The organism is Dyadobacter diqingensis (assembly GCF_024220585.1).
Taxonomy (GTDB): Bacteria; Bacteroidota; Bacteroidia; order Cytophagales; family Spirosomataceae; genus Dyadobacter; species Dyadobacter diqingensis.
Window position 1 is genome coordinate 865071 of record NZ_JAMXKF010000001.1, and the last position, 57671, is coordinate 922741.

The following is a 57671-nucleotide window of genomic DNA, read 5'->3' on the forward strand; positions in this document are numbered from 1 at the left end:
AATGACAAAACTTTCAGTTCGGCACTTACTTGGAATTAAAAACCTGAACGAGAATGACATTCATACCATTTTAGATACTGCCACCCAATTCAAGGAAGTAATTAACAGGCCAATCAAGAAAGTCCCGTCCCTTAGAGACATTACCATAGCCAACGTCTTTTTTGAAAATTCCACCCGTACAAGGCTATCTTTTGAGCTTGCGGAAAAAAGACTTTCAGCGGATGTTGTTAATTTTTCAGCTTCGGGCAGCTCAGTAAAAAAAGGAGAAACTTTACTTGATACGGTCAATAATATCCTGGCCATGAAGGTCGATATGATCGTAATGCGCCACAGCAGCCCAGGCGCCCCCCATTATCTTTCCAGCCGCATTCCCGCTAATGTAATCAACGCTGGTGACGGAACACACGAACATCCCACACAAGCCTTGCTCGATGCTTTTTCCATGAGAGAAAAACTTGGAGACCTCGCCGGAAAAAAGATTGCGATCATCGGAGATATCCTGCATTCACGTGTGGCATTGTCCAATATATTCTGCTTGCAGAAACTGGGCGCGGAAGTAATGGTATGCGGACCGGCAACACTTATCCCGAAACATCTCGCTGATTTGGGTGTTAAAATCGGGCATAATGTGAAGGAAGCGCTTCAATGGTGCGATGTAGCCAATGTACTCCGTATCCAGCTTGAAAGACAGCAGATTAAGTATTTTCCTTCTTTGCGCGAGTATTCACTTTATTTTGGTATTACAAAAGCAATGCTTGATGAATTGGATAAGGAGATTGTACTGATGCACCCGGGACCGATCAATCGTGGTGTTGAACTTTCCTCGGACGCCGCTGATTCATCTCATTCCATTATTTTGAACCAGGTTGAAAATGGCGTTGCTGTAAGAATGGCGGCCTTGTATCTTCTCGCGCAACAATAAAATACGACATCGTTTTTCAGTATCAGGATTCCATAAACCGGTTTCCTGATTTCTTTTTTAAGGATTAACAACGAACCGTTTTTTTCTTACTCCCACGTTTACCCGCAGCCCAGGTTTTTTTGATATAATCGGGCGCAAACGGGACTTTACATGCGGTTTCACCCATATTAACACTTACTTGCCCTATTCTTTCGGCCACTACAAAAGCCTCTTCTGCAAGTGGCTCATAATGTGCGCCCATCGCGATCACAAAACCATTCATAGCATAACGAACCCGGTTGGGCGCTTGGTGAATTTCACGCTCAACATGAAAAAGCAGGTTTTCAATTTCATTTTTGTCCAGTTCTTCATCCGGTTTCAGCCGAAAGAGGTTACTCCACACGGCCCATCCGGCATCTGCTATCATTTCATGTTTTGAAGTAATCCATTTCCTGGCCACATCGATACCATAAGGACTTTCCGCTGCCACCCAGCCTACTGCATATTCACTGATCATGTACCAGTTAGCCCGTTTCACCCACTCGTCCAGCAAAGGTATTGTCATCAGCGACGGGTTTACCATCAGTCCTGCCAGGTACATCGCGTCAGAATTCCCGGTATCGTAAAGTGCCAAAGCAAGCGTATGATTATTTTTATTCCTTTTTAGAATCTTCTTCATATCACTGACCTTGACACCGTACAGCGGTTCATGAGCACCATGACTCTTGAACATTTTTACTACGGACTCATCGCCAAGCGAAGCGAGTTCGTTCATGACATCTTTCAACGTGTCCATACAATTAATTCTATTCCTTTTAAATTAAAATTTTTTCTTGCAATAACTTAAATTATTAGAACTAAATAATATATTTGCATTGGTATGCATGCATACTACTTACGCTTCATCAACATTAAATTTACACAATAAGAAAGCCATTACCACTTCATCAACAAGCTAAAAATGAATTACGAAACGATTTCTGTAACCATTGAAAACAATATTGGGTATGTAAAACTGAACCGGCCGGAAAAAGCCAACGCATTGAATCAAACTGCATGGAATGAGCTAAAATCAATCTTTGAAACATTAGACGAAAATGACGACGTGAGGGTTATTATTCTCAGTGGCGAAGGGAAGCATTTCTGCTCAGGAATAGATTTATCACTGCTGTTCACGGTCAGAAATACAGCCGAAACCTGCGATGCCAGAAAACGGGAAAAACTTCGAAAACAGATTCTGGAACTGCAAAGCCCTATTAACGCGATTGAAGCGTGCAGCAAACCTGTCATTGCGGCCATCACCGGCGGGTGCATCGGAGCGGGGGTTGATATCGTAAGCGCTTGCGATATGCGTTATGCGACGCATGAAGCCTATTTTTCAATCAAAGAAATCGATATGGGGATGGTGGCAGATTTGGGCACTTTGCAACGGTTACCCAAAATTATTCCCGATGGAATTACCCGGGAAATGGCGTTTACAGGCCGGCAGGTTTTCGGAGAAGAAGCCGAAAAGATAGGTCTGGTCAATAAAAGCTTCGAAAACAACGATATACTTTTTGAGAATGTAACCACCATTGCAAAAACAATCGCGGGAAAATCACCGGTTTCGGTTCGTGGAACAAAACACATATTGAATCACAGCCGCGACCATTCCGTTGCAGACGGACTAGCATATATGGCAACCTGGAACGCCGCAATGCTACTGTCGGAAGACTTGAATGAAGCCTTTCAAGCACAATCCGGGAAGCGTTTGCCCAACTTCAAATCCTGACATTTTAAAGCAATTTTTTAACCGCGCGGCGGACCGCTTTCAACCGTCGACAATACAATCTTAACTGATATGTCCTACAAAGAAGGAATGCTACGGGAAGGTGCCCTGGATGATAAAACAATTATTGTAACCGGTGGAGGAACGGGCCTGGGCAGATCCATGGCCGCTTATTTTTTAAAACTTGGCGCCAATGTTGTGATTTGCAGCCGCAGGTTGGAAGTTTTGGAAAAAACGGCAAGTGAACTGACCACAGAAACCGGAGGCCAGGTTTTACCGGTTGCCTGCGATGTCAGGAAAACCGAAGAAATTGAAAACGTCATCAGCAAAGCCATCGAAAAGTTTGGCAAAGTGGATGTGCTGGTCAATAACTCAGCCGGCAATTTTATCAGCCCGACTGAACGATTGTCCTATAAGGCCGTCGATACGGTTGTTGATATCGTTTTGCGCGGCACTTATTATTTTACGCTCGCGCTTGGCAAGTATTGGATTGACAATAATATCAAGGGAACCGTTTTAAATATCTCCACCACCTATGCCTGGACAGGCTCTGGCTGGGTCGTACCGTCAGCCATGGCGAAGGCGGGTGTACTGGCCATGACCAAATCACTGGCTTTCGAATGGGCAAACCACGGAATCAGGCTCAATGCCATTGCCCCGGGTCCGTTTCCTACCAAGGGGGCCTGGGACCGCCTTTTCCCAAAAGAACTGGCCGAAAAATTTTCTTTCGAAAACCGCATCCCTTTACAACGCGTGGGTGATCATCAGGAGCTTGCCAACCTGGCAGCGTATCTGGTTTCTGACTTTTCGTCGTATATAACAGGTGAGGTTATAACCCTGGATGGCGGCGAAGTGTTGTCTGCCGGTCAGTTCAATTTCCTGAAAGAGGTCAGCGAAGAACAGTGGGATGCCATTGAAAATCAAATAAAAAGTGCCAATCAGAGCAGCAAGAAATCAGAATAATAATTTTCTTCCGTTTTTATTGGGTAAATTTGCTGCTTCGTTCGTTATTTGACAAATGAAGATCCCTGGTATATGAAAACAACCTTTAGAATTTACCTTTCTCTGCTGTCAGTATTGTTCGTTGCAGGATGTTCGTCCTCCAATAAGACAATGAAAAAAATACCTGAGGCAGAAGTTCGCATGTCTAACCCTGAAACAGTTTCTGCACCTGAGGAACTGTCACTTGTGGCTATTCAAAGCAAATATCTGGTTAAGGACACCACACAGACACGTGTATTCCTGTATGTGGATGCACTGAAAGGCAAAAATTCTATTTCGGTCAGTGATTTCACACGGCTTTATAACCTTAACTATGTCATTTACTCAGATTACGGAACACGTGAGCGCCTGGGTTACGGCAATGTAAAACTTGACACAACCAATGTTTCAAAACTGGGCGACAAAATTGTTATCGGTTTTGATATTAAAAGTCCAAATAAAGAAACGGGTGTTTTGTTGAGTGAAATCAGTCAGACCGGTACTTTGAAAAAAGTACTTAACGACTTAACGATCCGCTTCAAAAAACAATCGGCCAGCGAATTATACGGAATTTACACGGCGGCCAGCACAGAACCTATACAGCGTCACTATATCAATTCGGGCACTTCATTTACCGTCAAAAGACTGAATCAGCAGCCAGGTACCTTGCATGTATTTTATTACGGGCACAGCTTTGATCCGGCTGGTTCACCAATGAATACTACGCCCAAAACGGTTTCAAAATCCTTGACAGTTGACAGTACTTTTACCATCAACACCAACGAATCAATTCAGTTTGCAAAGGAAGGTCTGTACAATATTTTTGCAGATACTACGCAGTCAGAAGGGTTAGGTTTACTCGTTGTTAATGAAAGATTCCCAAAACTTACCAAACCTGAATTACTGCTTGAACCGCTCGTTTATATGAGCACCAACGCAGAAATCAACGAAATTAAAAAAGCAGAAGAGTTTAAAAAGGCCCTGGATAAATACTGGCTTACACTGATGAATGGCAATGCGCCCTTGGCGCAGCAGTCCATAAGATCTTTTTATAGCCGTGTTGAAGAAGCCAATCAATTGTTTACCAGCTATAAAGAAGGCTGGAAAACAGATAAAGGAATGATCTTTATAGTTCTTGGCCCACCGGATAAAGTGCAGCGCAGCAAAGACCGGGAGGTTTGGACTTATGATCAACGTGCAAACGCACAGAATGTTAATTTTACTTTTAATCGCAGAACAAATCAATTTGTAGATGACCATTATGAGCTCGTTCGCTATGCCGAATATCAGCCAATTTGGTACCCTATTGTAGAAGCATGGAGAAACGGAACTATACGCTAAGAAAGCCCGCCCCTCGTCCGTCACAAGCCGACATGGTTTTTGGTACACAATCTGTACTGGAAACTTTGCGTTCAGGCAAAGAGATCGAACGTTTATTTATTCAGAGAGAGTTAGGTCTTAATGAAATTGAAAAAACAGCTAAGGAGCTTGGAATTCCTTATCAGCGTGTTCCGATAGAGAAACTAAACAGAGTTACCAGAAAAAATCACCAGGGTGTTATCGCCTTCGTATCCCCTATTCAGTATATGCCTTTGCATAACGTACTGACGCAGGTTTATGAAGATGGAAAGACACCGTTGTTATTGTTACTGGATCGTGTAACGGATGTCCGTAACTTCGGAGCCATCGCACGTACAGCAGAATGTGCCGGCGTTCAGGCGTTAATCGTGCCTACCAAAGGCGGAGCGCAGATCAATGCAGACGCGATGAAAACGTCATCAGGTGCATTGAACTTTCTTCCGGTTTGCCGCGAACCTAATTTATACGAAACATTATTGTACCTGCGTAACAGTGGCTTGCAGATCGTTGCCTGTACTGAAAAAACAGACAAATCACTTTACGATATCGACTTTTCAATCCCTACGGTAATCATCATGGGGTCGGAAGAAGATGGTATTTCAAAAGAATTTATCCAGCTGGCAGATAGCGGAGCGAGAATTCCGTTAAACGGACAAGTTGAATCGCTTAACGTGTCAGTGGCAAGCTCGGTTGTATTGTATGAAGCAGTAAGACAAAGAGTTGTAGCGAAAGTTTCGTAAGATTTTATTCCTTTTGAGATATTGGACGAAGACAAAAAAAGAAGTCAAGTTTTGAAAACTTGACTTCTTTCACGTTATAGCAATTTAGTATCGTTTCAAAACAATTCCTTATCCTGACGGAAATTCTTCGTAATCCAGCCGCCGCCAACGACGTCATCTCCTTCATAAAAAACAGCTGCCTGTCCGGGAGCAATGCCATTCACACCATCGTGGAAATTAACTTTGATCTTGCCCGGCTCATCCGGAAGTAACAATGCTGGCGTACCCTCATGTTTGTAACGCACTTTCGTTACCGTTTCCAAAGGTTTGGTAATACCGTCATATTTCTGCCAGTTTAATTTACCAACATACATTCCGTCGCGAAAAAGATCAGGCAAATCTCCTAAAACCACTTCATTGGTATCCTTCCGCACTTCCGTTACGAAAACCGGTCTTCCAAGCGCTATGCCTAAACCTTTGCGCTGGCCTACGGTATAAAACGGATAACCTTCATGTTTTCCAACCACAGTTCCGTCTTCATACACGAAATTTCCACCAGCCACTTCCGCTTCCAATCCGGGAATACGACGTTTCAAAAATCCACGGTAATCATTATCCGGTACAAAACAGATCTCATAACTTTCGGCCTTATTCACCAAATCGATGAAACCACGTTCGCGGGCCATTTCACGGATTTCCGTTTTATGTAAATATCCCAGCGGAAGTTTCGTGCGGCTAAGACTTTCCTGCGAAACGCCCCAAAGCACATAACTTTGATCTTTCCAGCTGTCAATACCTTTCGAAACATAGTGACGACCATCATTAAACTGCATATTGGCATAATGGCCGGTAGCAATAAACTCGCAATCCAGACGATCCGCACGTTTTAAAAGTGCATCCCATTTGATATGCGTATTACACAAAACACAAGGGTTGGGTGTACGTCCTTCAAGATATTCTCCCGTAAAATGGTCGATTACGTAATCGCCGAATTCCGTACGGATATCTAATATATAATGTGGAAATCCAAGTTCAACAGCAATACTTCTTGCATCATTGATCGAATCGAGGGAACAGCAGCCTGTTTCTTTTTTGGTACCGCCACTGCTGGCGTAATCCCAGGTTTTCATGGTCATACCAATGACCTCATAACCTTGTTCATGTAACATAACAGCGGCCAGAGAGCTGTCGATGCCGCCACTCATGGCGACTAAAATTCGTCCGTGTTTACTCATTGCGGGAATCTGCGAAGGTTGAACGCCTTCCGATTTTGATTAGTTTGAAAAATGCAAACAGAGAAAATTATCTGATTGGTTCCGCAAAGATAGGGAATTAATGGTTAAGGGTTAATTATTAATGGTTAATGCGCGTTCGCTTGTCTTCTTACAAACCCAAACTGATAGAACAATCGGGAGTCTGAGTTCTAAGAATACAAACTTTGGTATGCCGATAAATTCTGATGTGGCCTTCATTAACCCTTAACCATTAAACTCAAAGCCTCACCTGTCGAATCACATTTTTCACGTTCAGCTCGATGATATCTGTCATTGTCAGGCATTTATAATAGTCGGGATTATTATAATACTGGGCCAGGCCTGCACGCAGTTCAAGAATTTTTTCCGACGTCGATATTTTATCTTTTTTGGAAACATCTCTTAAAGCCGCCAGCCGGTGCCGCTCGCTTCGTACCTGATGCACAATGGAAGATTGTTCTTCCTGCTGATATTGCAGCACGGTTTTATCGGTCAAATGTTCCATCGCCAATTGTACATAGGGCAGATTCTCCTTGAAAAACTGAGGTTGATACACCTTTATATTTCCTTCATAAAACTGCTGATCAAAATCGATGGCACGCAGCCTGAACTGAAAATCGTCAAAATCCGGGGTGATCTGCATGACGAAATTATACGCCCGCATATCCCCAAGCAACGTAATCATGCAACGCTCATTAAACTTGACAAACTCTTTGGCAATACGTTTAGGGTTATAATCCGTATGATCCAGACGGGTTTTCGAAAAAACATCACCGGGGATTCCCGCAATATGTTCTTCAATTAAGGAATTGCCGTCGACAAGATAATTAACCTGATTCGGAGAGAATATTTCTTCCAGTTCCAGACCGTAAATCCGAGAAGCATCTGCTCGTTTCACATAAAAATAATCATAAATGTCATTCAGCCGGTTTACGATCTTGATGCGGAACGGATTGGAATTACCAAAGGTGCAATACTCGATTTTATCAATGTATTTATGCTCCACAATCCTGAGATTCCCGGAAGCCTTCAACATCGCATAGGCCTTTTTTAAGCCATTATGCAGCCTTTCAATATCATATGGAGGATATAACGGGCTTTCCCAAAGGGTGTCTTTTCCGTTTTTGTCGATAACCGGGAACGACTCGTAAAAGTTAAGCAAATCATTATAACCAACCGGCAAACGCGCCTCCCGTTGATAAGAACGAAGATATTTCCTCAACTCAACACTAACCGGATAAATCGGCTTCTTTCGTGAAATCTTAACATCGCTTTTCTCCATATATGCAATTTACAAAATATCACAGGCATTTTGGCAAACCTCAATTCACCGATCCATTTGAGCCGCAATATAAAATCTCTCAGTCTTTTGCCCGATCCGGCTTCACAAAACCTTCATCTGATTATCTTTTTTTAAGTTTTGTATACTGTTAACTTTATATTATCTGTTGACAAGAAAAGATTAACCCAGTTTCACTCCGATAACGATAAGCAAACATGAAAAATGAACTGTATGGACTTGTTGTTTGTGGCGGGCAAAGCACACGAATGGGAAGCGACAAAAGTTTGATTGATTATCATGGAAAACCGCAGCGCTACTATGTTTATGAAATGCTGGAATGGATTTGTGATAAAGTTTTTATTTCCTGCAATCGCACGCAGACGGAAGGCGTCACCAAACCCTATGAAATCCTGGCAGACTTGCCCGCCTATGACAACATCGGGCCTATGGCAGCATTGCTGACCGCCTTTAAAACATTTCCGGATCACGATTTTCTGGTCGTGGGCTGTGATTACCCCTATATCAGTAACAAAGATTTAAAAGAATTTCTCAAATCCCTGGATAGTAAAACAGTGGCTTCTGCCTTTTATCAGAAAGAAAACGCAATATATGAACCCCTGCTCGCCTGGTATTCCCGAAAATCCGGTGCCGAATTGGTGACTATGTTTAATAAACAGCAATATTCGCTGCAACATTTTTTAAGAGAACACAACGCGGGGAAATACGATCCGCCAAGGCCAAAAAATATCGTCAGTGTGGATACGCCGGAGGAATATCAAACCGCAAAAGAGCAAATAACCCGAAAAAGTCAGTTTTAGAATACAGTACATGCAAAATAATCCGGTCAAATACATCACAGTCAAACGAGTCAGTGCCGGCAACGTTGTCGATTCCGACGATCAGCTCGCAGTAGAAGAGCCGCTGGAAATCAAGGTAAAATACCATCATGAAGGCATTCAGATTATCAAAAGCATTTCAGTAACCATGCGGACGCCGGGAAACGATGCAGAACTTGCTGCCGGATTTCTGTTCACAGAAGGTATCTTCAAAAATCCTGGTCAGATTATTGACATTCAAACGGATTTATTTGATGAAAATAAAGTAACGGCAACCTTCGCGAAAGATGAAATTCCTCAGCTGCAAAGTGTTGAAAGAAATTTTTATACCACGTCCAGCTGCGGCGTTTGCGGCAAAGCGAGTATAGACGCCATCAAAACAGTTTCAGCGTATCGTGACGAGGAGGATAACATTCAGATTCCGGCCGGTTTATTTTACAGTTTACAAAATGCTTTAAAGGAAAGGCAGGAAGTTTTTCAGAATACGGGCGGCCTGCATGCCTCCGCATTGTTCGACCAGCAGGGAAATTTTCTGTTGTTACGTGAGGACGTGGGGCGGCATAATGCCCTGGATAAGGTAATTGGTACATCATTTTTAAACCAAAACTTACCTTTAAGAAACTCGATCCTTTTGCTCAGCGGCCGGGCAAGTTTTGAGCTGATTCAGAAAGCAAGTATGGCCGGAATCAAGATCGTTGCAGCCATTGGCGCACCATCGAGTCTGGCATTACAGCTTGCAGAAGATTTTGGTATCACCTTAATCGGTTTTTTGGGAAACGAAAAATTTAACATTTACACTGGCAGTCAGCGAATCATCGTCTGACCTGTCTCTTGAATAAATCGCATGAAAATACGCATTCAGGGTAATTCGATCCGGATAAGGTTGTCAAAACCGGAAGTGGACAAACTTGCCAACGAAGGAGTTGTGGAAGAAAAAACTTCTTTCGGCACTACCTCCTTTGGTTACCGCCTCAAAAAAAGTGAAACGATAACGTCCTTATCGGCCTCCTATGAAAATGACAGGATTACGATGGAGGTACCGGCATCCTTGCTGCTAGAATGGCCCACAAATAATGTTGTGGGATTCGACGAAAATGTGCAGATCAGTGAAACTGAGACGTTATATCTGTTACTGGAAAAGGATTTCAAATGTTTGGATAATACGACTGAGGATCAGTCTGATAATTTTGATAACCCGAACAAAACCTGTTAGTTATGAGCTCCGAAAATGCACCTATCCCTGGCGCCGAGAATCCAGAAACCTTCACCGGCCTGAAAAAGGGTAAAATCAAAACAATAGCAGCGGGCATCCCCGCAGTTGTTTCCAGCATGGAGAAAGTGATCGGCGAAGCAGGTTTGGGAAGAGGTATGAAGGCACTCTGGAGCCTTAATAAAAAAGGCGGATTTGACTGTCCGAGCTGCGCCTGGCCTGACCCTGACGACGAGCGTTCGGGCATCGCCGAATATTGCGAAAATGGCGCAAGAGCAGTGGCGGAAGAAGCCACGGCCCGGAAACTAACGGCCGGTTTTTTCGTGGAAAATTCCGTTCAGGATCTGGCTCAGTTATCAGACTATGAAATTGGCGGCAAAGGCCGGATTGCCCAACCCATGTTTTTAGCAAAAGGTGCGAGCCATTATCAACCTATTTCGTGGGATCATGCTTTTCAAAAAATTGCAGGCTCGTTAAATAATCTGACCTCACCGGACGAAGCCGTTTTTTACACGTCCGGGCGCACAAGCAACGAGGCGGCATTTTTGTATCAGCTTATGGTTCGCCAATATGGCACCAATAATCTGCCGGATTGCAGCAATATGTGCCACGAAAGCAGCGGCGTTGCGTTGGGCGAATCGCTGGGAATAGGGAAAGGATCCGTAAAACTTGCAGATTTCTATGAGTCGGAGGTGATCATTATTCTGGGTCAAAATCCGGGCACGAACCATCCACGTATGTTAACCGCCCTGCAAAAGGCAAAAGCAAACGGCGCGAAAATTATCTCGGTTAACCCTCTACCGGAAACCGGTTTAATTGGTTTCAGTAATCCACAGACCATCAAAGGTATTCTGGATATCGACACTTCGCTAACAGATCTTTTTTTACAAATCAAGATCAACGGCGATATGGCGCTCTTGAAAGCGATTCAACAATTGCTTATTCAGGAAGATGATAAAAATCCGGGGTCTGTTTTTGACCTTGATTTTATAGCAAAAAACACGATCGGCGTTGGCGATTTTAAACAACATATCAGGGAACAAAATCTTGACGAACTGGTTGAAATATCGGGTATTCCTTTAAGTCAGATCAAGGAAGTTGCTGAAATTTTAAAAGGAAAAAGCAAAATCATCGCCTGCTGGGCAATGGGGCTGACGCAGCACAAGAATGCGGTGGATACCATCAAGGAAGTTGTCAATTTGCTTCTGTTGAAGGGAAGCATCGGCAAACCCGGCGCCGGAACCTGCCCCGTTCGCGGCCATAGCAATGTACAGGGTGATCGGACCATGGGCATTTTCGAGAGACCTTCGGATATTTTTCTGGATAAGATCACAGCGAATTTCAAATTCCCCGCGCCAAGAAAACACGGTCTTGATGTCGTGAACAGCATAAAAGCCATGCATGCCGGCAAGGCAAAGGTATTTTTTGCAATGGGCGGTAATTTTTTATCTGCAACGCCAGACACGATTTTCACGGCCCAGGCATTGAGAAACTGCCAGTTAACGGTACATGTTTCTACAAAGCTGAACCGGAGCCATCTGGTTCATGGTGAGGAAGCTATTATCTTGCCTTGTCTGGGTCGGAGCGATATAGATATGGTTAACGGAGAAAACCAGTTTGTTTCCTGCGAAAATTCCATGGGTGTTGTACAGTCGTCCAAGGGTGTCCTGCAACCCATATCGGATGATTTACTGAGCGAACCAATCATCGTTTGCAGACTAGCGAAAGCCTTGTTTGGTAATTCCGGACCAGTAAACTGGGATCAGTATGCACAACATTATGATACCATCCGTGAAGCGATCGAACAAACGATTCCCGGATTTGAAAATTATAATGAACGGGTAAGAGTTCCGGGCGGTTTTTACCTTCCGAATTGTAACCGCGAAGGAAGCTTTAACACGGCCTCACAAAAAGCACACTTTAACATCGCACCGGTAACTAGACTGCCGATGGAAAAAGACGAGCTGATGATGATGACCATTCGCAGCCATGACCAGTTTAATACCACGGTTTATGGGCTGAATGACCGTTATCGCGGTATTTACAATGAGCGGCGGGTTATATTGATGAATGAAAAAGATATAACCAATCGCGGTTTAAGCGATGGGGATATCGTTGATCTGATTAACAACCACGACGGGATTCAGCGGATTGCCAGCAAGTTTATCATTGTCAAATACCCGATTCCCGAAGGCTGTTCGGCCACTTACTTCCCCGAAACCAATGTGCTTGTACCGGTAACCAGCGTCGCTGACAAAAGCAACACACCTACTTCGAAACAGGTCATTTTAAAAGTAAAAAAACATCTTGCATAAATAAACGTTAAAAACCGTTTATTCCGCTCAGGCAACCCAGGGATTAATCCTGGGTTGGTTCCTATCTTTCTCTTCCCCTTCTTCATATTTCTATTTTATTGATCCAGGTAGCCCCGAACACGCTATCTCTCAAAATAATAACACTTTGATTTGATAACTTAATAAATTTAAATTTTATTTGTAATCAATAAAGTAAAATAAAATATTAAGTTTTGCTTGATCTTCAAAATTCCTAAACCCTTAATAAGTTGAATGCTTTCAAATTAAACCACTGGATATTTCTGGCAGGTGCAATCGCCTCGATTAGCTTTGCTAATATCCTCAGCGAAAAACCTGTACCGACTGACTTTTCTCCGGCTACGACGCAAAGTTTGGCTGAGAATGCACCCGACAGCAGCCGTTTCACACATATGATGCTCGCGCAAGGGCTCGATGAGCCGATGGAAATGGCCATTTTGCCAAATCTGGATGTGGTGATCGTTGAGCGAAAAGGGGCTGTAAAATTGTACGACGACAAAGAAAAACAGCTCAAAACCATCGCTCATCTTAATGTATTCAGCGGAATTGAAGATGGTTTGCTGGGTGTGGCAGCTGATCCCGATTTTGAAAAGAATCACTGGATTTACTTTTATTATGGTGTGGCAGGAAGTAAAAATGTCAGTCAACTGGAACGTTATGAGCTGACTGGCGGACAAATTAATGTTGCATCAAAAAAAGTCCTGCTTCAAATACCGACACAACGAACCTATTGCTGCCATTCAGCGGGTTACCTTACTTTTGGCGCTGACGGATTATTGTATTTATCCACCGGCGACAATACCAATGCAGAAGAAATCGAAGGACATAATCCGACTGACGAGCGCCCTGGCAGACAACTTTCTGACGACCAGGGAACAACGGCAAACAGCAAGGATTTCAGAGGCAAAATCCTTCGCATTAAACCAGAAGCCGACGGGACTTACTCCATACCGGATGGCAATCTATTTCCTAAGGACGGGTCATTAGGATATCCCGAAATATATGTCATGGGCTGCCGGAATCCGTTCCGTATGTCTGTTGACCCGAAAAATAGTTTTGTTTACTGGGGTGATGTAGGCCCCGACTCTAACGTACCGGCGGAGGAAAACTTTCTTAGTTATGATGAAATCAATCAGGCCCGAAAACCCGGCTTTTTTGGTTATCCGTATTTCCTGGGAAATAATGAAGGCTTCCCTAAGTATGACTTTGCAACAAAAAAGGAAGGCCCAAAACAGGATCCCCTGCACCCGATCAACAATTCGCCAAATAACACCGGAGTAAAAGAGTTGCCGCCTGCACAGCCTGCAATGATCTGGTATGGCAAAGGAGAATCAAAACGCTGGCCGATGGTCGGCAAGGGTGGTGCAAGTGCAATGGCCGGGCCGGTTTATTACCGCGATTTATACCCGAATGCCAAATACAAACTCCCCGAATATTATCACGGAAAGCTTTTTATCTACGAATGGATCAGAAAGTGGATTATGGCCGTGACACTGGATAAAGACGGAAACTACGTAAGCATGGAGCCATTTTTGCCTCATTTGAAGGTGATAGCGCCTATGGATATGAAAATCGCTCACGACGGCGCTATTTACATGCTCGCTTACGGGACAAACTGGTTTGCCAAAAATACAGACGCGGGTCTGATCCGTGTGGAATATTCAGAAGGAAACCGCAATCCGATGGCTGATATTCAAATAGACAAAAAGTATGGGGCAGCGCCGATGACTGTTACAATGTCTGCTGAAAAATCCAAAGATTATGACCCCGCCGACCAGCTGTCGTTTGAATGGAAAATTGGAAGCGAAAAACTTACCGGAAAAGAAGTAAAACATGTTTTTACCAAACCCGGCGTTTATGATGTTTCCCTTACCGTTTCGGATCAACATGGCGGAAAAGGAGTTGCCACCACGCAGATCAAAGTAGGCAATACCCCACCGGACATTTCGATCAGCAGTAATGCAAACCGCAGTTTTTACTGGGACAACACCCCTTTCGATTACAAGATCAGCGTCAGAGATTCAGAAGATAAAACAATTGACAGAGCTAAAATCACAGCGTCTTTTAACTACCTGTCTTTTGGCAAGGATCTGGCCTCGGCCCTTTCTGGCGCCAACCATGGCAACCTTAAATACGCAGCTACCGAAAAACTTTACGCTTCCCTGGATTGTAAGGCCTGCCATACTCCGGATACCAAATCCATTGGACCAGCTTTGAAAGAAATAGCTAAAAAATACGCGGGTAAGGAAGGTTATGATCAAAAACTGGCTGAGAAAATTATAAAAGGAGGAAGCGGAAACTGGGGTACCTACCCTATGCCGCCACATATGGATCTGCCGGAAAAAGATGCAAAGGAAATTGCAAGATATATTCTCTCGCTGGCAGAACAAAAAACGCAGCTTCCACTACAAGGACAATTAAAGTTAGCCGAACATATCGGTCAGGGCAAGGAGGGTGCCTATGTGCTGCAAGCTGGTTATACCGATAAAGGTGCCAACGACATTGAACCGCTCAAAGGCAGCAGCCATATTGTGCTTCGCAACCCATTGGTACAGATGGAAGATTATGAAGAAGGCAGTGCCAATGTGGTCATTGCGACCCTGAACACGGGTTATGTGTCGTCCATCTGGGGAAAAAACGGAAAATTTGTAAGTTTCAAGCAGGTAGACCTGACCCATATTTCCAGAATAAAAATCAGGTTGCAGGAAGAAGGCGCTGGCGGACTTATTGAAGTACGGAAAGGAAGCAGTACCGGTCAGATTATTGGGAGTTTAAATGTTCCGCAAGGACATGTAAAGGATGTTAAAACAGACTGGAAAGAATTTGAAGTAGCTTTAAAACCGACCGCGGGAATTCATGATCTGTACTTTACATTTTCAAATCCCGACAAGTCAAAAGTGGGCCTTTTCTTCCTTGACTGGATTTATTTCGAGAGAAATTAGCCGGTTGTTCCTCATTTTAAATTTTATCCCTGATCCCTATGTTTTCACACAACCGCCGCCATTTCTTAAAAATATCAACCTTCGCCAGCGCAGGCTTAGGCATCATTCCTTCCCTTGATGCTTTCAGTTTTTCAAATACGCCGGCCGAAGGGAAACGCATTGGTATCACCGGGCTTGACACATCCCATAGTGAGGTTTTTACAAAAATGATCAACAACGGCGGAGCCGAAATGAATGGCTACAAAGTTGTTGCTGCCTATCCCCACGGGAGCCGGGATATTGCCTCGGCCATCAATATGAAACCCAAGATTACCGAAGCTGTGAAAGCACAGGGCGTTGAAATTGTTGATTCCATTGAAGCGCTGCTGGCCAAAACGGACGTGATCTTGCTGGAAAGTAACGATGGACGCCCCCATCTTGAACAGGCATTACCCGTGTTTAAAGCAGACAAGAGTCTGTTTATTGATAAACCCATCGCTCCGTCTTTGCGTGAAGCACGTGAAATTTTTAAAGTCGCCAGTCAATATAACACCCCACTTTTCACTTCTTCCGCATTACGTTTTGATCCAAATGTTCAAAGAGTAGTGGCTGGCTCCATTGGCAAAGTTACCGGCGCGGATGTGTACACACCGGCAGAAATCGATAAAAACCACGCAGATCTGGCCTGGTATGCTATCCATGGCATTGAGATGTTATTTACCGTGATGGGGCCCGGCTGTAAGCAAGTTTCCCGTGTCCACCGTGATGGTACCGACTTGGTAACAGGCGTGTGGGAGGATGGCCGGATCGGAACCGTTCGGGGAATCAGGAATGGCGCTTCAAACATTGCAGGCACTGCTTTCGGCGAAAAAGGCATTGCTCCACTAGGTCCATTTTCTGGTTATCAACCTTTGGTTGGTGAGATTATTTCGTTTTTCCAGACTGGTAAACCGCCTGTTTCAGCCGAACAAACTTTGGAAATATTTACCTTTATTGACGCAGCCGATAAAAGTAAAAGCAAAGGTGGAAAACCGGTTTCTATGTAACTTGGAGAGATGTCGGCAAATTCTTAATACAAAGCTAACACCCTGCCACCCTAAATATATTACTTTCGCCGCCTGGCCGTCTTTCCGAAAACGAATAGATTAAGCCAAAAAGCGTCTTGTATTAAAAACATTAATTTCTTTGCAATGAAAAAAAATATTCTTGTTTTCACAGCCTTATTGTTCTGCCTGATCACATTCGAAGGTATGTCTCAAAATAAATCAAAAGTTATTGCCCACCGCGGTGCCTGGAAAAACACCGGAGCAACAGAAAATTCAATTGCAGCGCTGGAACACGCAATCAAATTAGGCTGTTACGGCAGCGAATTTGATGTACACATGTCAGCGGATTCGGTGCTTTTTGTAAATCACGACCATACCATTAAGGGAACGGATATAGAAAAATCGACCGCTCAGGAATTGTCACAGATCAAACTGGGTAATGGAGAAAGCCTGCCTACCCTTGAAGCCTACCTGAAAGCAGGCAGCAAACAAAAGAAAACGCGTCTGATCCTGGAAATAAAAACCTCTCGGATCAGCAAAGAACATTCGCTGGCGTTGACCAGAAAATGTGTTGAAATGGTTAAGGCACTTAAAGTTGAAAAAATCACGGACTACATCGCTTTTGATTTCGATGTTTGCCTGAAGGTTAGAGCACTTGCGCCAAAAGCACACGTAGAATATCTTAACGGCGATAAAACACCGGCAGAAATTCAGGCTGCAAACCTCTCAGGTACAGACTATCACTATTCTGTTTACAAGAAAAACGAAAACTGGATCGACGAACTACAAAACAAAAAGCTCGCTATCAACGTCTGGACTGTCAATGACAAATCAACGATGCAGTGGTTTGTTGATAAAAAGGTTGATTTTATCACCACCAATGAGCCTGAATTGTTGCTGGAATTGGTTAAATAACCCAGTTCAATACTGCGTCGATCGGGTAAAATAAAAGTGCGCGATAAGTGAAATAGGGAGTCCAACACCAAGAATGATGATACTGATCCCGATCATTGTAGCGCCCGGCTCCATGGGTAACATCCCTGAAAACGCGATAGGAAGCACGATCAGATTCATGACCATCCAGATAAAAATGCCATACACGATGCCGCTTATCACACCATGCTGACGCAAAAATGCGAGACGCGGGTAGATAAAAAAGTAGAAAAGCGTAAACATCAGTGAAATGGCAAAATGGAAGACAATACCTAACGCTGCCATTTTTATCCCGCCTTCATAAGCAGCCTTGCCAAAGGCACCGCTGGCAACGGACTGAAGGATTTTAACGGCTGTGGTTTTGTCAAGAAATACGGAGTAAACGATAATGGCAAGAACAAGATCCAGCAAACCAGCCAGAAATGCTGCCAGGACAATTGTCGGAAACGGAGAACGATCATTCATAGCGCTTAATGTTACTGATTTACGCAATTAAGCTACAAAATATTCGTCTTTTTTTAAAATATTTTTGTACAATATTTTACACTTTTAATGCTATCCTGTTTAATTATGGTGTTTGCCCTGTAATCTGACCTATACTATTGAATGTCAGGATAAAAGTATGATCACATGATTAAAGTATCCAAAGGATACTCATCTGTTAGATATACAAAAACAAGGTCAGCATCCGGTACATAAACGTACCCGATGCTGACCTTAAATTTTACCAAATATAAGGACTGTCTATCTACAAAAACATTCCTCCCGAAGCCTCGATTCTTTGCGCGGTGATCCACCCCGCCTCTTTGGAACATAGAAAAGCAACGATGCCACCAATATCTTCCGGCATCCCCACGCGTCCCAGCGCGGTGATCGAATTCATATAACCTTCCAATTCCGGATGAGCATCAAAAGCCTTTTGGGTGAAATCGGTATGAATGATACCCGGAGCTACAACATTCGCAGTTATCCCGCGCGCTCCGACTTCTTTTGCCAGATATCTCGTAAAGACTTCGATAGCGCCTTTCATGGATGCATAGGCTGCGTAACCCGGCGTGGCGAACCGTGCCAGCCCCGTTGAAAGGTTAACGATGCGCCCTCCATCGGCAATAAGCGGCAGTGCTTTTTGTGACAGGAAATACACGCCTTTGAAATGGATATTCATCAGGTCATCGAAATCCTGCTCGGTAGTGTCCTTAATGGCAGATGCGCGATCGATTCCCGCATTATTGATCAGAAAATCAAAAGTAGAACGTTGCCATTTATGATCAAGTAAAGCCGTAATAGCAGCGAAGAAATGATCAAATGATTTTGAATCGGCAACATCAAGCTGTAACGCCGCCGCATTGCGTCCCAGTTTTTCAATCTCAGCCACTACTGCATTGGCCTCATTGTCATTGCTGCGGTATACGATAATGACATCATTCCCTTTTTGCGCCAGGCTTAAAGCCATATTTTTCCCTAATCCTCTGCTTCCGCCGGTTACAAGGGCTATTTTATTCGTTGGTTCCATCTGATTTATTTTAAATTTTGATGGAACAAAGTTACTAGGCGGCCTATCCTCTGAATTAGCGGATTTCAAATCAGAAATTGCAAAAATCAAATCTACGCTCTGAAAGTCTTCGGCGTCAAACTGGTGTGCTTTTTAAAAAGATTGTTAAAATGAGAAGGTTCATCAAAACCCAGACAATAGGCTATTTCAGAAATATTCCAATCCGTGTGTTTCAGCAAAATTTTAGCTTCCTGCACAATCCTTTCAAGAATGAGCCCGGTAGTGGTTTTACCGGTCATTTCTTTTAGTACTTTATTGAGATAATTGACATGAATGGAAAGTCTGTCTGCATAGTCTTTGGCTGATCGCAGTTTCAGTTTTTGATGCGGAGGCTCGACCGGAAATTGCCTTTCCAGCAATTCCATAAATAAGGAAGATACTCTTCGGAATGCGTTGGTCTCAACATGCAGGCCTGAAACCGGTTGTAATTTTTGCCCCGTATGGATTAATTCCATCACATAATTACGGATCAGATCATATTTGTAAGCATAGTCAGAATCCAGTTCCCTCAGCATTTTACCAAAAATTGCCTTTACTTCTTCAATCTGTTCAGGGTTCAGGAAAAAGATGGGATTACCTCCCGGCTGAAAAACCGGGAATTCAGAAACGGGTTTTCCGATATTGCCCTGGGCAAAAAAGTCTTCCGAGAAAATACAGAATATCCCTGACTGCTTTTCGTCCAGCGAATGGTAGTTATACGGAATCTGCGGTGTGGCAAACAGTAAAGCGTTGTCCTCAATATCGATTACTTTATCTGCGTATTCGGCGCGGTTTTTACCAATAATCAAACTGATTTTGTAATAGGCTCTCCGGTTATAAGGCATTTTCGTTGAACCCGATTCAAAGACTTCCTCAGTTTTGAAAACATTAAAATGTCCAATCTCTTTTTGAATCCGCTCGGGAATCAGTAGAGAAGCCTGTTTATAAAAATCCTGAACTGTGATGATATCTGCCATGAGATAAAGTTACAAAATTCAATTCTGAAACTTCTGAATCGAATTGTTGATTTTTTCAATCCGGTCGGTGGTGACGGGATGTTTTGCAGCCATGTCAGTATTTTCCTTGATCGTTTGTAATACGCTGACGAGTGATTTTGGATCAAATCCTGCTCTCACCATGTACTGAATGCCCAAATCATCTGCTTCTATTTCATCCTCCCGGTCGTATGTCAGCGCTGTAAAATCTTTGAGATATTTTGCCGTTTGCCTGGCTGTGTAATTGATTCTGGTTACTTGGTTCGTATCGCCAGGCATGTCCAGAAAGCTCCTTCTTAAAATCTTTTCCGATGCATGTCTGCCAATTACATGCCCGATTTCATGACTCAGAACGCCTGCCAATTCATTATCGGTTTTAAGGTTTTTAAACAAACCGCTTGTCATAAATATCTGGCCGCCGGGTAACGCAAAGATACTTACTGATTGGGAGTCAGCTAAAATGTGGAAGTCAAACTGATAAGGCGATTTTCCGGCAGATGAAGTTGCCACGAGTTTTCTTCCGATGCGCTTTATTTTTTCCTGCAATAGGCGGTCTCTGAATAACCCGCCAAATTCTGCTACCAGCTGGGGAGCGCATTCTATGCCCAGGTTTACTTCCTGTTCAGGGGATAGACTTATTGCCTGCGCTTTGCCGGTTTGGGGATTAATTTGTTTTTTTCTGAAAATGAAAAGGCTGCTTATCGCTGCGATCGCGATAATAGGAATGATGATAAAAGCTGCTTTCGAGATTTTCATTTTGCTATTTATTCAACGGATTGAAATCCGTTGCTACAATATCGGTCTTGCCTACGGCAATGGTTCGTTCGTTGTAAGTGTAAAAAGTTGCTGTGATATCGGCTTGGCTATGGTTCGTTGTAAATGTAAAAAGTCCTGTGCAAAACACAGGACTTTTTGTGACAACAGAAACCGGATTTAGCTGATTTTTGCGATTTGCAGCTGTCCGTTGGTTTCCTGCCAGGCGCGGATCACCTGTGTCAATTGTTTATATTCAATCAAAAATCCGTCGTGGCCATACAAGGAATCAATTTCCTGAAAAACTGCGTCAGGAATATGTCTTGCCACAAATTGCTGCTCCGTGAGCGGAAACAACAGGTCCGATTTTATTCCTAAAACCAGTGTTTTGGCTCTTACCAGTCCGAGCGCATGCACAATCCCGCCCCGGTTTCTTCCCACATTATGAGAATCCATAATTTTAGAAAGTGCCCAGTAAGAATATGCGTTGAAACGGTTTACAAATTTATCACCCTGATATTGCTGGTACGACGATGCTCTGAAATCATCAATCTGATCCGGATTATCCCGGGCTTGTGTAAAGTTATAGGTATCATAGTTGCGGTAAGAAAGCAACGCCATCGAACGTGCCGCGCGCATGCCCATTTTACCGGCATCTTCATGATTTTCTTTCCAGGTCTGATCTGCTTCAATAGCCATCCGTTGTGACTCATTGAACGCAACACCCCATGGAGAGTGCAGTGCATTGGATGCAATTAAAATCAGTTCTTCAAATAAATCGGGAACCTCAACCGCCCATTCAAGCGCCTGTTGCCCTCCCAATGATCCTCCGATACACATTTTAATTTTACGTATGTTAAGCTCCTGACGCAGGATTTCCAGCGTACCTACCACATCCTTAACCGTTATGATTGGAAAATCATGAAAATATGGTTTTTGCGTAATAGGATTCACAGACAGCGGTCCGGTAGATCCATAAGCCGATCCCAGAACGTTAACACAGATAATAAAATCTTTCTCTGAATTGAAATATTTCCCGTCACCTACCAAGCCATCCCACCATTCAGCGGCATTGGAGTTTCCGGTTAATGCATGACATATCCAGACAATGTTATCATCTTCCGGATTTCTGGTACCGTAGGTGGTGTACGATAGTTCAAAACCAGGTAGTTCACGTCCCAATTCCAATGAATAGGCATAGGGATATCTAAAAATCTTTTGTTCCGCTTGCATACGTGCCAAAGCACAAAGTTTAAATTCTACAACTATTTAATGGTGATGAAGCAGCTTCAAAAGCTGCTTCATCACAGATTTCATTTCTTCACAGCCTCAAAAGCCTGTTGAAGATCAGCCTTAATATCATCAATATGTTCAATACCCACAGACAACCTCAGCAATCCCGGAGCAACACCGGCGTCTTCCTGAGCTTTCTCGGAAAGCTGCGAATGGGTGGTACTTGCCGGGTGAATGATAAGGGTTTTGGAATCACCCACATTCGCCAAATGACTTGTCAGTTTCACCGAGTTCACAAAATTATCCGCCGCTTCTTTACCCGCTTTCAGTTTAAATGAAAGCACAGAGCCGGCACCTCTGGTCAGATATTTATCAGCCAGTGTTTTATATTTATTACTTGCCAGTCCCGGATAATTTACAAATTCAACATCCGGATGCGCTTCAAGCCAGGTGGCTACGGCCAAAGCATTTTCGCTCTGACGTTCCACACGAAGCGTCAAAGTTTCCAGTCCCTGAAGTAACAGGAAGGAGTTAAACGGACTTTGAGATGGTCCCCAGTCACGCAATCCTTCCACCCGGGCACGGATGATAAACTGAATATTGCCAAAAGGTCCGTTCTTACCAAAAACATCGTTCAGCACCAGGCCATGATAACTCGGCGAAGGCTCGGTAAACTGCGGATATTTTCCGTTGCCCCAGTCAAAAGTACCGGCATCGACGATCACACCGCCCATTGTCGTTCCGTGTCCGCCAATCCATTTCGTAGCCGATTCAACCACTACGTGTGCGCCCCATTTGATAGGCTGGCAAATGGCACCGCCTGCGCCAAAAGTATTGTCAACAATAATCGGTAAATCATATTTTGCTGCCAGTGCTGCGAAAGCCTCAAAATCCGGAACGCTGTAACTTGGGTTACCAATCGTTTCCAGATAAATCGCCTTGGTCTTATCGTCAATCAGTTTTTCAAAGCTGGATACGTCATCACCATCGGCAAAACGCGCTTCCACCCCAATATTCTTGAAAGAGTTTTTAAACTGGTTATAACTTCCTCCGTATAAAAAAGAAGTCGTAACGAAGTTGTCCCCTACCGTTGTAATATTATTGATGGCAAGAAACTGCGCAGCATGACCGGATGCAACGCCCAAAGCAGCAACGCCGCCTTCCAGTGCCGCGATCCGTTTTTCAAAAACATCAGTCGTCGGATTCATGATCCGGGTGTAGATGTTACCGAATTCTTTCAAAGCAAAAAGATTTGCTCCGTGCTCAGAGTTGTTGAAAGTGTAAGACGTTGTCTGATAAATGGGCACTGCGCGCGCATTTGTAACAGGATCCGGCTCCTGACCTGCATGTAACTGTAATGTTTCGAATTGATAAGTGGTGTTTGACATAACTTTTTGAAAGGTTTATTTGTGCGGCAAATATTTAGTAATGACAACAGATTTAAAAAAATCAGCAAAACTTTCAGAACGAGACAACATGCAGGTATTGCCTTGAAAAGCATTGCTTATCAAATGAAGATATGAGGATAAAGCCCTCCGGCTGGCGGAATTTTCTTGTAATAAGTTCATGCGCGTTTGATTTTATATCTCCTAAAATAGCTTAGGTGGGAATTAGCACCTTTCTCCGACGCAGGAGTAGGTTGCCAGAGGTTCGTAGAGCCCATTCTCTCGCCTCTTCTTTATAAATCAACCGCTGAAATGTGAAGCGAATTGACTTGATGTTGCAATAATAAGCCCGGAAGCCCGGAAAACCAAATATCGCCTTTAAAATTTGCCTAAAACAAAAAACGAAAATTTCGTATTCGGGGTCTTTTTTGGCTTTCCATCATTTTCACTTCCAGCCTTCATCCCTTTATTCTATCTTTGCAGAAAGTATCTTTTTATGGCCATACATTATCGTTTCGACAAAGAAAAATCTTCCAGAAAACCTGGGATTACTCCGCTAAAAGAAGCGATTGATCAGATGTTGGACCGCTACAAACTAAGAAGCCGGTTTGACCAGTCGTATGTGGTGGCACATTGGGATAAAATTATGGGCGCGGCCATCGCTTCCCGAACCAAAAGTATCTATATCAAGGACCGTATTCTGTTTCTTCAGATCGAATCGGCACCTTTGCGCAACGAACTCGTTCGTGCCAAATCCAAAATCATCGAACTCATTAACCGCGAAATGAAATCTGATCTGGTAGAAGATGTGGTATTTATCTGAACTTATCAAGCATCATTTCTCAATTTAGCTGCACACTAACGCATACCCAGCACTGCCCAATTTACAAATATGCCCACCATACAAATTCCGCCCTTTTTACAACCAGGTGATAAAATAGGGATTGTTGCGCCCGCAAGCTGTATCCGCTACGAAGACATACTTCCGGGAATAAGTTTGCTGCGTGACCAGTGGAAATTAAAGATCGTTGAAGGAAAAACTTTAAAATCCGCTTACAACCAGTTTTCAGCAACGGATGCGGAGCGTCTCGACGACCTGCAAACGATGCTCGACGATCCTTCTATCAAAGCTGTCATCGCCGCCCGCGGTGGTTATGGCTGCTCCCGGATTATCGATCAGATCGATTTTACACATTTTATTAAATCGCCGAAATGGATCGTCGGGTTCAGCGACCTTACAGTTATTCTTTCTCAGTTGTATCAGCTGGGTTATGCAGGCATACACGCGCCCATGGTAAAATCCATGACACTGGAAGGTGCTGAAAAAGGTGCCGAGTCTTTGCGGCAACTTTTGTTTGGCGAACTTCCGGGTTATTCTGTGGCCCCTCATGCGTTCAATAAAACAGGCAGCGTTGTAGCAGAAATGGTAGGTGGAAATCTTTGTCTGCTTGCCCATATGATTGGTTCACCAACCCAGATTGATACCGAAGGCAAGATTCTTTTTATTGAGGATGTCAACGAATATCTTTATAACCTGGACCGCATGATGATCCAGATGAAACGTGCAGGAAAGCTGAGCCATCTGGCCGGATTAATTGTAGGGCAATTTACCGATATGCGTGATAATTCCAGTCCTTCGTTTGGAAAAACGGCTTACGAGATCATTCACGAACATATTGCGGAATATGATTACCCGGTTTCCTTTGACTTTCCGGTTGGCCATGTGGCAGATAACCGCGCCATCGGTGTCGGAATGAATGCTTACCTTGACGTAAATAAAGAGGGTGTGGAGCTGCACTTTTTGTCATCGGCACCCACGATTATATAAATCATTTTAGAATGGATACTTTTCAAAATAAAGTAGTTTGGATAACAGGCGCGTCGTCAGGCATTGGAGAGGCCATTGCGATGGCATTTGCCAAAGAAGGTGCAAAACTGGTGTTGACAGCAAGAAGAGCAGAAGAACTTGAAAGAGTGAAAGTACGTACCGGACTGCCCGATTCTTCAGTGCTGATTTTGCCTCTGGACGTGACTGAATTTGACAAAGCAACTGATGCCGCAGCCAAAATCATCCAGACTTTCCAACGAATCGATATCATGGTTCATAACGCGGGTGTGAGCCAGCGTTCCTATATAAAGGACACCGATCTGGATGTTTACAGAAAATTGATGGACGTCAATTTTTACAGTACCGTCGCCTTGACAAAAGCTGTTTTACCTTACATGATTAAACAGCAAAGCGGTCATTTCATTGTAATCAGCAGTGTTGCAGGAAAAATCGGCACCATTATGCGGTCGGGATATAATGCTTCCAAACATGCCTTACACGGTTTTTACGATTCACTACGCGCTGAATCTTATAACGATAACATTAAAGTAACGACTATTTGTCCGGGTTACATCAGAACAAATGTTTCTGTAAACGCGCTGGATGAAAACGGTGGTAAATTTGGTAAAATGGATACCAATCAGGAAAACGGAATTCCGCCGGAAGAATGTGCCAGACAAATACTAAACGCCGTCAGAAAAGACAAAAAGGAGATTTATATCGGAGGCCTAAAAGAGGTCGCTGCAATTTATCTGAAAAGATTTTTCCCGAGCCTGCTGTTTGACCAGGTGCGTAAGAATATACCAGAGTAATTGTTAATTATTAAGGGTTAATTGTTAATGATGGCCATGCCGTGGTGGTTTGTGATTAGTCAATATTTGAATAAGGAATGGATCGTTGCTTAAAATTCAAGAAGAGAAGCCAACTTTTGAAAAAGGGTCACGCCCAATGTTGACTTCTCTTAGTTCAATCAATATTACTTTTACTCGTTCTAATAATAGATGTCAGCAGCTTTATGATTTCGACGGCGTCTTAATTGATGCTGCCAAATTGTTCTTTTGTAAGATATCTGTTGCAACTAATAATTCAAGCCAATAAATCGTCTCGTTGATTTCTTTTTGAGCGATGGCCATTTTGTGTCTGAAATCAGGTTTTGTTTCAGCATGTTCTGCTTCCCGAACCATCGCCCCTACACTGGTGCCTCTTCTCAGTAACTGCTTGGATAAAACATATTCTTTTTTAGCGCCGGTCAAATGTTGATAAAGCCTGATAACCCGCACCGCAAAAGCATAACTTTTATCTTTTACAATATTTTCTTTCATGAGTGTGTGCATTAAACTAAGCGTTACTATAATAGACAAGCGTTAACAGTCAATCACAAAAAGTCAGCCCTTATTGAAACCGAAATTCATCAATAATTACCCCCTATCACCAACCATAATCGAACAAACCACCATTAACCGTTAACAATTAACAATTACTCCCCACCGCCAACCACTATGGAACTAGCCCCCATTAACAATTAACCCTTAACAATTAACAATTATTTCCTCTTCTTCTCCAGATAATCAATCGTCAACCTGCTGAGTGAGCGGACGCCCAACACCATTCCGCTATCGTCGATGAAGAAATCAGGCGTGTGGTGCGCTGCGGCTGTCAGCGGATCTTTTCCTTTCGGCATCCCTCCCAGGAAGAAGAAAAAACCAGGTACTTTTTGCTGGTAATATGAAAAATCTTCTGCACCTGTAACAGCCGGAATCAGCTTCACATTGTCTTTTCCTGCCACATTTTGCAGGGTACCAATCATCTCTTCTGTTAAAGGAATATCATTGAAAGTAACCGGATAAAGTGTTGTAATCTTTACATCCGCTTTGGCACCCGCGCTTTCTGCAATATTGGTTGCAATATCAGTCACGCGCTTATGCACTTTTGTGTGCATCTCCTCATCAAAAGTCCTGATCGTACCAATCATCTTTACCTGCTCAGGAATAATATTCTGTCTGACACCTCCGTTAATGGCTCCGATCGTTACCACTGCCGGTGCTTTGGTAATATCCAAGTTGCGGCTCACGATGGTTTGTAAACCCATCACAATTTGAGAAGAAGTGACAATCGGGTCAACACCAGACCATGGATATGCTCCGTGTGTCTGCACACCTTTTACATCAATACTGAAAAAATCCACAGCGGCCATGGTGGCACCCGGCTTGTAGGTAATTTTTCCAACTTCAGTCTGGGAATTAATATGAAGACCGAAAATGACATCCACCTTCGGATTTTCCAGCACACCTTCCTTAATCATTAACTTTGCTCCACCCTCTTCACCTTCCGGTGCTCCTTCTTCCGCTGGCTGGAAAATAAACTTAACCGTTCCCTTGATATCACTTTTCATAGAAGCCAGCACTTCCGCAACACCCATCAAAATCGATATGTGTGTATCGTGTCCACAGGCGTGCATCACGCCAACCTTCTGTCCATTATAGTCCGTTGTGACTGTCGACTTAAAAGGAACATCAACCCTTTCCGTTACAGGCAGACCATCCATATCCGCACGAAGTGCCACAACTGGTCCTGGCTTCCCTCCTTTCAATAAGCCAACCACACCCGTATGCCCGACACCTGTCTGCACTTCGATTCCCAGACTTTTAAGATGTTTTGCAATCTTCTCCGCGGTTTTAAACTCGCGGTTTCCAAGTTCCGGATTTTGATGAAAGTCTCGTCTCCACTCAACAATTTTAGGTTCAAGCGATTGCGCCTTCTGGTCGACTTTAACGTTAAGCGGTGATTGTGCGAAAACAAAAGCGGGTGAAAAACCTAGCGAGAGTAACAGGAATAGTCGTTGCTTCATGTGAAAGTTGGTGTAAGTTCTAAATGACTTTACCAAAATAGTGAAATAAACCGCTTCTCTGCCATCTGACGGTCGAACTTCTGTCAATTTAACCAAACAAAAAAGAGGCAACATCCTGGGATGCTCCTCTTTTTGCACTATTCAGATATTATTTAATCCTTTGAGATTATCAAGCTGATAAGATCAATGTTCGTCTTCACGGAAACCTGTGCGACGGTAACCGCGCAGGATATAAGGACCGTCCGGCTCAACAGCTGTTCCAGTCATTTTCCATACAACAGTGGTATCCGCTTTCCCGGCAACCGTAGCAATTTTATACTCACTTGCCTGATACGTGTTAGCAACATAAGCACCTGTAATATGCAAGTACATGCTGTCTGTACGGGTTTTGGAAGGAGCAATGAAAGAATCCTTCAAAACTTTACCATCCGTGATTGTAACGGTTTGTGGAGTAGCTGAAAGCACCTTTTTACTTGTCCCCAATTTTACAACAGGTTTTCCTGCAGGAACAACTGGCTCTGCATAATCCAGATTAGGGCTGTTGGTTGAAGTAAAGGTAAGCGCGTTAGGATCAACAGTCAGTTTCGATTGCGCACCAAAAACATCATGATCAATAAACCACATTTCTGTGGCCACATTGGCAGCGGTATTGGATGTCGTAAACAGATTATAGGAAACTACAACCTTATTATCTTCATCCAAGAGCTGCAAAAACCATTCTCCGGACAGTTTTTGTGTTGCTGTTCCTCCAATACTTGGCTCGTCTCCCGCATCACAGGAAAACAAACCAAGTGCCAAAAAGAATAACCCTCCATATATTAACTTTTTCATATTCTCTTTTTAGTTATTGTTTAACAAATGTCCGTACGGCATTCCCATACCCGCCGTTGATTACAGCCCAGCTGTATTTAACACCTTCAACAATCGTAGCATTAATAGCTTCGAATGCATTACCCGGTGTTCTCTGGTAAGGTACTCCCAGTTTCCCCTTGTCGTAGTAGTAAAAATATACCCCTAAACTAGGATCTGTAACGGCAACACCACCAACATTGTCAGCATAAAACAAGTTACCTGATACGCGGGATACATTACTCACTCCAAACGCTCCGGCGTCTCTTTTATAGGCTCCTGAAATATCAACACCTTTTACAGCCGGTGCGATAACTCCAACATATCTGTACTCAGTAGAAGAATAACCGTCTTTATTCACAGCATCATATTGAATGGTGTACACACCAGGTTTAGACACATCAACAGCACCGGAAGCCTTGGCCTGAATCTCGGTATCGCCTTCTTTGGCAACAACACCCGGATCAGCCCATGTACCTCCAACAGCGATTTCATTCCACTGTTCCCCTTTTAATGTTATAATCGGGAAATAAGTGATGTCGGATATACCCTCGGTCACTTTGTCGGGTTCGCAGGCAAAAAGTAATCCCGTCAGGACCAACATTGCCATATATTTTATTCCTTTTATCATGATCTTTTTCTATTAAAGGTTATTTCATCCACCAGATTTTCGCAGTAATCAAAACTGGTGCCGGTGTATTGGCCGGGTTTACGTCACGCGATGCAGAAGTGTAAAGAATTCTTTTTGGGAAAAGACCATTTGTTACACCATTAACCGCATAAGTCCACTGACCTGGAACATAGTTTGCGTTGCTGGCAGGTACCGCCGAATTTTCAGGATACCCGGTACGCGCCTGATCCCAGAACGATTCATAACCTTGTTTGTACATCGCTACCCATTTCTGATACATGATCGCTTTCAATTTTGCTTCCGTTGTACCAGCAGTTGGGTATGCATACACACCACCCGCGGCAATTTTAGCAGCGTCGAAAGTAACAGAGAATTTAGCATAGGCAGCAGCAACAGCTTTGTCGTAAAACGATTTTGCCTCGGCTTCATTTCCTGATCTTAAATGTGCTTCTGCAAGCAAGAAATAAACTTCATCAAGACTGAAGAAAAAGAAAGGATCGGTTGCAGACATTTTGGTAACACTTGGGATGTTTGCCCCAACCACTGTTGTACTTACGTTGAAATCTCCTTGCGCCAGACCATATTGTCCCGCTGTTCCCGGATTGAAATATGCGTTCAAACGCGCAAAGTCATTATTAGCTTCCAGGTAAGATTGTAACGTTTTGCTTAACCGAAGGTTATTACCCGTGTTCAACTGACGGATATTACTTTCATACAAAGGCTGACTACGATTTGGCTCATCTACAAATTGCGTAACTGCTGCCGGTGTAGTTAAAAACTCAGTATTACTTGTAAGCATTGTTTTAATCGCAGCAAGTGCAGCGGCAGAATTAGGGCTGCTTGTCTGGCGCAGATACATTTTTAGTTTCAATGTATTTGCAAAGCGCTTCCATTGTGCAATTTGGTCTGCTCCGCTAAGTTTACCGAATACAAGATCAGAGCTCACCTGAGTAGATTTTCCATTATTGAAATCCAGTGCCAAAGCTGCATCCAGTCTTTTCAGCAATTCTGCATAAACAGCAGGACCATCGTCATATTTCGGAGTTCTGGTCAGTTCGATTTTCAGAGCTTCTGACAATGGTATTTTGTCAAACCAGTCGGCAAGAATCTGAAAGCCATAGGACTGTACTGCTACTGCCTGAAGAACAAGATTGTTGTTTCCTGATGCAGTTGCTTTCGTCTTTACGTCTTCGAAATCGTTTAATCCTCCCGAGTATAATTCCGTCCAGGCCAGGTTATAGGCAGCCGGAGCAAGATCATAAGAATCAATTGTTTTATACTGCGTACTAACGTGAGCCTGTGTCCAGTGCTGAGACCACAAACCACCAAGAATTGCAAACGAACCACCCGTTACAGCCATTACAGAAGCCTGAGCCGCCGGCAAGACGTATTCTGGCGCTACATTGGTCGGGTTATTGGGATCTTCGTTCACGTCAAGCCAGTTTTCACAGGAGCCCAGTGAAAATACGGCAAGAAGTAACAGACTATTTTTTAATATACCTTTCATTGTGAGTCGAATTAGAATGATAAGTTTAACTGAACACCATAGCTCGCAGTAGACGGCCCGGATGCAAATTCACCATACAGGTTTTTAAGGTTTGTACCGAATGTGTTAGCCTCAGGATCCACAAAGTGGTTTTTCTTAGGCGTCCACAAAATAAGGTTACGACCAAATACACCAATCGAAGCGGCAGTGATCGGCATCTTAGACAGCACACTTTTCGGAATTGTATAGTTCAGGGCAACGTTTCTCAGTTTGAAGAATGTTTTTGGCAAAACGTGGTTGTACTGATACGCGTTGTTTACACCATAATAAGTAGCCAAATCATTTCTTGAAATCGCAGTGGTGTTTTCAGTCAAAGTTCCATCAGATGCCTGTACAACCGATCCAGGGATGATAAATGGCTCTCTGTCGTTGTACTGAGTCTGGTATGCATTTCCGTTGAAGTAGTTCAAACGTGCGGTGTAAGAATAGAACACACCACCTTTACGAAAATCTGCATTGGCACTCAAACGGAAACCTTTATAAGTAACATAGGTTCCGATACCCATGGTGTAATCAGGATTGATAGAGCCTCTGTAATGTTCTTTCGAATCAACAATTGGCAAACCGGTTGCAGAGTTTACGATCGTTGCGCCTGTCGCATCATCACGTAAAACGTCCGGAGAATAAATTGCACCAAGAGGTTTTCCAACAACGGCTCTTAATTTAACGTCATAACTGCTGTTCAAAAGAATGTTTGTACTGTCGGAAAGTCCAAGCGATTCAACTTCATTCTTGATTTTGTTGTAGTTGAAAGTAACACCCCATTCCAATTTTTCAGTACGAACAGGAACTAATGTCAACATGGCCTCAATACCTTTATTTCTTACCTGACCTAAGTTAACAGTCTGGTTTTGATAACCTGTTGCAGGTTCAAGGTTAAGGCTGATGATCTGGTTTTTGGTAACCTTGTCATAATAACTTGCCTCAATACCTACTCTTTTTCCAAAGAAACCAAGTTCAAGACCTGCTTCATATTCATTTGAAATTTCAGGTTTCAGATTCAGGTTTCCCGGATTGTTCGCAACCTCGTAAGCATTAACCCCTCCAAATGGGAATTTAACATTACCAAAACCACCTGTACTTACGTCCCCTGGAACATAAACAGGCATGATCTGATATGGGTCAGCATCATTACCAGCGGAAGCGGCAGCAAAACGTACCTTAACAAATGGAATCTCAGCAGGCAGTTTGAAGACATCAGAAAGCACTGCACTGATACTTGCACTTGGGTAGAAGTAAGAGTTCTTACCTTTTGGAAGCGTACTGGTCCAGTCATTTCTTGCACCAACGGTTAAATACAACCAGTGGTCAAAACCCAAAGTAGCCGATCCGTAGATACCAACCAATCTGCGTATTTGCTCATTGGTATAAGTACTTGGCGTCACAGAGCTGTTTTTGATGTTATAAAAACCAGGTAAATCCAGGTTTGTAACTCCCACCAATTGCACCTCATTGGTACGTTGGTTAACATTATGTCCTAAAAAAGCCTGAATATCAAAACGGCTGCCGATGTTGCTGCCATAATTTAAAAGGATGTCACTGTTAAACTGGCGGTTGTTTCTTGCAATTTGTGAAACACTACCCACCACATTATTGGCGCTGCTGTTTGGAGACCCTGGTGTGATACGTCCCAAGTTACCCCAGTCTTTCTGGAATGCATCAGAATAGTCACCACCCACTCTCCACAAAATGTTCAGGTTCTTAACAATGTCGTACTTAAACTCGATGTTACCGAAAATACGGTCTTCATCGTAGTTATTGCCCTGATTGTACAACGTCCAGTATGGGTTTTGAGCGTACGGTGTAAAGTAGTTGTCCAGGTTAAAGAACTTACTCCAAGGATTATTCGGATCATTGTATTGTTTAGAATCTACAATAGAATGATCCCTTGGAATCTGGATAATTTCCTGCCACAATACTTTTCCACCACCTGCATCGTCACCTTGACCGGTTGCAACTGCTTTCTGGTTTTTACGAACGTAGTTAATGTTGGAATTAACCGAGAACTTGCCCAGTTTCAAACCGCCGTTCAAACCGATGGTATGTCTTTTATAAGAGTCAGCGTTTGTAGGAACAACCCCGTCTGCATCAGCATAAGAATAAGAAACACGGTAGTTGGCTGTTTCCGTACCACCGGCTACGGCCAAGCTGCTGTTCCACTCATAACCACGATCAAGAAAATCTTTTAAATTATCCTTTTGTGCCGAAAATGGTTTTAGCAATTGAGAGTCGTCTACAACGTTACCCCAAAGTCTTGTCTGTCCATCCATTTTAGGCCCCCATGAACCGTTTTCAATCGGATCAAACAATCCGCTCCATCCCTGTCCGTATGTGTTTTGCAAATGCGGAACACGCAAAATTTGTGTTTGGGCGAAAGAACTTGAAAAATCGACGGTTGTTTTACCCGACTTTCCTTTCTTGGTTGTGATCAAAATGGCACCATTCGCTGCACGGCTACCATAAAGCGCAGATGCAGAAATACCTTTAAGTACAGTTACACTTTCAATTTCATTGGGATTGATGTCGTTCATCTGGTTACCAAAGTCCATCGAACGGTTGAAATCATCATTACCATTTGAAGCATTCGTTGAAGATGTGTTACCACGGTTGTTCATCGGAACACCATCAACGACGTATAGAGGTTGGTTATTACCCGTTACCGAGTTAAACCCACGAATATTCAAAACTGTTGACGCACCCGGAGCACCCGATGCCGTTGAAACCGAAAGACCCGGAACACGACCGTTCAAGGCATCCAGCGCACTGGTGTTACGTCCTTCCGTAATCGAAAGATTCGATATGGTAGCTGTACTATAACCAATGGATTTTCTTTCTCTTGAAATACCAAGGGCCGTTACTACCACCTCACCCAATTGCTGCGAATCAGAAACCAGTTTTATGTCGATGTTGGTCTGAGATCCTAAAACAACACTTTGAGTAACATACCCTACAAAGGAGTAAACAAGCGTAGCACCCGCATTAGCGGCAATAGCGTACTTGCCGTCTATACTTGTGGTCACCCCTCTGGTGGTACCCTTAATGGTAACATTGACTCCTGGTAACGTAGAACCGTCATCCGCAGTGACGGTACCGGTCACCTCGCGATCCTGAGCATACACTTGCACACTTAAGAGCAGCAAGCTTCCCAGAAATGATAGTAAAAACTTTCTCATAGAATGATTTAAAGTTTAATTAATAAAGAATTATTGTATTTAAAGTTACAAAACTAATAGTTGTTTTAATAATTACAATGGCTTTTTTTTATCAAACCAGAAGAAAATTTGGCACAAATGACATATTCGGTTACACAACGAAGGTGAAACGGGTATAATGTGACAAAAAATAGACCTATAAACGTAGATTATAGAAGTTTTATATTTTAAACCCTTTACAAATGAAAATCGCAACGTTTCGATACAATCATTATACGAATCATAACATATCCTTACAATTGCTTCTTTTACGTACAATGTAAACCGTGTTAATTTTTGGGTAACATCATGAAAAGAAAACCGCCAATAATCACACGAATTTTACAAAAAAAACAAAATTTCGCCCTATTGCAATATCTATAAATAATTCTGGATTTTAAGTGATTTTTGTGATAAAATTTCAAACTTTTAGGTACAAAACCAAAGTTTATTTCGAAAACTCAGAAAAAAGCATTGTAATGGTCAAAACAACTATTATGTTTGCAACATTAAATTTCTGTTAAAAACCTAACTATCTATTTTTTTAATGAAGAAAATAATACTCTCAGTCATGATGGTATTTTGGGTTGGTATTGTCCTTGCCCAGAGTAAAATCGTTACCGGAAAGGTAACTGCCGAAGAAGATGGATCAACCATCCCAGGCGCAAGTGTTTTAGTTAAAGGTACCGCCGTAGGAACAACTACATCCGTTGACGGAACCTATCAAATCGAGCTACCTAATGGCAGCACTACCCTGATTTTCAGCTTTGTAGGATTAATTTCAAAAGAATTGGAAGTTGGCAACCAAAGCGTTATCAATGTTCAGATGAAGTCTGATGTCAAAGCACTTGGTGAAGTCGTTGTAACAGGTTATGGTAGCCAGCAACGGAGAGACGTCACCGGTTCCGTTGGTACAATCAAAGGTGATGGTCTTAAAAACATCGCCGTGCCTAGTTTTGACCGCTTTTTGCAGGGACAGGTTGCCGGTGTGCAGGCATCCGTACCAAGTGGTATTCTCGGACAGGCAGCAAAAGTCAGAATCCGTGGCGTAAACTCTATCTCTAATAACTCAGACCCCCTATACGTAGTAGACGGACTGCCATATATTACGGGAGATCAGGGCCAGAATACTTCAAACAACCCGCTTGGCGATATCAATCCAAATGATATTGAAAGTGTTGAAGTATTGAAAGATGGTTCTGCTACTGCAATCTATGGTTCAAGAGCAGCAAATGGTGTGGTTTTGATCACCACAAAAAGAGGAAAACTTGGAAGCGCACGCATCACGTATGACGGATGGCTGGCAAGTTCAAAACCTTCAAAGCGATTTGATCTTTTGAATGCTGACGAATTTATTGCCATTACTAATGAAAAGCTGGCCAATGCGGCATTGCCTAATGCAGCATTCCCGACAATAAACCCGGAAACCCAGCAGCCATACAATACTGACTGGCAGGATGTAATTTTGAGAAGCGGATTCCAGCAGAACCATGCTTTATCATTCAGCGGAGCGACTCCTCAGACGAACTATTATTTCTCTCTGGGTTATGCAGATTTACAGGGAAATATCGTTGGAAACGACCAGACGAAATATAACTTCCGTGCAAAACTGGATCAGAAAGCGTTTAACGACAAGGTAACTTTTGGTATGAATACCTTCGTTACCCATACCACAAACAGAGGCTTGAATACCGGAACCAATGCTTTGTCAGGAAACGTGGCCGGGGCAATTTATGCATTCCCGAACGTTCCTTCAAAATGGCCTGACGGAAGTTATAACCTTAGTGCGGACGGTGCAAGTTTAGGTCAGGGATCGAATACGCGTCCGCTTTACGGTAACTATACCAACCAGGCTTATGTACTCGCTAAAAACATTTACAAAAACCAGCAGCTTAACCTTACAGGTAACGCGTTTGTAGATGTTGAGATCGTAAAAGGACTGAACGCAAAGTCATACATCGGTATCAATTATCTGAACGGTGAAGACTATCTGTACTATGACCCGGGTCATGGTGACGGTAAAAACGTTAATGGTAGAATTTACCAGTACAATCTTCCGTCATTCCGTTACAACTGGCAAAATACGATCAGTTATAACAACTCTTTCGGAGCACATAAAATCGGTTTTGTGGGAGGTCACGAAATTCAGAAAACGAGATCAAGATATTTCTTTGCACATGGCACGAACCTGTCAAACTCTTACTTCGGCAGCAACGAAAACATTATCACTAACACGTTGACCAACCAGTTTATCGGAGGTTTCGCTTCTGAAAGAGCTTTCCAGTCTTTCTTTGCAAGGGCAAACTATTCATTACTTGATCGTTACCTGATCAGTGCTACTGTTCGTCATGATTTAATTTCTGCTTTACCTCATAACAATCAGGGAGCAACACTTCCGGGTGTTTCTTTGGGATGGAGAATCTCGGAAGAAAATTTCTTTAAAAACAGCCCTGCTTTAGGTTTCGTAAGTGAACTTAAACTTCGTGGAGGATGGGCAAAAGTTGGTAACGTTGAAATTGGTAACTATCCATACGCAGGTACTTTCGGTGCAGCACAATATGGTGACCTGAGTGGTATCCGTTTCAATCAGGCAGGAAATGGTTTACTTGGTTTTGAAACCAGTAAAAAACTGAACTTCGGTTTGGATCTGTCGCTTTGGGCCAACAAGCTTAGCTTCTCGGCTGAATATTTCCGTAACGATATCGATAATCTAATCCTTCAATCCCCTACACCTCCTTCATTGGGTGTGCCGGGCAATACCATTGCGCAGAACATCGGTAAAATGTATAACAAAGGATGGGAATTCAGCATCAACAGCACGAATATCCAGACAGAGCATTTCTCATGGAAAACCAACGCCAACGTTTCTTTTGTACAAAACAAAGTACAGAGACTTGTGGCAAACACGCCGATCAACAGTACTTATAACACGACAAGAGAAGGAGAATCGATCGGATCTTTCTTCGGATATGAATACTACGGCGTAAACCCTGCGAACGGTAACCCTGTCTATGAAAAAGCGGACGGATCTTATGTTCAGCAGGTAACAGCAGCAAACCGCTGGGCAAAATTTGATCCTGCAAACCCATCAAACGATTCGGAAGCAGGAGCGGCTTTGACCTTTGCGGACAAGAGAATTCTGGGTAAATCAAACCCGACATGGTACGGAGGTCTTAACAACCAGGTTTCTTACAAAAACTTTGATTTTACGCTTTTCCTTACCTTTTCTGGCGGTAACAAAATTTACAACGTAACCAGACAAGAGCAGCTTAACAACCAGTTGTTTGCCAATGCAGGCCGCGAATTGCTTGACCGTTGGACAACACCAGGACAAGTTACAGAAGTACCAAGACTTTATTTCAACTCGGATTCTCGCGTTAACCAGACCGGAAATGCAACATCAAGATTCCTTGAAGACGGCAGCTTCCTCCGTGCACAGAATATCAGCATTGGTTACACGCTTCCTGCTTTCCTGAGAGACAAGATCAAAGCAACCAATCTGAGAATTTATGCGCAGGTTCAAAATGCGTTTATTATAACCAAATACAAAGGATTGGATCCTGAGCTGGGTTTCATTTCAACCTCAACGACAGCAAACGCGGACAACAACAACCAAACTGGTCTTGATAACCGTACAAACCCTGTACCACGCGTTTTCACTGTCGGTCTTAATCTTGGTTTCTAAAAACAATTTTCAATACAGCAATGAGAAACAACGATAAACAACAATATAAAATTACCAGGAGATCTGTTATCGCCATGTTGGGAATGATGGCAATTCTCCCTGCGTGCAGTGACTTTACCAAACTCGAACCGTTATCAGCATTGTCAGAAACGGCTGCTTTTACAACACCTGCAACCATTGAACTTGCTGCGAACGGTGTTTACTGGGCTGCCTCGGTTGGACAATACGAAGGAGCTGCCGGTCGCGGATATCCTTTTGGCGCAGCGGCCATCGAGCAAGGTGAAATGCGTGGAGAAGATATGTTAAACGTTCAGGCGTTTTACGATATCACTTACCGCGCCCTTTACAGCCCGACCACTGCCAACAACAAAAATCACTGGGAGCAGCTTTATGCTTTGATCAATCAGGCGAATATCCTGATCGATGGTGTAAAAACTGCGGGTACAAACAACATCATCAGTGCAGAAATTGCGGCGCAATATGAGGGAGAAGGCAGATTTTTACGTGCCCTTGCCCACCATGAACTGCTGATCCATTTCTGTCGTCCATTCGCTGACGGAAACGGTTCTCAGCCAGGTATTCCTTACAGAGAAAAACCAATTATCTCGACAGGAGCTGTACAGGAAGGACTGGCGCAGGGAAGAGGAACTGTTGCAGAAGCTTACACAAAATTGCTTGCGGATCTAGATTTTGCAGAGCAAAGCCTGCCTGCAACACGCACGGCTAATGCTATTTCCCGTGCAACAAAAGGTGCAGCGATTGCTTTGAAAACAAGAATTAAATTGCATCAGCAGGACTGGAAGGGTGTTATTGCAGAAGGTGCCAAATTGGGTACAGACGGAACCGCCGCAACCTTTTCAAGCCCGATTGGTGCTTACACACTTGAAGCAGCACCGGAAACTCCCTTTGTTAATTACAAATCAAATAAAGAGTCGATATTCTCGATTGCCAACAGCGCACAGTCAAATGGTGGTGTAAACGGAGCTTTGGCAAGTATGTTCGGACCGAGTTCACTTGCCGGTAGAGATCTTGTAGCCACAAGCCCAAATTTCTACAATGCAACATTCTGGGTTGACGGTGACCTTAGAAGAACCAGACTTCAGACAAAACAAGCAAGCGGCAGTTATCCTTTCGCGTTCAACTACAAATTCCGTGAGTATGGCGTTTTTGGAGACTGGGCACCTGTTTTGCGTTATGCAGAGGTATTGCTAAACGTTGCTGAGGCATCTTCGAGAGAAGGAAATCCAACCAAAGCCCTGGCACTTCTGAACGCAGTCCGCAACAGATCAGTACCAACGGCAGCACAATTCTCAGCTGCGCCGGCCGACCTGACATTGGCAATTCTTCAGGAGCGTCGTATTGAGCTGGCGGGCGAAGGACGCAGATGGTCTGACATTCACCGTCTGTCGCAGGATCCAACGTATAAAGTTTCTGTCGGTATCCCTGCAAAAGTTGAAGTGACTCAGGTTAAAACAACGAGTTATGACATCGTAACACGTCCGGTAATCACTGGTTCGGTTGCTGCAATTCCATATTCAGACTTCCGTTTCCTATGGCCGATTCCATTCTCTGAAATTTCATCCAACGCTACGTTGAGTAAACAACAGAATCCAGGATATTAACCTAACTAATGGATTTTTTAAGAGGCTGTCTTTCATCATGAAGACAGCCTCTTTTGTTAATAGCCACAATGCCAGTGTGCGTTATGGTTATTAATAAGATCCTTAAATTACCAGACCCTATCACAAATTATATTGTAAGACAATTTCGCTGTTGGCTTTCAATAGTTGGCGGGGCCACCCAGGCAATCGTCCGAAATGTTGTTCCATTCATTCATCCGACAGCCGATAGCATACAAAGGAATCGTGTTAATTTTCACTACTTAATCTTCATCCCGGGCACAAGCGGAACAGTATCAAGCAATTCCAGGGACTGGACCATATCTTTGGTACCATTCTTGTATTTCAGAAATTGCGTAGTTTGGATATGTGACTTGTAAGCAGCCGAATCCGCGTAGATTTCTAGTATCGTGATGTGATGCGGCTTTTGTCTGTCAGAAACCGCATACAAGGTTAGTACGCCAGGTTCAAGACGGATCGACTCCTCAATCTCTTCTTTCAGGGCCACTTTATAGTTTTCCAGCTGGGCCGGATCAACAACGATTTTGGCGATTCTTACCATCTGGGTTTTAGTTTGGCCGAAAGTATGTTCGGCAGACAGCAGGGCCAGAACACCTATCGCGAATAGCCGAAGCAACCGAAAGTTTCCAATGATAATTTTTACGCTCATTATATTTTGGATTAATCATGTTTGTTTAAAAATCAGCACATTACTCCTTTTCTTAACTAAGATACATCCTTTTCTGAGCCGTATGAGAAAAAACTTACGGCGTATTCTTTGTTTAAATAGCCGTAAAATTCAGGCATGGGATAAACACGATCAGCAGCAGAGACAATAATCACGAATCAAAACACAAGAAGAATTGATTATAAAAGATGATTTTTCTTAACTTTGGACTACAATATGACCTTATAAAAACGCATGGAATTCTTAAAAAGTCAGCGCCTCAACAATCTCAAATATGAAATTCGTGGGGCTACTTATGAAAAGGCACTAGAGCTGGAAAGCCAGGGCTTCAAAATTCATAATCTGAATATTGGGAATCCCGCCCCTTTCGGTTTCGATTCCCCTGACGAAATTGTGCACGATATCATCATGAATATCCGGAATGCACAAGGTTATTCTGATTCACGAGGATTGTTTTCGGCGCGTAAAGCGGTTATGCACTACACCCAGACAATCGGGATTCCGGATGTCGAAATCAGCGACATTTTTATTGGAAACGGTGTAAGTGAGCTGATCCTGCTCTCTATGCAGGCCTTGCTGAATCCGGGTGACGAAATCCTTGTTCCTTCTCCTGACTATCCGCTATGGACGGCCGCAATCGCTTTGAGCGGTGGCAAACCGGTACATTACGTGTGTGATGAAGAGTCAGACTGGAACCCTGACCTGGAAGATATGGAAAGTAAGATCACTTCCCGTACCAAAGGTATCGTGCTGATCAACCCGAATAATCCGACAGGTGCGGTTTATGAAAAGGATGTGTTGAAGCGTATTGCAAAAATGGCAGAAGAACATGGTCTCATTATTTTTGCCGATGAGATCTATGACAAAATATTATACGATGGGGCGGTGCACCATCCAATGGGTACGCTTGTTTCTGAAACGCTTTGTGTTTCGTACGGCGGACTTTCTAAAAATTACCGTTCAGCAGGCTTCCGTGGCGGCTGGATGATCTTAAGCGGCGCCAAACAAAGAGCCAAATCTTATGTTGAAGGGCTGTTGCTGCTGGCAAGTATGCGTCTTTGCGCAAACGTACCGACCCAATATGCAATTCAAACTGCCCTTGGCGGGTATCAGAGTATAAAGGAACTGGTTGTTCCAACCGGAAGATTACACAAACAGATGAATCTCGTTTATGACAGACTAACATCCATTCCCGGTATTACCTGCGTGAAACCGAAAGGTTCTTTATATGTTTTCCCAAAAATCGATCTTAAAAAATTCGGTTTACCGGGTGATGAAAAGTTCGTTTACGACTTATTGAGTGAGCAAAAAGTACTTGTGGTGGCCGGGACTGGTTTCAACTACATTACCGACGACCATTTCAGGATTGTTTTCCTGCCTACGATTGATGAACTGAATCAGGCCATGGATAAGCTGGAATATTTCCTCGAAACCCGACGCGTCTTATCCACACGTACTGTCGAGGACATTATCGCCTGATTTGTAGCTTTGAGTAGTTAGAATTTAGCTATTGGCTTTTTTACGGCTGATAGCTATTTTTTTACCGACCATTTTGCAACTTAAATCCCTTATTAACCAGCCTATAACAAGCTAAAAGCTAATTACCTCCTAAACCTATGGTCCAACAATCAGTATCAGAGCAGAAAAGACAGCGCCTTTTTCTTTTGCTCTGCGGAATCTTCCTGACCAATGCGCTCATCGCCGAAATTATCGGAATGAAGATATTCTCTGTTGAAACACTGCTTGGCCTGCCCCCGGCGCAGTTGCTGATTGGTGGCGAAAAGCTTGATTTTAATATGACGGCTGGCGTTGTGAACTGGCCCGTTGTTTTTATTACCTCCGATATCATCAACGAATACTTCGGAACAAAAGGCGTAAAACGTATTTCTTACCTGACCGCCGGATTTATCGTTTATACCTTTATAACCATTTATTTCGCCACGCAACTTCCGCCTGCAAAATTCTGGTTAGATATCAACAGCACCGATGCTAACGGCAATCCGTTTAATATCAATGAAGCCTTTTTCAGGATTTTCAATCAGGGCCTGGGCATTATGATCGGCTCTATTGTGGCGTTCCTGCTGGGACAAATTCTGGATGTTTCGATTTTTGCCTGGCTGCGCCGCCGTACCGGAAGTAAATATATCTGGCTTCGGGCGACGGGTTCCACCATGTTTTCTCAGCTGGTAGATAGTTTCGTCGTGTTAACCATTGCCTTTTACGTGTTTGGGAACTGGGATCTGAAACAGATATTCTCGGTAGGCAGTATCAATTATTTATACAAAGGCTGTATCGCCATCCTCTTGACGCCGGTACTTTATATTGCTCATTATTTTATCGATCAGTACCTAGGAAAAGATTATGCAGAACAGTTATCGCATCATGCGGCGCATGATGGGGAGGTTTTGTAGGTTTTTTAGTCAAACAGTATTATTAATATTTCCACATTTAGATCGACCCAAATTAAAACACCCCACTACATAGAGGAACACACATTAAAATAGTACATTTAAAATTTCGCCTATTAAAAACTCATCCTCATATACAATTCAATATTATGGATCAATGTTTTGTTATTCAACCTTTCGATAAAGGTAAATTTGATAAGAGGTTCAAAGATATATTTAAACCTGCCATCCAGCGAGGTAACTTAGACGCCTATAGAGTTGATGATGACCCTTCCTCAAGAATACCAATTGAAACGATTGAACAAAACATAAGAGATTCAAGATTATGCTTTGCCGAAATAACAACCAATAATCCTAATGTTTGGTATGAATTAGGATTTGCTTTTGCGTTGAAAAAAGACGTAGTTATGGTTTCATGCGAGGATGAGAGAACAGAAGCGTTTCCATTTGACGTTAGACATAGAAATATTATTACATATCAAAGTTCTTCATCGAGCGATTTCACTAGCTTATCCGAAAAAATAACAAAAAAGATTGAGGCTTATTTATTGAGCTCTGAAACCACAAAGACATTATCAATTTCTCCTGTGTTAGAAACCGAAGGCTTAAGTACCATAGAGATTTCTGCACTCATCTTCATTTTAGAAAATCAACCGACCGAGCTTGATACATTAACTCTCTATCGGTTAATTGAGTTAATGGAAAAAGCCGGTTTCACAAATGCAGCTACTAACGTAGCAACTAGAACATTAAAAAGAAAAGGAATGATTGACTTTGTTCGAGAGTCAGATTACCATGGGAATGAGTACAGCTCTTGCTTTTTAACTGAAAAAGGTGAGAAATGGTTAATAGATAATCAAGACAAAATTCGAATGCGCAAAGATCCGTCAATATCTAAAATAACAAACAATGTAAAGGAAGAGGATGACGAACTTCCGTTTTAGAAATAAATAATCACCTTAATTCATAATTGTGACAGTACAATAATGCCTTATTGTCAATATTAGATTTTCAAAACTTCGTAAGTGTGTTAATTACCCGTCCGACGGTAAAAAAACCGTCGGACGGTGGCGAACCGGTCGGATGGCTTTTTCCGCCATCCGACCGGTAAAAAACATAACGAGAAACCTATCTCAAATCAAAAAAACATCACCCAATAACCCGCCTCATATTATCCAGCATCACCGCCGTAGCAATTCCCACATTCAGCGACTCGGCCTCTCCTATTCTTGGAATTGTAATGCGATGTGTGACGAAAGACTCAACGCCTGCGCCGATTCCATTGGACTCATTACCCATAACCACATAACCTCCTTCGGTTGAGAATCCGTGATCATATATGGAGTTGCCGTCCAGAAACGCGCCCAGGATATTTCTTCCGCTGGCGTGCGCTGTCAAAAACTCAGGAAGATTGGTATAATAAAGATTAACTCGGGTAAACGAACCTTTACTAGCCGCAACAACCTTCGGATTGTAAACATCTGTGGTATCCGCAGAACAAATTATTTTTTTTATTCCGTACCAATCCGCGACACGAATGATCGTTCCAAGATTGCCAGGATCACGGATATCATCCAAAATCAATGCATACTCCTGCATATCTGCGCTTAAAAAAACGTTATCTTTCGTCTTTGCCACCGCAAGGCAGGAATCATTGGTTTGGAATAAGCCAAGACCTTCAAGCTCTTTTGCCGTCACAGTTTCGACAAGAGTTTTATGGTCAGATAAAATACTTGCGTATTTTTGCTGAAAATCCGGGGTAGATAATACGAATTCAATTTCAAACTCTGAATCCAGTAATTCAAGTACACTCTTAGCACCTTCAACGATAAACGCCTCATGAAGCTGACGGTACTTCTTGATTTTCAGAGAATTAATATATTTTATACGATTTTTAGATAACATTGAATATTAGGTGTCGGGTTACATATTTCGGATATTTCTTCCTTTTCTTTTTGGGAGTGACAGGTTGTGCCCGTAAAACGAGTACTGAATCCGGCAACTACTTTCTTGGAAATTCTACTTTTAAAGGCAACAAGGTGATCAGTGACGATGACCTGGATGCCCTGATTCCGCAAAGACCCAACAGCCGTTTCCTCAGCTTACCAATTTTTCCGAAAGTTGGCATGTATCAGTTTGGCCAGCTGTTCTATAAAAAGGACGAAAAGCAACGGAAGGTCATTGAGGTCACACAAAATTATCAGAAAGAATCGCGTTTACATGAAAATAATGTAAGACAATTAGAAAAGATTCAGAGAAGATATGCCAAAAAGCTCGCCAGAGCCCAAAAACGAGTCGACGAAGGGAATTTCTGGATGCGTGTTTTAGGTGAAGCACCCGTGTATTATAATCAGAATGATATTGAAAAAAATACCGAAAAGATGCAAAAGTATCTTTACAATAACGGTTTTTTTCAAAACACGGTCGGTTTCAAAACGGATACGACTTTCAAACGCATCCGGGTAAAATACCTGATCACAGAAAACCGCCCGGCCATACTCGACCAGATATGCTATCAGGTTCGAAGCCCGTTAATCGACAGTCTTCTAAAAACCTCGACAAAGGATGCGGCGCTGGTCAGCAAAAAACGGTATGACGGGGATTCCTTCGAAGAGGAACGGGTACGGATAGAAACCCTGCTGCGTGACCAGGGCTATTTCGGGTTCTCACGTCAGAATGTTTCCTTCCTGATCAACGACACCATCACAAAACCAAAAACGGACAGTTTGTTTAAAAGTGTCGATGTGAATGTGCGTGTCAGTTTGCCAACAAAAGAAATAAATCCGGTTCCATACACAGTCGAATCCGTACGTTTTGAAGTATTGCCGCCAGCTGGTTTACCGGATTCCCTTTTCAAAAAAGATACCTTGTATTCGCAAGGCATTCAATATATATTCGCTGACAAAAAATTTGCGCCCCGGATTCTTGATACAAAAATAAGAATGCGTCCGGGCGAACTTTACAGTCAGAAAAACGAACGGGATACGCAGCGCCAGCTTTCATTAACGGATCAGTTCAGGTTTGTCAATTACAATTTTGACTCCACCGGTCATAAAATCAAGGTTAGATATCAGGCCATTCCACTGGAAAAATATCAAATTTCCGCCGATGTCGGACTGAACGTAATTCAGTTGCAGGGAGCTCCCGGGCCGTTCGCCAACCTTTCCTACAAAATCAGAAATGTTTTTAACGGACTGGAAAATTTTGAAGCCAACCTTCGTGGTGGTATAGAACTGGTACCCGGATTTGTAGAAAACGACGGTATTTACCGCAGTCAGGAAGTAGGTTTAAATACCTCTTTGACGTTTCCCCGCCTGCTGCTTCCTGTCCGCTCTTTGCAAAATAAATCTGCTTTGTATAATCCACGTACGCAGATCGGTTTGGGATATAACTATGTTGAAAGACCGGAATATACCCGCACCAACGTAAAAGTGGCTATGAGCTACTCATGGCAGCCGACCATAAAAACGATGTGGACGTTGTCATTCATTGATCTTAATATACTCAATACGACCAAGTTGCAGGATAAATTTCAGAAGTTACTGGACGACCTGTTTATCCAAGGTAATAACCTAAAATACAGCTTTAACAGATCTTTTGTTTCCGATGTCAACCTGACGTTTGTTCATAATACCAACTCAATCATCGGTCCCCAAAAGAACGCTCACTATTTTCGTGCGTCGCTGGAATCGGGGGGAACAACGCTGAATTTTCTGCCATCTCAGGAGAAGTGGATTAATAGTATATTTGGAAAAAGCGGAGATACTTTACAGTTCTACAAATATTTAAGAGGCAACATTGATTTCCGTCGTTACTGGCCAACCGGAAGACGCTCGTCTTTTATTGCACGCATTAACACCGGCGCTATTTACAGTTATGGTGACAACAAGGTTCCTCCGTATGAAAAGTATTTTTTCGCCGGTGGTTCCAATAGTTTAAGAGCCTGGCTGCCCCGCCGTCTCGGACCCGGTTCCGCGGCTCCGCGTGTCACAAGTGACAGCTCCAACTTATCCATCGAAGCTCCGGGGGAATTGCTGATTGAAGGAAATCTGGAATGGCGCGGACATCTGGCCAAATTCTTCGGTGACATTAACTATGCCTTGTTCATTGACGTTGGTAATGTGTGGAACCTGAGCAAAGTACCTGAGGCACAGGAAGCGCAAAAATTTAAAGCAAACTCGTTCTTTAAAGAAATTGCTGTCGGAACCGGTTTTGGTATCCGTTACGACTTATCGTTTTTCATTCTTCGTTTTGATTTCGGAACAAAAGTGTACGATCCCTACACCCAAAAATTTGTTCTTGACAAACTGCAATTCAGTAAACTTTTCAACCGCAGACAAGAAAACTTCCTGAACATCAACCTCGGCGTAGGTTACCCGTTCTAAGAATTGATTCCGTAAAAAAATATTCGTCATTCTTTATTCATAATTTTTAATTCACTCCTGATTTAACTAATCTTAACACGCAAGTTCTCTGCCAGTTTGTCAGTTTTCACTGTTTTATTCGTAGCTTTGCAGTTCGTACCCGGAACAAAACGTGGTCAGAAATCATTATTATAGTCACGCGGGAACAAAGAAATACAAACCGTTCAATTTCACGGACAAATGGAGAACAGAATTGCGGAGACCCTAAAAATATTAACCGATACGGATAAAGAGGCGTGTGAGACAGTGCGGGTTTCGGAAAATGAGCCAATATCTAATAAAAAACGCTTATTCATTGAAAGTTACGGCTGCCAGATGAACTTCGCAGACAGCGAAATTGTAGCTTCTGTTATGCGTGAGGCTGGTTTTGCCACCACTTCTGATGCAGAAAATGCAGATCTGGTTTTTCTCAATACCTGCGCAATACGTGACAACGCCGAGCAACGCGTAAGAACACGTCTGAAACAGCTTAATGTTTATAAAAAGAAAAGACCGGGCATGCTTATCGGCGTGTTGGGCTGTATGGCGGAACGACTGAAAGCCAAACTTCTGGAAGAAGAGAAAATGGTTGATATCGTGACAGGTCCGGATGCTTACCGTGATCTTCCCCGTTTGGTTGAAGAAGCGGAAACAGGTCAGAAAGGTGTTAACGTTTTCCTTTCCAGAGAGGAAACTTACGCCGATATATCGCCGGTTCGCTTAAATTCCAACGGAATCACCGCCCTGATCTCCATCATGCGTGGCTGTGATAATATGTGCAGTTTCTGCGTGGTGCCTTATACGCGCGGACGGGAACGCAGCCGTGATGCCGAGTCCATCATTAAGGAAGCGCAGGATCTTTTTGCCGACGGCTATAAAGAAGTGACATTGCTCGGACAGAATGTCGACAGCTATAAATATGCAAACCCGAATGATCCTTCCGACATTGTTTCTTTTGCCAAATTGCTGGAAAAAGTAGCTTTGATCAGTCCGGAGCTACGTGTTCGTTTCAGCACCTCGCACCCGAAAGATATTACCGACGAAGTACTTTACACAATTAAAAAGTACGATAACATTTGCAAATACATTCACTTGCCTGCACAAAGCGGTAACAGTCGCGTGCTGGAAATCATGAACCGTACTTATACCCGTGAGTGGTATCTGGAAAGAATTGACGCCATCAGAAGAATTCTCGGAGATGAATGTGGAATTTCACATGATATGATCGCCGGATTTTGTACAGAAACAGAAGAAGAACATCAGGATTCATTGTCGCTTCTGGAATATGTTCGTTTTGATTTTGGCTACATGTTCTCCTATTCCGAGCGTCCGGGAACACCGGCAGCGAAGAAATTCACGGATGACATTCCTGCCGATATAAAACAACGACGCCTGGCAGAAATCATTGAAGTGCAGCAGCGAATCTCAACCGAACGTAATAAAAAGCTTGTCGGAACCATACAAAAGGTTTTGGTTGAAGGTACTTCCAAGCGTTCAGAAGCAGATTTTTCCGGAAGAAGCGACCAGAATAAAGTGGTTATTTTCCCAAGAGAAAACTTCAAAAAAGGTGATTACGTAGATGTTCTGATTACAGAAACTACTTCCGCAACATTACGTGGAAGGGCTGTGATTGAAGAAGAAGTGACACAATACTGATCAGAAATAAGATAGTCCGGTGCATTAACCAACAAAAGGCTTGTCGCTAAAAGCAGACAGCCAATCGCTATTTAATGAATCCAACAGAGATACAAGCAATAAAAAACCGATTCGGGATCATTGGTACATCTCCGGCACTCAACCACGCTATCAACGTAGCGGTGCAGGTGGCAGCTACCGATCTGACGGTTTTGATAACAGGAGAAAGCGGAAGTGGAAAAGAATCTTTTTCGAAGATCATTCATAGCATCAGTTCCAGAAAACATGGTCCTTTTATAGCCATCAACTGCGGTGCTATTCCCGAAGGAACAATTGATTCGGAGCTGTTCGGACATGAAAAAGGTGCTTTTACAGGTGCTTTGGATTCAAGAAAAGGATATTTTGAAACAACCAACGGAGGCACCATATTTCTTGATGAAGTAGGTGAAATGCCTTTGGGAACACAGGCACGGTTACTTCGTGTGCTGGAAAACGGCGAATACATCCGTGTGGGTTCTTCCAAGGTTTTAAAAACCAATGTCCGCGTTGTAGCTGCGACCAATGTTAATCTTTTAGATGCGGTAAACAATGCCAGATTCAGAGAAGATTTATACTATCGCTTAAACACCGTTCCTATTTATGTACCGCCTTTGCGCGAGCGTGGCGAGGATGTTTTGCTGCTTTTCAGGAAATTCACCAATGATTTTTCTGAAAGATACCGGACAAAAGCCGTAAGACTTGACGCCGACGCGCGCGAATTGCTGATGCATTATGACTTCCCCGGTAACATTCGCCAGCTGAAAAATATTGCTGAGCAAATCACGATTCTTGAAACAGATAAAGAACTGCCGATAAATTCTGCAACCTTAAATCATTACCTTAATCCGATTCAGCCAACAAGCCGTAAGGCGCTGGTTCCATTGAGGCAGGGGGATGATTCTTCAACTTCTTTTTCTGAAAGAGAGCTGCTTTATAAAGTGTTGTTTGACATGCGCCGTGACATGACAGAACTTAAAAAGCTTGTCAGGAATGTACTGGAAAATGAAAAATATGGCGGCGATATTTTAAAAGATCACCAGGAATTGTTCAGTTCACTGAATAATGTGGATCCGATTGTTGCAACACCAACCACCGAACCAACGCGGCTGCTTACCCCACCGCCCCAACGCACCGTAGATCTGGATCGTTATTCCGATGAACGGGGGGAAATTGAAGACGTACTGCACGTAACAGCCGAAGAAGAATCGCTTTCTCTGGAAGACAAGGAAAAGGAAATGATCATCAAGGCACTGAGAAAAAATAATAACAAACGAAAATATGCCGCCAGTGCATTGGGAATTTCGGAGCGAACGTTATACCGGAAGATCAAGCAATACGATATTGAGGAGTAGAGACGTGTTATGAAAATCGAAGTATCAAAAATGAATTTTAAGAGAAAAAATATTTTGCAAAGATCCATCATCTTATCTGCTGCTGCCAGGAGATTTTTGGTGGTATTGTTCATCCTTAATTCTTCATTCTTAATTTCCAGCTGTGGTATTTATTCTTTCACAGGAACGAGTTTGTCTCCTGATATAAAAACATTTACCATTGTTAACTTTAATATGGGAACGGCCGGTGGACCGTCCGATCTGCCACAAAAGCTGACAGAACAGCTGAAAGAATATTTTCAGAAAAATACCAGCCTGACCTTGCAGCAAAACGGAGGGGATCTGCTTTTGGAAGGAACGATCACCGGGTATGATGTATTGGCAGCAGCTCCGACAGCCAATGACCAGGCCGGACTTAACCGGTTGAATGTCACCATTCAGGTTCGGTTCACAAATGCCAAAGATGAAACAAAAAACTTCGACCAGTCATTTACTTATTTTGCGGATTTTCCCCAGGATCAAACGCTTAATCAAAATGAATCAAGATTGTTGCCGACCATACAGGAGAATTTAGTGCAGCAGATCTTTAATAAATCTGCGGCAGACTGGTAAGAGCGGTTCATTTGTTTCAAATTAAATTATTATTTCAAAAAATTAAAACTGAGCGATTTAATGGCAATCGTTGATAAAGAAACGTTTAGTCGTTTGGTAAAATATCCGAATGACCTTGATGTAGCGGTTATCCCCAAACTTGAAGCGACCATCAAGGCATTCCCCTATTGTCAGATATCGTATTCGCTGCTGGCCAAGGCCGCGCAGCTTAGCGATTCGGACCAGTTGACCGACAGCACGCCCCGTGCAGCTGCCTACGCACTGAGCCGGATTGCATTGCAGCAGCTTGTGGAGGGAAAATACAAAACTTATGACAGTGACGTTGAGCAGGAAACAGATGTACTGATAGAAGAACCGGCACCTGCCAGTGAAGATATTCTCGAAACCATTCAGTCCATTGAGGTGAAAGCGCCAACAGCTTCCCAGATATCTGAATTACAGAAAAAGCAACAGCAGATCATTCAGGGTTTTATAAAAAATAATCCGAGAATGGGGCCGATCAGGCAGGACAATAACACCGAACCGCCGGCACTGGACCTAACCGGACGGGTTGCTCAAAATAATTCTCCGGAATCTTTTGGAGGAGGAATTGAAACAGAAGCATTTGCCAAAATTCTGGTTCGTCAGGGTAAAACTGATAAGGCAATTGACATATATCAAAAATTGATTTTGAAAAAACCAGAAAAAAAGGATTACTTTGCGAAAAAATTAAGTGAACTGATTCATAACCGATCCTAGCTTTCACTTACTTATTAATTGCGTATTCATTCATTCTATATTATATACAAGGCATGTATTTGGGTTTGATTATTCTGGTTGCGATCATCGCAGTATTGTTGATTCTGGTAGTATTGGTGCAAAATTCAAAAGGAGGAGGACTTTCGAGTGAATTTAGCGGAGCCGGTACTGCACAAATGTTTGGTGTTAAAAAGACCACTGATTTATTAGAACAAATCACCTGGGGATTGGCAGCCGGTATTATTGTCATCTCATTGGCTTCGTATGTTATTGCCAGCGGCGGTTCATCTGATGCAGGTGGCATTAACAGTGTGAACATTGAAAAAGCACAAAATACAGTAATCCCTGGCGCGAAATTGCCAGCAGCTCCTGCACCGGGCGCAACAGCTCCGGCCGAAACAGCACCAGCAGCTCCTGCGGATACGACGAAATAATAAAAAACGTTAAGTTTTTGAGATAGCTTATAAAGACAGATCAAACTGTTTTTATAAGCTATTTTTTTGGGGCTGACGATTGACCGCCGACGATTGACGACCGGCAGTCAATGGTCAATGGTCTATCGTCATTCACCAACCGTCAACCCTACGCCGCATTCATCTGCTTCACCATAAGCCTCTGCACCACCGGCAGCAGCGTTTCTTCCAAAGGATAATCGTATTTGGATTCCACCACATAGGTGGCAGGATTAGGCCAGGCTTGAAATTTTCTTGTCAGGTCAATTTTTATCTGCTCGATTGTCGTGCCTATGGATGTCCGCACGGAATCAATCAATACTGTTTTTAAATATCTTTCCCGCATTTCATTGTAAAGCGCCAGCTGATATCTGAAAATCGTTACCATTCTTTCATAACTGTTCAGAAAAAAAAGATAGCCTTCTTCTGTTCTTAGCGGAACAATGCCAACCGGTGAAATTTTAATATTTTCTCCCACCTCCGAAAACCGGTCAACACCTTCACTCATGGCGCTGGAAAACCGGGGAATCGCAAAATCAAGAATGTAATTCAACTCGGAAAGATATACGTCGTCATGCAGCGTATCTTCATACACCAGTTTCGCAGCGGACATATCCAGTCCTTTTAATGTTTTTGGAAAAGAATTCCTGATTGCATTCTTGTTGGACTGCAAAAGTGTGCATGTTTCCAGGTGTAATTTCAAATCCTGCAAAGAAGGATAGAGGCGGTTGGAGGTAAACTCGCCGTTAATGTGCTGAAGATAGTCCAGCAGCACATATTTTTTGTACTCAAAATCAAAAATACCTTCTGTCAACCAATCATCATGAAGTTTCGTCATTGTGTGCAGCAGTTTGATCCTGGTAAAATTTAATCAATTCCGGCGACATCTCAAACGATTGTATTTACCTGACACATAAATTACTACAAAATTCATATTTCAGCTCGTTTACATACAAAATTGTCATGCACCTCCTGAAAAAATGTCAGAACATAGGTGCTGGCATAGATTGTGCTTTATAGTGGCAGGTCATATCAATTACTGACAACTTAAAAATAAACGCTTAATATCTATGTCAACTTTAGCAGAAATACAAGTGAACGTACAACCTCTGGCTGACCGTGTTCTTGTAGAACCAGCCCCAGCCGAAGAAAAAACAGCATTTGGTATCATTATCCCTGATACTGCAAAAGAAAAACCACAACGTGGTACAGTAGTGGCAGTTGGCCCAGGTAAAAAAGATGAGCCTATGACCGTTAAGGTAGGTGACACCGTATTATACGGAAAATATTCCGGTACTGAATTGGCGTACGAAGGCAAAGACTGTCTGATTATGCGTGAATCAGATATCTACGCTATCATTGGCTAGTCGTCTGACACAATAAGTATTTAACAATTCCAAAAGAAAAAATTAAAACGATTAATTAGTATGTCTAAGAAAATATTTTTTGACGTAGAGGCCCGTGACAAGATCAAGAAGGGTGTTGATACATTGGCTGACGCCGTTAAAGTAACGTTAGGACCTCGTGGCCGTAACGTAGTTATTGATAAAAAATTCGGTTCTCCAAGTATTACAAAAGATGGTGTAACTGTTGCGAAAGAAATCGATTTGAAAGACCCTATCGAAAACATGGGTGCTCAATTGGTTAAAGAAGTAGCTTCTAAAACTGCTGATTCAGCGGGTGATGGTACTACAACTGCGACAGTATTGGCTCAGGCTATCTACTCAATCGGTGTTAAAAACGTAGCTGCGGGTGCTAACCCAATGGATTTGAAACGCGGTATCGAAAAAGCTGTTTCTGCTGTTGTTAAAAACCTTGAAGCTCAGAAAAAAGATATCTCTACTTCAAAAGAAATCGCTCAGGTTGCTACTATTTCAGCTAACCATGACGAAGAAATCGGTAACATGATTGCCGAAGCGATGGAAAAAGTAGGAAAAGAAGGTGTTATCACTGTGGAAGAAGCGCGTGGTACTGAAACAGAAGTTAAAACTGTTGAAGGTATGCAGTTCGACCGTGGATACCTTTCTCCATATTTCGTAACCAATACTGAGAAAATGGAAGCTGATCTTGAGCGTCCATTTATCCTTATCTCTGAGAAGAAAGTTTCTTCAATGAAAGAACTTCTTCCTGTATTGGAAGCAGTTGCTCAAACGGGTCGTCCTTTGCTTATTTTGGCAGAAGATGTTGACGGAGAAGCGTTGGCTACTTTGGTAGTGAACAAAATCCGTGGCGCTTTGAAAGTTGCTGCTGTTAAAGCTCCTGGTTTCGGTGACCGTCGTAAAGCTATGCTTGAAGACATCGCGATCATCACTGGCGGTACTGTAATTTCAGAAGAACGTGGTTTCAAATTGGAAAACGTTACTTTGGATTACCTTGGTACTTGCGAAAAAGCGATTATCGACAAAGACAATACAACTTTGGTTAATGGTTCTGGCAACTCTGAAGATATTCAGGGACGTGTTAACCAAATCAAAGCACAGATCGAAAACACAACTTCTGATTACGATCGTGAAAAACTTCAGGAACGTCTTGCTAAATTGTCAGGTGGTGTTGCCATCCTTTACATTGGTGCAGTGACAGAAGTTGAAATGAAAGAGAAAAAAGACCGTGTTGACGATGCATTGCACGCAACCCGTGCTGCGGTTGAAGAAGGTATCGTAGCAGGTGGTGGTGTTGCTTACATCCGTGCAACTGCTGCTCTTGAAGGCTTGGTTGGTAACAACGAAGACGAAAACACAGGTATCAACATCATCCGTGTTGCTCTTGAAGCACCATTGAGAACAATCGTTTCTAACTCAGGTCAGGAACCATCTGTTGTTGTTGCGAAAGTGAAAGAAGGAACAGGTGCTTACGGTTACAATGCTAAGGACAATGTTTACACAGATCTTTTAGAAGCTGGTATCATCGATCCTAAGAAAGTTTCTCGTTTGGCTTTGGAAAACGCTGCATCTATCGCAGGTCTTCTTTTGACAACTGAATGTGTAATTGCTGACGAACCAGAAGAATCACCAGCAGGTGGTGGCCACGGTCACCCAGGTGGAATGGGCGGAATGATGTAATTCATCCGGGTCACATATATATTAAGGCAAAAAATAGCCGTCCGGAAAATTCCGGACGGCTATTTGCTTTACTCAACGTTATGAAAATCTCCAACCCTTAGGAAATTTATATTGAGACTGACCTTTTCACAAGAGGTCACATATCTTCAAAAAATATTTCGTTTATTTTTTATCTGTCATTCAGGTATATAAAAAAATGACCGTCCGGAATCTCCGGACGGCTATTTACTTTACTCAACGTTATGAAAAACTTCGCCCTTATGACGTGGTCATGAAAGGGAAGTCACACTTAAAACAAAAAATATTAACAATTTGTTTATTTTTTCTTCACGTTATTCCAGCATTCTTCCATCCTGCATGACAATACGCCTGTCAGCCATTTCGGCCAGATCTTCATTGTGTGTTACAATAATGAAAGTATGACCCAGTTCGTCTCTTAATCTGAAAAATAACTGATGCAGATCCAAGGCATTCTGAGAATCCAGGTTACCGCTTGGTTCGTCGGCCAACACAATCGCAGGCTTGTTTAACAACGCTCTGGCAACTGCCACCCGCTGTTGCTCTCCACCGGAAAGTTGCGAGGGCAAATGATCCATCCGGTCAGACAGACCCAACAAACCCAATAACTCCTCGCCTCTTCTTTTTATTTCTTTTTCACTAAGGTTTCCGTTGATATAACCCGGCATACAGGCATTTTCCAGCGCCGTAAATTCGGCAAGCAGATTGTGGAATTGAAAGATAAAACCAATCTCCTCATTCCTGAATTTTGCCAGCTCCTTATCGCCCAGGGAAGAAACTTTCGTATTACCGATAAATACTTCTCCCTCGTCGGGGCGGTCGAGCGTACCCAGGATATGCAGCAACGTACTTTTACCTGCACCGGAAGCGCCAACGATCGCGACAACCTCTCCGCTATTCACCTCAATATCTATTCCTTTCAAAACTTGTAAGGCGCCATATGTACGCTTTATTCCCCTGGCCTGAAGTAAATTCATATTATGAAAAGATAATTAGGTAAAAAGCTACCCCCGTTTTGATTAATTCCTTAATTTGCCGTGAAAATACCAATTTACTTTTATACTCATGAATATTCACGAATATCAAGGCAAAAGTGTCCTGAAAAAATACGGCGTACGTATTCAGGAAGGACTCGTAGCCGACACCCCTGACAAGGCGGTGGAAGTCGCCCGTGAGATTAGCCAGCAAACAGGTACCAAATGGTATGTGGTTAAATCACAAATTCACGCGGGTGGGCGTGGTAAAGGCAGAATTGTAGGCAGCGAACAACGTGGTGTCGCTTTGGCCAAGTCTGTTGAGGATGTGCGTACAATATCGAATAACATTCTGGGAAAAGTACTTGTTACACACCAGACTGGTCCTGAAGGAAAGCGTGTAAACAAGGTTCTTATTGCTGAGGACGTTTACTATCCAGGTCCTACGGAGCCAAAAGAATACTACCTTTCTATCCTTCTTGACAGAGGCAGAAACTGTAATGTCATCATGGCAAGTACAGAAGGCGGTATGGATATCGAGGAGGTTGCCGAGCACACTCCTGAAAAAATCATGAAAGAGTGGATTGATCCACGTGTTGGTTTACAACCATTCCAGGCTCGTAAAGTTGCTTTTGCACTAGGTCTGGAAGGCGACGCTTTCAAAGAAATGGTTAAATTTATCACTGCTCTGTACAAAGCCTACATTGAGAGTGATTCAGCGATGTTTGAAATCAACCCGGTTTTAAAAACATCTGATAATAAAATTCTTGCCGTTGATGCAAAAGTTGATTTGGATGACAACGCTTTGTACCGTCACCCGGATCTTGCAGAAATGCGCGATACCAACGAAGAAGATCCTTTGGAAGTAGAAGCAGGCGCTAATAACCTGAACTACGTGAAACTGGACGGAAACGTAGGTTGTATGGTAAACGGTGCAGGACTTGCCATGGCAACAATGGACCTTATCAAGCTTTCAGGCGGCGAGCCGGCTAACTTCCTTGATGTTGGAGGTGGAGCGAACGCGCGTACCGTAGAAGCAGGTTTCCGTATCATCCTGAAAGATCCTAACGTTAAGGCGATCCTTATCAATATCTTTGGTGGTATCGTACGTTGCGACCGTGTTGCATCAGGTGTTGTTGAAGCTTACAAAGCGATCGGCGAAATTCCTGTTCCAATTATCGTTCGTTTACAAGGAACTAACGCAGAAGAAGGAGCCCGTATCATTAACGAATCAGGCTTGAAAGTTTCTTCGGCTATCGAATTTAAAGAAGCGGCTGCAAAAGTTTCAGAAGTATTGGCTGAACTGGGCGTTTAATTCTTTCAATTATTATAACAAAAAATGGCGACTCAAACGGGTCGCCATTTTTGTTACAGATTAGGCCGCCCTTTAAGCTTGTATTATACTGATAAACAGAGTATTGTAAAAATACCAAACCCCGAATATGCCATTATCTGGTATAATTCGGGGTTTTTGCTTATCTTAAGGTTACCACACTTCAAAATAAGCGCATGCAATTTACTCTATTTCCTCTAGATTTCGAATACACCTCAAAATGGTACAATTTCAAGACCACAGAACTTGGCCGTATACATGATTGTGTCGATTGGGATGGCTTGACAGCATTATTACCTAAGAAGGAGACTCTTCGTGGAGCTCCCTCATGGCTACCTCAAAAAG

The 57671-nt window shown here is 43.0% G+C and carries 49 protein-coding genes and 1 riboswitch (1 of these 50 only partly in view); of the genes, 30 read left to right on the forward strand and 19 right to left on the reverse strand.

The genetic code is table 11. The features are described from left to right. Position 1: 1 nt before the first annotated feature. Positions 2-922 carry an aspartate carbamoyltransferase catalytic subunit gene (locus M1L62_RS03485; RefSeq protein ID WP_254411615.1) on the forward strand — a complete coding sequence of 307 codons (921 nt, stop codon included), beginning with the start codon at positions 2-4 and terminating at the stop codon, positions 920-922. Between the two features lie 64 nt (positions 923-986). On the opposite strand, the gene M1L62_RS03490 is transcribed toward M1L62_RS03485, so the two are convergent. Continuing rightward, entirely contained in the window at positions 987-1697 is a 711-nt protein-coding gene (locus tag M1L62_RS03490; RefSeq protein WP_254411616.1) for a DNA alkylation repair protein, read from the reverse strand. Between the two features lie 165 nt (positions 1698-1862). Between M1L62_RS03490 and M1L62_RS03495 the strand changes: the two genes are divergently transcribed. From M1L62_RS03495 to rlmB, 4 genes are all read left to right on the forward strand, one after another. Further along, entirely contained in the window at positions 1863-2672 is an 810-nt protein-coding gene (locus tag M1L62_RS03495) for a crotonase/enoyl-CoA hydratase family protein (protein ID WP_254411617.1), read from the forward strand. Between the two features lie 69 nt (positions 2673-2741). Continuing rightward, positions 2742-3632 (forward strand): SDR family oxidoreductase, encoded by an 891-nt coding sequence (locus tag M1L62_RS03500; RefSeq protein ID WP_254411618.1) that lies wholly within the window; start codon positions 2742-2744, stop codon positions 3630-3632. Positions 3633-3782: 150 nt separating this feature from the next. Further along, the gene (locus M1L62_RS03505; RefSeq protein ID WP_254411619.1) at positions 3783-4991 is read left to right on the forward strand and encodes a GWxTD domain-containing protein; all 1209 of its coding nucleotides are present in this window, start codon (positions 3783-3785) and stop codon (positions 4989-4991) included. Continuing rightward, complete coding sequence (gene rlmB, locus M1L62_RS03510; RefSeq protein WP_254411620.1) at positions 4967-5749, forward strand: 23S rRNA (guanosine(2251)-2'-O)-methyltransferase RlmB; 783 nt, start codon at positions 4967-4969, stop codon at positions 5747-5749. Before M1L62_RS03505 ends, rlmB begins: the two co-directional genes overlap by 25 nt. A 95-nt stretch (positions 5750-5844) precedes the next feature. Here the strand turns inward: rlmB and mnmA are convergent, their stop codons facing one another. Beyond that, entirely contained in the window at positions 5845-6963 is a 1119-nt protein-coding gene (mnmA, locus tag M1L62_RS03515) for a tRNA 2-thiouridine(34) synthase MnmA (protein ID WP_254411621.1), read from the reverse strand. 256 nt (positions 6964-7219) lie between these two features. Then, entirely contained in the window at positions 7220-8263 is a 1044-nt protein-coding gene (locus tag M1L62_RS03520) for a hypothetical protein (protein ID WP_254411622.1), read from the reverse strand. Between the two features lie 215 nt (positions 8264-8478). On the opposite strand from M1L62_RS03520, the gene mobA reads away from it, so the two are divergent. The 7 genes from mobA to M1L62_RS03555 all read left to right on the forward strand — a co-directional run bounded on the left by mobA (position 8479) and on the right by M1L62_RS03555 (position 17524). Next, positions 8479-9081: a molybdenum cofactor guanylyltransferase gene (gene mobA, locus M1L62_RS03525; RefSeq protein ID WP_254411623.1), complete on the forward strand. Its 603-nt coding sequence runs from the start codon at positions 8479-8481 to the stop codon at positions 9079-9081. A gap of 10 nt (positions 9082-9091) precedes the next feature. After that, the gene (gene fdhD / locus M1L62_RS03530) at positions 9092-9922 is read left to right on the forward strand and encodes a formate dehydrogenase accessory sulfurtransferase FdhD (RefSeq protein ID WP_254411624.1); all 831 of its coding nucleotides are present in this window, start codon (positions 9092-9094) and stop codon (positions 9920-9922) included. A 21-nt stretch (positions 9923-9943) separates the two neighbouring features. Further along, positions 9944-10312, forward strand: a complete 369-nt coding sequence (locus M1L62_RS03535; protein ID WP_254411625.1) for a DUF7009 family protein — start codon at positions 9944-9946, stop codon at positions 10310-10312. 2 nt (positions 10313-10314) lie between these two features. Then, complete coding sequence (locus tag M1L62_RS03540) at positions 10315-12624, forward strand: FdhF/YdeP family oxidoreductase (RefSeq protein ID WP_254411626.1); 2310 nt, start codon at positions 10315-10317, stop codon at positions 12622-12624. A 248-nt stretch (positions 12625-12872) separates the two neighbouring features. Then, a complete protein-coding gene (locus M1L62_RS03545) occupies positions 12873-15584 on the forward strand; it encodes a PQQ-dependent sugar dehydrogenase (RefSeq protein ID WP_254411627.1) in 2712 nt (903 codons plus the stop codon). Positions 15585-15622: 38 nt separating this feature from the next. Then, positions 15623-16609: a Gfo/Idh/MocA family protein gene (locus M1L62_RS03550; protein ID WP_254411628.1), complete on the forward strand. Its 987-nt coding sequence runs from the start codon at positions 15623-15625 to the stop codon at positions 16607-16609. Positions 16610-16753: 144 nt separating this feature from the next. Then, complete coding sequence (locus M1L62_RS03555) at positions 16754-17524, forward strand: glycerophosphodiester phosphodiesterase (RefSeq protein WP_254411629.1); 771 nt, start codon at positions 16754-16756, stop codon at positions 17522-17524. 6 nt (positions 17525-17530) lie between these two features. On the opposite strand, the gene M1L62_RS03560 is transcribed toward M1L62_RS03555, so the two are convergent. The 6 genes from M1L62_RS03560 to M1L62_RS03585 all read right to left on the reverse strand — a co-directional run bounded on the left by M1L62_RS03560 (position 17531) and on the right by M1L62_RS03585 (position 23442). Continuing rightward, positions 17531-18007: a DUF1440 domain-containing protein gene (locus M1L62_RS03560; RefSeq protein WP_254411630.1), complete on the reverse strand. Its 477-nt coding sequence runs from the start codon at positions 18005-18007 to the stop codon at positions 17531-17533. A gap of 283 nt (positions 18008-18290) precedes the next feature. After that, positions 18291-19055 carry an SDR family NAD(P)-dependent oxidoreductase gene (locus M1L62_RS03565; protein ID WP_254411631.1) on the reverse strand — a complete coding sequence of 255 codons (765 nt, stop codon included), beginning with the start codon at positions 19053-19055 and terminating at the stop codon, positions 18291-18293. A 92-nt stretch (positions 19056-19147) separates the two neighbouring features. Continuing rightward, the gene (locus M1L62_RS03570; protein WP_254411632.1) at positions 19148-20050 is read right to left on the reverse strand and encodes a helix-turn-helix domain-containing protein; all 903 of its coding nucleotides are present in this window, start codon (positions 20048-20050) and stop codon (positions 19148-19150) included. Positions 20051-20068: 18 nt separating this feature from the next. Then, a complete protein-coding gene (locus tag M1L62_RS03575) occupies positions 20069-20824 on the reverse strand; it encodes a M48 family metalloprotease (RefSeq protein WP_254411633.1) in 756 nt (251 codons plus the stop codon). A 177-nt stretch (positions 20825-21001) separates the two neighbouring features. Further along, a complete protein-coding gene (locus tag M1L62_RS03580) occupies positions 21002-22054 on the reverse strand; it encodes a homoserine O-acetyltransferase family protein (protein WP_254412061.1) in 1053 nt (350 codons plus the stop codon). Positions 22055-22134: 80 nt separating this feature from the next. Then, the gene (locus M1L62_RS03585) at positions 22135-23442 is read right to left on the reverse strand and encodes an O-acetylhomoserine aminocarboxypropyltransferase/cysteine synthase family protein (RefSeq protein ID WP_254411634.1); all 1308 of its coding nucleotides are present in this window, start codon (positions 23440-23442) and stop codon (positions 22135-22137) included. A gap of 189 nt (positions 23443-23631) precedes the next feature. Then, positions 23632-23741, reverse strand: a riboswitch (SAM riboswitch). A gap of 200 nt (positions 23742-23941) precedes the next feature. Here M1L62_RS03585 and M1L62_RS03590 point away from each other — a divergent pair. From M1L62_RS03590 to M1L62_RS03600, 3 genes are all read left to right on the forward strand, one after another. Further along, positions 23942-24262 (forward strand): DciA family protein, encoded by a 321-nt coding sequence (locus tag M1L62_RS03590; RefSeq protein ID WP_254412062.1) that lies wholly within the window; start codon positions 23942-23944, stop codon positions 24260-24262. 69 nt (positions 24263-24331) lie between these two features. Further along, the gene (locus M1L62_RS03595; protein WP_254411635.1) at positions 24332-25267 is read left to right on the forward strand and encodes a S66 peptidase family protein; all 936 of its coding nucleotides are present in this window, start codon (positions 24332-24334) and stop codon (positions 25265-25267) included. An 11-nt stretch (positions 25268-25278) separates the two neighbouring features. After that, positions 25279-26079 carry an SDR family oxidoreductase gene (locus M1L62_RS03600; protein ID WP_254411636.1) on the forward strand — a complete coding sequence of 267 codons (801 nt, stop codon included), beginning with the start codon at positions 25279-25281 and terminating at the stop codon, positions 26077-26079. 201 nt (positions 26080-26280) lie between these two features. Here the strand turns inward: M1L62_RS03600 and M1L62_RS03605 are convergent, their stop codons facing one another. The 6 genes from M1L62_RS03605 to M1L62_RS03630 form a co-directional block, all read right to left on the reverse strand. After that, positions 26281-26589: a four helix bundle protein gene (locus M1L62_RS03605; RefSeq protein WP_254411637.1), complete on the reverse strand. Its 309-nt coding sequence runs from the start codon at positions 26587-26589 to the stop codon at positions 26281-26283. A gap of 221 nt (positions 26590-26810) precedes the next feature. Then, a complete protein-coding gene (locus M1L62_RS03610) occupies positions 26811-28115 on the reverse strand; it encodes an amidohydrolase (RefSeq protein ID WP_254411638.1) in 1305 nt (434 codons plus the stop codon). A gap of 183 nt (positions 28116-28298) precedes the next feature. Then, complete coding sequence (locus M1L62_RS03615; protein ID WP_254411639.1) at positions 28299-28946, reverse strand: lipid-binding protein; 648 nt, start codon at positions 28944-28946, stop codon at positions 28299-28301. Positions 28947-28959: 13 nt separating this feature from the next. After that, a complete protein-coding gene (locus tag M1L62_RS03620; protein ID WP_254411640.1) occupies positions 28960-29595 on the reverse strand; it encodes an immunoglobulin-like domain-containing protein in 636 nt (211 codons plus the stop codon). Between the two features lie 19 nt (positions 29596-29614). Beyond that, on the reverse strand, positions 29615-31102 hold the full coding sequence (locus tag M1L62_RS03625) for a SusD/RagB family nutrient-binding outer membrane lipoprotein (protein WP_254411641.1): 1488 nt from the start codon (positions 31100-31102) through the stop codon (positions 29615-29617). A gap of 11 nt (positions 31103-31113) precedes the next feature. Next, positions 31114-34314, reverse strand: coding sequence for a SusC/RagA family TonB-linked outer membrane protein (locus M1L62_RS03630; RefSeq protein WP_254411642.1), 3201 nt, complete (start codon positions 34312-34314; stop codon positions 31114-31116). A gap of 565 nt (positions 34315-34879) precedes the next feature. On the opposite strand from M1L62_RS03630, the gene M1L62_RS03635 reads away from it, so the two are divergent. Both M1L62_RS03635 and M1L62_RS03640 read left to right on the forward strand, forming a co-directional pair. Then, entirely contained in the window at positions 34880-38017 is a 3138-nt protein-coding gene (locus M1L62_RS03635) for a SusC/RagA family TonB-linked outer membrane protein (RefSeq protein WP_254411643.1), read from the forward strand. 20 nt (positions 38018-38037) lie between these two features. Further along, complete coding sequence (locus M1L62_RS03640) at positions 38038-39639, forward strand: RagB/SusD family nutrient uptake outer membrane protein (RefSeq protein ID WP_254411644.1); 1602 nt, start codon at positions 38038-38040, stop codon at positions 39637-39639. Positions 39640-39895: 256 nt separating this feature from the next. On the opposite strand, the gene M1L62_RS03645 is transcribed toward M1L62_RS03640, so the two are convergent. Next, positions 39896-40306 (reverse strand): putative quinol monooxygenase, encoded by a 411-nt coding sequence (locus tag M1L62_RS03645; protein WP_254411645.1) that lies wholly within the window; start codon positions 40304-40306, stop codon positions 39896-39898. Between the two features lie 252 nt (positions 40307-40558). On the opposite strand from M1L62_RS03645, the gene M1L62_RS03650 reads away from it, so the two are divergent. The 3 genes from M1L62_RS03650 to M1L62_RS03660 all read left to right on the forward strand — a co-directional run bounded on the left by M1L62_RS03650 (position 40559) and on the right by M1L62_RS03660 (position 43676). After that, positions 40559-41803, forward strand: a complete 1245-nt coding sequence (locus M1L62_RS03650; RefSeq protein ID WP_254411646.1) for a pyridoxal phosphate-dependent aminotransferase — start codon at positions 40559-40561, stop codon at positions 41801-41803. A gap of 137 nt (positions 41804-41940) precedes the next feature. Further along, positions 41941-42735, forward strand: coding sequence for a queuosine precursor transporter (locus tag M1L62_RS03655; protein WP_254411647.1), 795 nt, complete (start codon positions 41941-41943; stop codon positions 42733-42735). 146 nt (positions 42736-42881) lie between these two features. Next, entirely contained in the window at positions 42882-43676 is a 795-nt protein-coding gene (locus tag M1L62_RS03660; RefSeq protein WP_254411648.1) for a hypothetical protein, read from the forward strand. 205 nt (positions 43677-43881) lie between these two features. On the opposite strand, the gene M1L62_RS03665 is transcribed toward M1L62_RS03660, so the two are convergent. Further along, entirely contained in the window at positions 43882-44637 is a 756-nt protein-coding gene (locus M1L62_RS03665) for a TrmH family RNA methyltransferase (protein WP_254411649.1), read from the reverse strand. On the opposite strand from M1L62_RS03665, the gene tamL reads away from it, so the two are divergent. The 6 genes from tamL to secG all read left to right on the forward strand — a co-directional run bounded on the left by tamL (position 44637) and on the right by secG (position 51924). Further along, positions 44637-47117: a translocation and assembly module lipoprotein TamL gene (tamL, locus tag M1L62_RS03670; protein ID WP_254411650.1), complete on the forward strand. Its 2481-nt coding sequence runs from the start codon at positions 44637-44639 to the stop codon at positions 47115-47117. The genes M1L62_RS03665 and tamL overlap by 1 nt on opposite strands. A gap of 219 nt (positions 47118-47336) precedes the next feature. Beyond that, on the forward strand, positions 47337-48791 hold the full coding sequence (gene miaB / locus M1L62_RS03675; protein WP_254411651.1) for a tRNA (N6-isopentenyl adenosine(37)-C2)-methylthiotransferase MiaB: 1455 nt from the start codon (positions 47337-47339) through the stop codon (positions 48789-48791). A 74-nt stretch (positions 48792-48865) separates the two neighbouring features. After that, positions 48866-50161, forward strand: coding sequence for a sigma-54 interaction domain-containing protein (locus M1L62_RS03680; RefSeq protein ID WP_254411652.1), 1296 nt, complete (start codon positions 48866-48868; stop codon positions 50159-50161). Positions 50162-50191: 30 nt separating this feature from the next. Further along, positions 50192-50752 carry an LptE family protein gene (locus M1L62_RS03685; protein WP_254411653.1) on the forward strand — a complete coding sequence of 187 codons (561 nt, stop codon included), beginning with the start codon at positions 50192-50194 and terminating at the stop codon, positions 50750-50752. A gap of 60 nt (positions 50753-50812) precedes the next feature. Beyond that, the gene (locus M1L62_RS03690; RefSeq protein ID WP_254411654.1) at positions 50813-51490 is read left to right on the forward strand and encodes a DUF8458 domain-containing protein; all 678 of its coding nucleotides are present in this window, start codon (positions 50813-50815) and stop codon (positions 51488-51490) included. Positions 51491-51543: 53 nt separating this feature from the next. Beyond that, on the forward strand, positions 51544-51924 hold the full coding sequence (gene secG, locus M1L62_RS03695) for a preprotein translocase subunit SecG (protein ID WP_254411655.1): 381 nt from the start codon (positions 51544-51546) through the stop codon (positions 51922-51924). A gap of 148 nt (positions 51925-52072) precedes the next feature. Here secG and M1L62_RS03700 read toward each other — a convergent pair whose 3' ends face one another. Then, complete coding sequence (locus M1L62_RS03700) at positions 52073-52780, reverse strand: hypothetical protein (RefSeq protein WP_254411656.1); 708 nt, start codon at positions 52778-52780, stop codon at positions 52073-52075. 232 nt (positions 52781-53012) lie between these two features. Between M1L62_RS03700 and M1L62_RS03705 the strand changes: the two genes are divergently transcribed. Next, positions 53013-53309, forward strand: a complete 297-nt coding sequence (locus M1L62_RS03705) for a co-chaperone GroES (RefSeq protein ID WP_137338835.1) — start codon at positions 53013-53015, stop codon at positions 53307-53309. A gap of 60 nt (positions 53310-53369) precedes the next feature. Further along, on the forward strand, positions 53370-55001 hold the full coding sequence (gene groL / locus M1L62_RS03710) for a chaperonin GroEL (RefSeq protein WP_254411657.1): 1632 nt from the start codon (positions 53370-53372) through the stop codon (positions 54999-55001). Positions 55002-55333: 332 nt separating this feature from the next. On the opposite strand, the gene M1L62_RS03715 is transcribed toward groL, so the two are convergent. Then, entirely contained in the window at positions 55334-55996 is a 663-nt protein-coding gene (locus tag M1L62_RS03715; protein WP_254411658.1) for an ABC transporter ATP-binding protein, read from the reverse strand. 88 nt (positions 55997-56084) lie between these two features. Between M1L62_RS03715 and sucC the strand changes: the two genes are divergently transcribed. Next, positions 56085-57308, forward strand: a complete 1224-nt coding sequence (gene sucC / locus M1L62_RS03720) for an ADP-forming succinate--CoA ligase subunit beta (RefSeq protein ID WP_254411659.1) — start codon at positions 56085-56087, stop codon at positions 57306-57308. 194 nt (positions 57309-57502) lie between these two features. Then, positions 57503-57671, forward strand: the beginning of a protein-coding gene (locus M1L62_RS03725; RefSeq protein ID WP_254411660.1) for a transposase. Its footprint extends 1037 nt past the window's final position; the window shows 169 of its 1206 coding nt (coding positions 1-169); the start codon lies at positions 57503-57505; its stop codon lies beyond the right edge, outside the window.

Excerpts from the sequence above, each read along its gene's own strand:
- M1L62_RS03485 (WP_254411615.1), top strand. The coding sequence starts at position 2 with ATGACAAAACTTTCAGTTCGGCACTTACTTGGAATTAAAAACCTGAAC.
- M1L62_RS03490 (WP_254411616.1), bottom strand. The coding sequence starts at position 1,697 with ATGGACACGTTGAAAGATGTCATGAACGAACTCGCTTCGCTTGGCGAT.
- M1L62_RS03495 (WP_254411617.1), top strand. The coding sequence starts at position 1,863 with ATGAATTACGAAACGATTTCTGTAACCATTGAAAACAATATTGGGTAT.
- M1L62_RS03500 (WP_254411618.1), top strand. The coding sequence starts at position 2,742 with ATGTCCTACAAAGAAGGAATGCTACGGGAAGGTGCCCTGGATGATAAA.
- M1L62_RS03505 (WP_254411619.1), top strand. The coding sequence starts at position 3,783 with ATGAAAAAAATACCTGAGGCAGAAGTTCGCATGTCTAACCCTGAAACA.
- rlmB (WP_254411620.1), top strand. The coding sequence starts at position 4,967 with ATGGAGAAACGGAACTATACGCTAAGAAAGCCCGCCCCTCGTCCGTCA.
- mnmA (WP_254411621.1), bottom strand. The coding sequence starts at position 6,963 with ATGAGTAAACACGGACGAATTTTAGTCGCCATGAGTGGCGGCATCGAC.
- M1L62_RS03520 (WP_254411622.1), bottom strand. The coding sequence starts at position 8,263 with ATGGAGAAAAGCGATGTTAAGATTTCACGAAAGAAGCCGATTTATCCG.
- mobA (WP_254411623.1), top strand. The coding sequence starts at position 8,479 with ATGAAAAATGAACTGTATGGACTTGTTGTTTGTGGCGGGCAAAGCACA.
- fdhD (WP_254411624.1), top strand. The coding sequence starts at position 9,092 with ATGCAAAATAATCCGGTCAAATACATCACAGTCAAACGAGTCAGTGCC.
- M1L62_RS03535 (WP_254411625.1), top strand. The coding sequence starts at position 9,944 with ATGAAAATACGCATTCAGGGTAATTCGATCCGGATAAGGTTGTCAAAA.
- M1L62_RS03540 (WP_254411626.1), top strand. The coding sequence starts at position 10,315 with ATGAGCTCCGAAAATGCACCTATCCCTGGCGCCGAGAATCCAGAAACC.
- M1L62_RS03550 (WP_254411628.1), top strand. The coding sequence starts at position 15,623 with ATGTTTTCACACAACCGCCGCCATTTCTTAAAAATATCAACCTTCGCC.
- M1L62_RS03555 (WP_254411629.1), top strand. The coding sequence starts at position 16,754 with ATGAAAAAAAATATTCTTGTTTTCACAGCCTTATTGTTCTGCCTGATC.
- M1L62_RS03560 (WP_254411630.1), bottom strand. The coding sequence starts at position 18,007 with ATGAATGATCGTTCTCCGTTTCCGACAATTGTCCTGGCAGCATTTCTG.
- M1L62_RS03565 (WP_254411631.1), bottom strand. The coding sequence starts at position 19,055 with ATGGAACCAACGAATAAAATAGCCCTTGTAACCGGCGGAAGCAGAGGA.
- M1L62_RS03570 (WP_254411632.1), bottom strand. The coding sequence starts at position 20,050 with ATGGCAGATATCATCACAGTTCAGGATTTTTATAAACAGGCTTCTCTA.
- M1L62_RS03575 (WP_254411633.1), bottom strand. The coding sequence starts at position 20,824 with ATGAAAATCTCGAAAGCAGCTTTTATCATCATTCCTATTATCGCGATC.
- M1L62_RS03580 (WP_254412061.1), bottom strand. The coding sequence starts at position 22,054 with ATGCAAGCGGAACAAAAGATTTTTAGATATCCCTATGCCTATTCATTG.
- M1L62_RS03585 (WP_254411634.1), bottom strand. The coding sequence starts at position 23,442 with ATGTCAAACACCACTTATCAATTCGAAACATTACAGTTACATGCAGGT.
- M1L62_RS03595 (WP_254411635.1), top strand. The coding sequence starts at position 24,332 with ATGCCCACCATACAAATTCCGCCCTTTTTACAACCAGGTGATAAAATA.
- M1L62_RS03600 (WP_254411636.1), top strand. The coding sequence starts at position 25,279 with ATGGATACTTTTCAAAATAAAGTAGTTTGGATAACAGGCGCGTCGTCA.
- M1L62_RS03605 (WP_254411637.1), bottom strand. The coding sequence starts at position 26,589 with ATGAAAGAAAATATTGTAAAAGATAAAAGTTATGCTTTTGCGGTGCGG.
- M1L62_RS03610 (WP_254411638.1), bottom strand. The coding sequence starts at position 28,115 with ATGAAGCAACGACTATTCCTGTTACTCTCGCTAGGTTTTTCACCCGCT.
- M1L62_RS03615 (WP_254411639.1), bottom strand. The coding sequence starts at position 28,946 with ATGAAAAAGTTAATATATGGAGGGTTATTCTTTTTGGCACTTGGTTTG.
- M1L62_RS03620 (WP_254411640.1), bottom strand. The coding sequence starts at position 29,595 with ATGATAAAAGGAATAAAATATATGGCAATGTTGGTCCTGACGGGATTA.
- M1L62_RS03625 (WP_254411641.1), bottom strand. The coding sequence starts at position 31,102 with ATGAAAGGTATATTAAAAAATAGTCTGTTACTTCTTGCCGTATTTTCA.
- M1L62_RS03630 (WP_254411642.1), bottom strand. The coding sequence starts at position 34,314 with ATGAGAAAGTTTTTACTATCATTTCTGGGAAGCTTGCTGCTCTTAAGT.
- M1L62_RS03635 (WP_254411643.1), top strand. The coding sequence starts at position 34,880 with ATGAAGAAAATAATACTCTCAGTCATGATGGTATTTTGGGTTGGTATT.
- M1L62_RS03640 (WP_254411644.1), top strand. The coding sequence starts at position 38,038 with ATGAGAAACAACGATAAACAACAATATAAAATTACCAGGAGATCTGTT.
- M1L62_RS03645 (WP_254411645.1), bottom strand. The coding sequence starts at position 40,306 with ATGAGCGTAAAAATTATCATTGGAAACTTTCGGTTGCTTCGGCTATTC.
- M1L62_RS03650 (WP_254411646.1), top strand. The coding sequence starts at position 40,559 with ATGGAATTCTTAAAAAGTCAGCGCCTCAACAATCTCAAATATGAAATT.
- M1L62_RS03655 (WP_254411647.1), top strand. The coding sequence starts at position 41,941 with ATGGTCCAACAATCAGTATCAGAGCAGAAAAGACAGCGCCTTTTTCTT.
- M1L62_RS03660 (WP_254411648.1), top strand. The coding sequence starts at position 42,882 with ATGGATCAATGTTTTGTTATTCAACCTTTCGATAAAGGTAAATTTGAT.
- M1L62_RS03665 (WP_254411649.1), bottom strand. The coding sequence starts at position 44,637 with ATGTTATCTAAAAATCGTATAAAATATATTAATTCTCTGAAAATCAAG.
- miaB (WP_254411651.1), top strand. The coding sequence starts at position 47,337 with ATGGAGAACAGAATTGCGGAGACCCTAAAAATATTAACCGATACGGAT.
- M1L62_RS03680 (WP_254411652.1), top strand. The coding sequence starts at position 48,866 with ATGAATCCAACAGAGATACAAGCAATAAAAAACCGATTCGGGATCATT.
- M1L62_RS03685 (WP_254411653.1), top strand. The coding sequence starts at position 50,192 with ATGAATTTTAAGAGAAAAAATATTTTGCAAAGATCCATCATCTTATCT.
- M1L62_RS03690 (WP_254411654.1), top strand. The coding sequence starts at position 50,813 with ATGGCAATCGTTGATAAAGAAACGTTTAGTCGTTTGGTAAAATATCCG.
- secG (WP_254411655.1), top strand. The coding sequence starts at position 51,544 with ATGTATTTGGGTTTGATTATTCTGGTTGCGATCATCGCAGTATTGTTG.
- M1L62_RS03700 (WP_254411656.1), bottom strand. The coding sequence starts at position 52,780 with ATGACGAAACTTCATGATGATTGGTTGACAGAAGGTATTTTTGATTTT.
- M1L62_RS03705 (WP_137338835.1), top strand. The coding sequence starts at position 53,013 with ATGTCAACTTTAGCAGAAATACAAGTGAACGTACAACCTCTGGCTGAC.
- groL (WP_254411657.1), top strand. The coding sequence starts at position 53,370 with ATGTCTAAGAAAATATTTTTTGACGTAGAGGCCCGTGACAAGATCAAG.
- M1L62_RS03715 (WP_254411658.1), bottom strand. The coding sequence starts at position 55,996 with ATGAATTTACTTCAGGCCAGGGGAATAAAGCGTACATATGGCGCCTTA.
- sucC (WP_254411659.1), top strand. The coding sequence starts at position 56,085 with ATGAATATTCACGAATATCAAGGCAAAAGTGTCCTGAAAAAATACGGC.